The following is a 57,671-nucleotide window of genomic DNA, read 5'->3' as shown; positions in this document are numbered from 1 at the left end:
TCAACGCGGCCTTCGAGCGCCGTAAGCTCATGATAATGCGTGGCAAAGAGCGTGCGCAGCTCGCCCTGAGCGCGTCTGGACAGGTCTTCGACCATGGCCCAGGCCAGGGCCACGCCATCATAGGTGCTGGTGCCGCGTCCGATTTCATCCAGAATGATAAGACTGCGACGTGTCGCCTGACGCAAGATACGCGCTGTCTCCATCATTTCGACCATAAAGGTGCTTTGCCCCTGGGCCAGATTGTCAGAAGCCCCCACGCGCGAGAATAATCTGTCCACAAGGCCAAGTCGCGCGGAAGTAGCTGGAACCATTGCCCCCATCTGCGCGAGCAGGCAGATGATGGCCACCTGGCGCAACACGGTTGATTTGCCTGCCATATTGGGGCCGGTAAGCAGGCACAGACGGCGCTTGTCATCCAGGCGAAAATCATTGGGCACAAAATTGGCGCGGCCAAGCATGGCCTCCACCACGGGGTGACGGCCCTCGCGAATGGTCAGATTTGCGTCCGCTGTCAGTTCGGGGCGGCACCAGTTATTGATGCGTCCGACCTGGGCAAGGCTTTGCCAGTAATCCAGATGCCCGATCAGTTGGGCCATGTGGTTGATGCGTTCACGCTGCTGCGCCATGTGCTGACGCAGATCCTGAAAAAGGCTGTACTCAAGCGCCTTGCGTTTGTCTGATGCTGAAAGCAGCTCATCTTCAAGGCTCTTGAGCTCTTCAGTGGTAAAACGTTCGGCATTGGCAAGGCTCTGGCGGCGAATGAAGTGATAGGGTACTGCGCCGGAGTGCGCAGCGCGCGACACTTCGAAATAGTAACCGAATACACGGTTATATCCCAGTTTGAGTTTGGCGATGCCTGTGGTGGTCTGCTCTTCGGTGAGCATGGCCTGCAATTTTTGTTCACCGTGTTCAGCGAGATCAAGCAGCCTGTCCAGTTCAGCGTTGTAGCCGCTTTTAAAAAGGCCGCCATCGGTAATAACCGGCGGGGGGTTGTCCACAAGCGCGCTCAGCAAAAGCGCCGTGCAGTCTTCCATGGCGTCCCAGGTTTTGATGATGTCGGCCACAGCACCGGGAGGCGCGGTTGCGGGGTCGGCAGCCTGTGCCGCATCATCCTGATCGGGCCGCTGGAGAATTGACGGCGCGGGATCGCCCGTCAGCACAGCATACACCTGCGGCAATGCCGCCAGGCTGTTGCGCAGGGCAATAAAATCGCGGGGACTGCCCTGATTCAGGCTGATGCGTGTGGACAGACGCTCCATGTCGTACACGTTGTTAAGCGCGTCCCGCAAGGCGGAGCGGCGGCCGTCGTCTGCATAAAACCAGGCTACTGCGTCCTGGATGCGCGTAATGGGAGAGACTTCACGCCACGGATGGCGCAGCATGTCTTCAAGCAGCCGCCCCCCCATGGGCGTCATGGTATCATCGATCACATGACGCAGGGTGCCTTTTCCCTTACGGCCATTCAGGCGCGTAAAAATTTCCAGGTTGCGTTCCGTTACTTCGTCAACCACAAGGCGGCGACTGAGATCAAGACGCTGAAAAGGTTTGAGGTGCTCGGGGCTGCGCATCTGCGTTTGCGCAAGGTATGCAAGCAGCGCACCGCAGGCCCGCATGATTTCATTGTGCCCGGCAAGGCCGAGAGCACCCGGTTCCCGCACGCCCTGGGCCGACAACACCCGCTCCGTGGCGCGCTTGAGTTCAAAAATGCTTGCAGGCTGACGCACCAGACGAATGCCCTCAAGCAGGGTGCGGGACGGCGGCTGAACACCTTCAGGCACCAGCAGTTCGCGTGGCGCCATTTTTTGCACCCATTGCCACAGCTCTGCCTGGCGCTTGAAATCTACGCCGCTCCACTGTCCGGTTGATACGTCCACCCAGGCGAAACCGCCGCCCTCGCTGTCTGCGCAAGGGCAAAGCGCGCCAAGATAATTATGGCTTTTGGTGTTGAGGTTGGCGTCATCCACCACGGTTCCGGGAGTCTTGACGCAGGTTACGGCTCTTTTAACAAGGCCCTTGGCCGTTTTTGGGTCTTCAATCTGATCACAAATGGCGATGTGATAGCCCTTGTCCACAAGCTGGGCCACGTAAGCGTCCACGGCGTGCCAGGGCACCCCGCACATGGGAACGGGATTTTGCGTATCCTTGCTGCGGCTCGTGAGCGTTATCTGAAGCTCGCGGGCGGCCACTTCGGCGTCACTGAAAAAAAGCTCATAAAAATCGCCCATACGATAAAAAAGCAGAGCATCAGGGTAGTCAGCCTTGATGCTCATGTAATGCTCAAACATGGGAGTCATTTTAAAAGTGGGCTCAGACATGGTGGTGCTTCATGGGCAATAATTGTTGTACTGCTGTAAAATTATTAACGGTTGGCGCTGCCCGATGCGCATCGGGCAGCGCCGTAAGGCTGATGGCAAAATTTCTACGGCTTGTCGGGATCAGGCACGAGGGAAGCGTCAACAGTCTGCACTGGCTTGGTTTCCGCAGCCTGAGCGCCTTCGGTCTTTTCCTTGCTCTTTTGAAGAAAGCTGATCTTCGAGGCTTCGACGTCTGACTTCTTTTTCAGTTTGGCCATTTCGCGCTCAAGATTGCTGATGTGCCACTTGTGCTTCATGAGGCGGGCAGAGAGGTTCAGCTTGTCCCACACAAGGAAGCTCAGGGTGAGTAATGAACCAAGCGCAAAGGCCGCGATCACCAGAAAATAGAAGGGCAGGGGAATGGAATGCATTGGCGGGATAAAGAAAAGATGGAGCGTGAGCACCATGTCTTGTGAAAGAGGCCCCTGATTCTGAAAAAAGAATACGAGAGCAAGAAAGAAAACGACGGCCAGCAAGAGAACCTTGATATACCGCATAGACACACTCCTCAGGCTAAAGCTATCTCAAAAAATCTTCACGGGCTTTTTGAGAATGCCGCCCGCCCCGTGGGGCACAGCCTGCGCTCTCCAGCCGGTTTCTTCACGCCGCCGCGGCGCAAAAAAACTTCCTCCACTCCTTCATCAACCATTCCGGCGTTGATCTCAACCTTCCTGATGGGGCAAGGAACCGGCGCTACATGGCTCCCCAGCCATGGCGTCCTTCGTGAAATAAGGTTTTAACGCAGCGTAGCTGCGGCTCAGATGTTCAGGCATGGTGCGCACTTCATTGAAGACTGCCATAAATGAAGAATCTCCGGTCCAACGCGGCACCAGATGAAAATGCAAATGCTCCCTGATGCCCGCGCCCGCGGCCTCACCCTGATTGAGGCCGACGTTGATGCCTTCACACTTAAAATGCTTTTTCAAAATTGCGGCGCATACCTGCAGAAGATCCATAGCTTCATGGGCCTCTTCAGTGGTCAGGTCGGCAAGATTCATGACGTGCCTGTAAGGGCAGACCATGATGTGGCCGTTGTTGTACGGGAATTTATTCATGATGACAAAGGCGTTACGCCCTCTGTAAAGAACAAGGCGTTCTTCGTCATCCAACCCGTCGGCGGAAAGGCAGAACACACAGGAATCTGGTTTTGGTCCAAGAATGTATTCGATACGCCAAGGTGCCCATAATTGTTTCATAATTTTTTTTCTATACACCGCTTGACCATCGGGAGCAAGAGGCAAGCCGCCAGCCCGCACGATAGTGACACAAAAATCATCAGAAATTTTATAATGTTAAATAAACAATCCCTGATTACCTGCAATTAAAAAAATGGGAAATGCCGCCAATGACAAGTAAAAAACTCAACATTGCCCAGGTTCAATCCTTTGACGGATGCCTGGCTTTTCGCTCCTGTTCCTGTCGCATAAGCGCATGCGCAAGGCCAAGCTGCGCTTCGCGCCCTTGCGTTTCGCCATCCAGCTTGGCCTTCAGCGCGGTACGCAAAATATGGCTGTACAGGGGGCCGGGGGGCAAGCCCAGAGCTTTGAGGTCATCACCCGTGATGTCGGCCTTTTCGTACTGCCACTGGGTGATGTAGCGCGACAGGCTTTTTTGCAGGAACTCATTCTCTGTTTCTGCCATGAGGTAGAGCAGCGACTCCAGCGACAGGGGAGCCAAAACCTCGCACAAAGCGCTGATTTTGGGAGCCTGCCCGTCTTGCCGCCGCTGCCAGGCTTCAAGGCGGCCCCGAACTGTGCGCATTTGCTCCCGCTGGTTCAGGATTTCAGCCCTTTTATTCTCCGGCAGCCCCAGCCGACGGTACAGGTCGGATGTTTCCGCATAGGGCAGACCGTGACTGAGGCCCAGAAAATATACCAGCCAGTCTTGCGGTTTTTTTTCAAAATACAGCAGGTGATACCAGGACAGCATATCCTGAAGCTCCTGCAGCAGCCCCCTGCGGGTCGGTATAAGCGCAAGTTGCGGCGCGATGGCGGGCAAAATACCCAGTTGGTCGAGCCGTACGAAACAGGCCAGCGGATTGTCCTCATCACAGATATGCCTGAACTCACTGAAAAGACGCGGCCCTGCGAGCTTGTCCATAAGCTTGAGGCCCAGGGCGTTTTTAATGAGCCTTTCCGCTCCAGCGCCGATGCGAAAATCGTAGCGCTGTTCAAAGCGCACGGCCCGCAGACAGCGCGTGGGGTCTTCAACAAAGCTCAAGGTATGCAGCACCCTGATGACGCGCTCCTTGATATCGCGTTGCCCGCCGAAAAAATCGATCAATTGCCCGAAGGGCGTACTGTCCAGCCGCACCGCAAGGGCATTGATGGAAAAATCACGCCGAAAAAGATCCATCTTTATGGACGAAAGTTCCACAGTCGGCAGTGCTGCGGGGTATTCATAGTATTCCAGACGGGCTGTCGCCACATCTATGCGCGATTCCTGTCCTTTTTCATCCTTGAAAATGACCACGGAGGTCAAGAATTCCTGGTGTTCGCGCACTCTTCCGCCAAGTTCCACGGCCAGAGCTTTGGCAAGCGTGATGCCGTTGCCCTCGACCACAAGGTCGATATCCTGATTGGGCCTGTTCAGCAGCAAATCCCTCACAAAACCGCCCACTGCGTACACGGGCAACCCGAGGTCCCTGCCGAGCTTTCCTGCCAGCTGTAAAAGGTCTTTGACGGCAGAGGGCAGACGGTCCTGTATGAGCTTGCCCACGTGCCGCTCCTTGCTTGGGGAGTGCTTGAGCACCGGCAGGCTGTCCTGCTCATGGGCAAAGACATTAATAAGGTCTGTACGGGTTACGACGCCGATCACGCGGTCTGTCTCAACAATGGGCACAAGGCGCTGCCGCGCTCCGACAATGATGGCCGTAAGATCCTTGAGGACGGCTTCAGGCGGCAAAGTTTGCACGGAGCCCTGCATATAGTCCTCAACCAGAGCCTCGCCAAGGCCGTGCGCGCTGGCACGAGAGGCAGTCTGAGCGTCAAGCAGCCCCTTGCAGGTTCTGGTGCCCGGCGAAAAAACAGGCACAGCCTTGAGCCCGAAATGCAGCATGAGTTCATCCGCCTCGCGGATGGTGGCCGTGGACTCGACACCCACGGCAGGGGAGGACATGTACTCGCGTGCCGTCTTGTCAGGGTGGGCCTGCTCGTACAACTGGCGTAAAATGGCGTCTCGAACTTCATGCAGGGTCATGTGACGGATGGAGGCAGAGGCCGCGTAGGCATGACCGCCCCCACCCAGCGCAGCGCAGATATCCCCCACGTTGATCTTTTCGCTGCGACTGCGGGCCACCACCTGAATGCGGTCGCCCATAAGACCTATGGCAAAAAGAACAGTAAACTTCTCCATCTCGATCAGGCGGTGCGCCAGATAGGCAAAGTCGCCAAGATAGTGTTCCATGGCCGCTTCGGCGAGCACCACCTGTGTGCGGTTGATGGTAAAGGACTCGGCAGATTCGAGCAGGCTATTGAGGGCCTGGATATGCATACTGGTAAGTTCATGCGCGGCCAGGTCATTTATGCGGTTTACGTCCATACCCTGGCCAAGCAGCCATGCAGCCGCTTCAAAGTCTGCAGGAGTGGTTGAAGAATAGGTGAATGAACCCGTATCGCCGTAGATGCCCAGGCCCAACAGGGTGGCATCCGCAGCTTCAAGACGCACCCCGCGCTCGCGCAGGTGCTGTACGATAAGGCTAGTAACCGAGCCAATATGGGCCAGATGCACTGTGCCAAATTGTATGTCGTCTCCGGAATCGGGATGATGGTCCCACATCTCGACAGCCACGTCGAGACGCTCCAGCAGGGGCGCTACATGGCTCACCCGGCTACGCTGGCGCGTGTCGACAATTACCAGGCGGTCAAAGGATTCCCAGTCAAGGTCGCTGTTGTCGGCAAAGCTGTATGCCTTTGTATCAATGCTGGCGTAGAGTTTTTGCAGGCCTCGTTCCTGGCTGCCGGGAAAAAGCAGAACGTGTGGGCTGTACAGGTGACGGGCAGCAAGCATGGCGGCAAAGGCATCGAAATCCGCATTGGCATGGCAGGTGATCAAGGTTGCTTTGGCGGCTGTCACATCTGGCTCCGGGGATGGAATTGGCGGTGAATGCCGCGCAGACGCTCGGCCTGAACATGAGTATAAATTTCTGTGGCGCTGATATCGGCATGCCCCAGCAGCAGCTGCACCGCTCTCAGGTCAGCTCCGCCTTCAAGCAAATGCGTTGCAAAGGAATGCCTGAAGGTGTGCGGCGAAATGGGGCGGCGTATGTCGGCTGCAAGCGCATATTTTTTAACCATTTTCCAGATATACTGGCGTGTGAGCGCATTGCCGGACCGGTTGACGAAAAGCTGGTTGCCTGTGGGAGAAAAAGCGGGCCGCCAATGGCTGATATAATTTTCAAGCATGCGCTGCATGAAGTCGTGCAGGGGCACGAGCCGCTCCTTGGCTCCCTTGCCGAAAACACGCACCAGACCACGCTGCAGGTCCAGATCCGGCAGGCAAAGATCACAGAGTTCGGACACGCGCAAACCAGCCGCATAAAGCAGCTCAAGCATACAGCGGTCGCGTTGGCCGCCTCTTTCGCGCATGTCGGGCTGCGACAGCATTTTTTCCATTTCATCGCGGGTCAGCACTTCGGGCAGGTGTTGCGGCAGCTTGGGGTTATCCATCAACTGTGCGGGATTGGTCTTGACGACGCCTTCCTGCATGGCAAAATCGAAAAAAGCCCGCAATGCGGACAAGCGCCGCGCCAGCGTTCTTCCTGTATTCTGGCGTGCGCGCAGCCATGCAAGGTAAAGGAAGACCTCCTGCTCGTCGGGTTGCGCACCCATGGCGCCGCCGCCAGAGAGCTCCTGCCGAAAGAGAAAAAAATTCTCGAGATCCTGGCTGTAGGAAAGAACGGTCTGCTGCGACAGGCCGCGCTGGGCCAACAGATGGTCCTGCCATAAAGGCAGAAGAGCGGCCAGGGGGCAGTGAGATGCGGTGGCGGATGCTTCGGGTTCAGTCATGTGAGCATGCTAGCCGCCTTAGGCCCCGCGAGCAAGTTTTTTACAGACGCTGCGGCTGGATACATGCCAAAAGTCGCTTTTAATCCGTATGGGCGCGTGCTACCAGTGCTGATCATTGATGCGGATACCCAATTGCAACGGGCGCACTCGCTGGTTCTGGCGGGGTCAGCATTTGCAGCGGCCCGAGTAAATCAAGCCGAAAGGGAACTTGCCAAAAATTGTTGCCATGGGCCCCTTTCTGCCTCAAAAACAGAGCACCGTTGCGTATACACCTGTAATGGCATCGACGCGCCCGCTTCGGCCCATAATAACACGCGGAAGCCACGCATACGCTGGTGGTGGATGCCTGTTCACCCAGTTGCCAGAACAGTTTCATCGGAAACCTGCTCAATGAGAACGTGCTCAATTCCACACTGAAAAAGGACAGCTTCAGCCATGCATGAAGAAATCCAGACATACGTGAGCCTGGGCTCAAACAGCGCGAACGCGGAACGCATGCTTCAGCTGGCTCGCGAGGCCCTAAGTCACCTGCCCCATGCGCGCCTTGGCGCAGTATCGCTCATATACACGACTGAACCCCAAGGCTTTGCCGATCAACCGTGGTTTTTAAACCAGGTGGTTGAACTTGTTGTTGCATCCTGCTGGCAGCCTTGCTCATTTGTGGAGGCCTTGCTGGAAATGGAAACCGGTCTTGGCCGCGTACGCAGCGCTGATCCTGCCCTTCGCTTTGGGCCCAGAACCATTGATGCGGATTTATTGCTTTTTGGCCAGCAGCACAGCGACGATGCGCGCTGCCTTGTGCCGCACCCCAGGCTTACGCAACGCGCTTTTGCGCTGGTACCCCTGCTGGACATTGCCCCCGGAGTTCGCATTGACGGGGTTTCTGCTGCGGACTGGCTTTCGCGACTGAAATTTGAAAAAGATGGCCAAAGAATTTCTCAGTGACGGGAAGAACTCTCTGTGGTAGGGTCTTCCTCGGCTTGCAGGCAGGTTGCCCAGCCGCACACTCCAGATTTTTTGGCCCGATGCCCGGCATGAGCCTAAGGAGCACGACAGATGTGGAAATGGCTTATTTTGATATTGGCGGTCTACGCCCTGTATCGTCTTTTCGCCAATGATGTGCAGAAAAAGCAAAAAGAAAACAAAGAAGAAAACGCGGCCGAAATGGAACGCAAGATAGCTGCCGGAGAAATGGTCAAAGACCCGGAATGTGGGACCTATGTTTCTGCCGAAGGCAATATCTCTGTGCGTGATGGTGAAATTGTCCACCATTTTTGCAGCTATGAATGCCGCGACAAATTTTTGCAACGTCTGGAAGAAGGCGGTCGCGAACTGCCCCCGCGCGAATAGCCGTTCGGCAATACGCAAAATCATAACGGGTGGGAATGCGCCAGTACGGCCATATCCCACCTGTTTTTGTCATGGTTTGTTGTGTTCCGGCAATTACCTTACGCCGCAAAGTTTTTTGGCGAAATCTGACTGATCCTGAAGATCGCCCAGCCGTAAAAAACCCTGCTGGCGCGCCATGTCCCTGGCAATGGCCATAAACAGACGTATGCGATTCAGCTGGTTGGCCTCGCTGCTGCCCGGATCATAGTCAATGGCCATGATATTGGCCTGAGGGGCCGCACGGCGCACAGTCTTGAACGCTCCACGGCCTACCACATGATTGGGAAGGCAGCCGAAAGGCTGAAGACACAGGATGTCCTTTGCCCCGTGGTTCAGAAATTCCAGCATTTCTGCCGGCAAAAGCCAGCCTTCGCCAGCAGCGTTGCCCAGCGACAGCATGCTCTCGCCCATTTGGGCCAGCGTGTCCAGATGGGCCACGGGCATGACCCTCTCCGCAAGGGGAGATCGGGCCAGAGCCTCCCGCATGCTTTTGCGCAAATTTTCCACTTTCTTGATAGCCAGAGTGCTGCCCAGCGCACCCAGAGCGCTGCCGCCCTGACGCTGCCAGTCGTAGATGGAATCCCGCAGGCAATACAGCATGAAATTTGTGATGTCGGGCAGCAGGGGTTCGCCCCCCTCCTGTCTGATGATATCCACAATATGTCGGTTGGCGTCAGGATGATAGGTCAGAAGAATTTCGCCGACCACAGCGACGCGCGGCCTACGGTCCACATCGCAGCCGATCTGCTCAAAGTCCCGCACAAGGCGCTCCATACTGCGGCGGAAGGCCAGATCATCGCCATGCCGCACAATGGGGGCCAGTGTGCGCACCCAATGATCAATCCTTTCGGCTGTGTCTCCAGCACGGCGCTCATAGGTCTGCGTATGCAGAGACAGGCGTTGCAGCATGTCTCCGGCCAGCATGCCCAGCACCATTTTGTGCAGCATGGCGCGGTTGGGGCTAAAGCCCGGATGGCTGTCACCCCCGGATGTGCTCATGGTGAGTATTGGAACCGATGCGAAGCCGCATTCAATCAAGGCTTTACGCAATAAGGCCGGATAATTGCTGGCGCGGCATGGCCCACAGGTCTGTGAAAGCAGCAGCGCTGTACGGTGAGGATCATGCTCGCCGCTTTGCAGCGCGTGCAGGAGTTGGCCGATGGCCACAATGGCCGGATAGCAGGCGTCGTTGTTTACATAGGCCTGGCCTATGCTGATGGCTTCAGAATTTACCGTGGGCAACAGTTTTACCATGTGTCCACTGCCCACAATGCCCTCTGTGATCAAGGGAAAATGCAGCGGAGCCATTTGTGGGACAAGAATCAGGTGGGAGCGGGCGTTTTTTTTGGAAAAAACGGGAGCCGTGGGGGGCGGGATGACCGTCTGTACGCCCTTGCCGCGCCCTTCTGATACGGCCAGCAATGAACGGATCCGAATACGGGCCGAAGCAAGCGCGTTGCCTTCATCCATCTTGATGAGGGTATACAGCTTGCCATGATTGTGCAGCTGCTCACGTACCTGGTCGGAGGTAATGGCGTCAAGGCCGCAGCCAAATGAGGTAAGCTGCACAAGTTCAACCCTGCATTTGCCGTGGTCGCCTTGAGCAGCCCATGCTGCGGCCCGGTAAAGCCTGGCAGGGTACGTCCACTGGTTGCGGACGCGCAGCCCCGGCACGGGGATTTTGCGTAGCCAGCGATGCGGCAGGGCGTCTTCACTTAACACCGTGGCGCCAAGCGAAGCGATAAAATCCGGCAGTCCGTGATGCACTTGAGGGTCGGCATGGTAGGGACGACCAGCCAGCACCACCAGCGTTCCGCCCTGACGGAGCGTTGCGGCATAGAGCTTTTCGGCTTCATCCCGCAGTTCGCGCAGATAGTTTTCCTGCTCCTGCCGAGCCACGCGAACGGCGGCGCGCACTTCCCCCTTGGGCAGATCCATTTCCTGACAAAGATTCCGCACCAGGGATGCCGTGTGGTTGAGGTTCACAAAAGGCGTGTACATAAAGGCTTTGCCATTGACCAGTTCCGGCAGGTTTTCGCGTACCACCTGTGGATAACCGCAGGCCACCGGGCAGGAAAACGCGTCGCACATTTCCTTAAATTCTTTGGATTCACGGGGGATGCAGGGCATGAATATGCGCGAGATTCCTTTTTCAACAAGCGAAAGCACATGACCATGGGCCAGCTTGGCAGGATAGCAGACGCTTTGTGATGGCACGGAGGCCAGGCCCCGGGCAAAGAGCGCACGGCTGGTCGGCGGTGAAAGTTCAACCCTGAAGCCAAGACTGGAGAAAAGGGTGAACCAGAAGGGATAGTGCGAATATACGGTCAGCACCCTCGGTATGCCCAGGACACCCCTTGGCGCACGCTCAAGGGGCAACGGGGCATAGCGGAAGAGCCGCTGGCGCTTCCAATCATAAAGATTTTGTCCGGCGGTCGTTTTTTTGCCATTTGTATTGGCGAACTTGTCACAGCGGTTGCCTGAAAAATGGCGTGTTCCATGCGAGAAGCGCGTTTCAGTCAACAGGCAGTTGTTCCCGCAGTCGCGGCAACGGAAGCTGCGGCTGCGCATCTCAAAATTACGAAGGCCCTCGGCTGTCAGGGGGGAATAGCGCACTTCATTGGCAGGGGAGGATTCAAGCGCCGTCAGGGCAGCCCCGTAAGCCCCCATAAGCCCCGAGGAGGCCGGACGGTGCACGCTATGCCCCAAGGTGCGCTCCATGGCGCAAAGCAATGCGTCATTGAGGAACGAGCCTCCCTGCACGACCACATGCTGCCCCAGTTCATCGGTATTTTTGATGCGCAGCACCTTGTCCAGAGCGTTGCGAACAACAGAATAGCAGAGGCCAGCCGCAATATCGGCCGCTTTCATGCCTTCTTTCTGGGCTTGCGTGACTTTTGAATTCATGAACACCGTACAGCGTGAGCCAAGGTCTGCCGGATGCTCGGCATAAAGGGCCGCCTCGACAAATTCCTCCATAGTCATGCCAAGCCCCAAGGCGAAGCTTTCAAGAAAAGCCCCGCAACCTGCGGAACAGGCCTCGTTAAGGCTCACATCCGCGATAACGCCGTTTTCGGCCTTGAGGCACTTCATGTCCTGACCGCCGATGTCTATGACATAGCTCACTTCAGGCACAATACGGTGTGCGGCTTTGAAGTGCGCCAGAGTTTCCACTGTTACGCAGTCAAGCTTCAGCGCCGCCTCGGCAAGCTGCGCCCCGTAGCCGGTGGCGGCCGTGCCTGCAAGCCAGGCCTGCGGAGGAATCTGCTCAAGCATGTCGGCAAGCGGCGGCAAAAGAACCTGCAACGGGTTGCCCCCGTTGGATACGTAGCACGATGCCAGCATGCGTTGTTGCGCGTCTATGAGCGCGGCCTTGACCGTGGTGGAACCGAGGTCGAGCCCAAGATACAGGGGACCGGTCGCCTTGCTCAGGTCACGTCGGGGGAGGCGGTCGTCGGAGTGCCGTTTTCTGAAGGTTTCATATTCAGCGGAGTCACGGAAAAAACGCGGCAGCGCCTTGGTCAGTGGCGGGAGCGCTTCGCTCGCCAAACTGCGGGCCTGACGGGCCAGTTCGTCCAGACGGACCAGCGGCGTTTCACCCAGCCTGTCCTTCATGCACAAAGCCGCACCGTGGGCAGCGGCACACTGGGCATGCGGCAGGCAGGCGATTTCGTCATCTTCCAGTTGCAGTGCCGCTATAAAAAGTTTTTTCAGCTCTGGCAAAAAGTGCAATGGCCCACCAAGAAAAGCCACTGTGCCTTCAATGGGGCGACCACAAGCCAGGCCGCCAATGGTCTGCTCAACCACGGCCTGAAATATGGAGGCCGCGATGTCTTCCCGCGCTACGCCGCCATTCAGCAGAGGCACAATATCTGTTTTGGCGAACACGCCGCAACGTGAAGCAATGGGGTAGAGGGTGGTGTGCCGCGCGGCCAGCTCATTGAGCCCTTGCGCGTCGGTGCTGAGCAGGCGGGCCATCTGGTCGATGAAAGCCCCGGTTCCCCCCGCGCAGGATTCGTTCATGCGCAGTTCCACATCCTGCCCAAGATACAGCAGTTTGGCGTCTTCGCCACCAAGCTCGACAGCGACGCTGGTTTGCGGGGCAGCTGCCGATACCGCGCGGGCCGTGGCCAGCAGCTCCTGTTCAAAAGGCAAAGAAAGGGCTTCGCCAAGGTCCAGCGCGCCAGATCCGGTGATGGCGCAACGTACCGGCAAAAGAGGATATTTTTGTGCCAGTTCATCCAGAAGAGCGGATAACGTGGCTCGAACAGCAGTTCCGTGACGACGGTACATGGTTTCAATAACCATGCCCTCGGCATCAAGGAGCGCCAGCTTGACAGTGGTGGAGCCTATGTCCAGACCAAGAAATGCCGCAGGATGTGGAGACACAAATAAGTCCTCACATTTCTGTGTGTTTGTAGGAGGGACAAGATATCGCCTTTCATCGAATAATGATTCCTGTTTAAAGGAAAAGCGAAATATTTTCTAGCTATAGATTCAGGATATACCGCAAGGGGCGACAAAGACAAGCCCCAGGTTACAAAAAAGAAGCGCCGTGCACATTTTTCAAACTTTGCTTTGTTGAAAAAAAGGGCACGGCGCAACACTAGCAGAGGGTTATTGTTGAGCCATTGAGGCATCAAGTCTGTCGGTGATATTGTCGCGTATCCACTTCGGGTCAAGCCACTCCAGCGGGGTGACCTCAACGCCGCCCACCATAATTCCAAAGTGCAGGTGGTCGCCAAACGCAAGCCCTGTGGTGCCCGTATGGCCAAGAAGCTGCCCCTTCTGCACCACATCGCCAGCGTTGACCACAAAATCATTGAGGTGAGAGTAGAGGGACATAAGCCCCAGACCGTGATCAATCACAACTATATTGCCATAGATGCCGAGATCGCCGCTGAAAATGACCCGACCGCTGTTGGCGGCGGGCACTTCGGCATTACGTATTGATGCAAGGTCAAAGCCAAGATGATAGGATTCGCCAACCTGTTTGCCCTGGTAACTGTAAAAGCGATGGTCAGCAAAACCCGCGCGCGGCGCGGAGCGGGGCAAGCGTGTAAAAACGCCGCTCCACAGCATGGCCGAGGCAGTATCTTTGCTTATATTGCGCAGTTCCTCGACGTTGGCGGCCCGCACCTGATTATTGATATACAGATAGCATTCAAGAGGGTTGGCTGCATTGGGAGCCAGATGGCGCAACTTGCCCTCCACGGTCAGCAAAAAATTGTCGGTCAGTTCCAGGCTGTCGCCTTTGAAAGTCCGTTCAAAGGCCATGACGGTCAAACGGCTCTTGGTCACGTTGCCCGCAAGGTCGGTGGCAGTGATTTCCACACTGTTTTTGAAATCTTTGGCCGTCATAGTGTACGGGTAGGGGAAAAAGCAGATGTAGCTGCCGTCTTTTTGCAGGTAGCCGGGAACAAAATAACCGGCCACAAGGACGCCGCTGGTGGTCACCTCTTCATCAATGGTGTAGCGCACAACGGCAGCGCCGCCACGGCGCACGTTGGGAGGCAGTGTTTTGACCGAAATACGCGGGGGCTGTGTGTCAAGGCGCATGGGAAGCTGCAACGTACGGGTATTGCCCTGGCCAAAACCGGCAAGCGAGCCGTCAGTGGCGCGTATTTCAAGGTCAAAGGCGCCTTCGCGAAGGTTAGCGTCCTTGAGGGAAACTTCAACAGTACGTTCAGGCAGGTATTGATCAAAATGTTTGTTAAAAATAACGTTAAGCACGTTATTTTTTTTCACGCCCACTGTAACAGACCTGATTCCTGAAACATCCTGCATGTTGATCTTAAGCACACTGGCGGGGGAAACTCTGCCTGTGTTGGGAGAAACTTCAATAATGGGACCTTCAAGGTCCTTGAAAAAAGTATAGCCGCCCACTCCTAGAACGACCAACACCAGAACTCCAAGCACAGTTGAAAACATACTTTTCTTTCGCATTGCAGGCTCCTCATTAAGCTCGAGAAAAAGCCTTGCATAAAGACCGCCAATTTTCAAGGAAAAGTCTGGAAGATTTATAAAGTCTCGCGGCGCGGTGGCGTGCATTGACTTGAGGGTAAAAATCTGTTTTCACTTCCGCAGTATGCAAAACAGCAGACATCCAGGCATAAGAGCGCCAGAGCGCGCGGCAGCCTCCCCAGTGGACCCCAAACGTCTGCGGAGGCGCATGGTGCGCGAGCAACTTGAAGCCAGAGGCATTACTGACGCGGAGGTCTTGGCCGCCATGGGCGCCGTCCCGCGGCATCTTTTTGTGCAGGAGGCCCTGCGGGCGCAGGCCTATGAAGATACGCCCCTTCCCATAGGCTATGGACAAACCATCTCACAGCCTTATGTTGTGGCTCTGATGAGCCAGCTTCTGGAAGTACGCAGAGGCATGCGGGTGCTGGAAATCGGCACGGGCTCGGGCTATCAGGCCGCGATACTGGCGACTATGGGCTGCACGGTTTTTACGGTGGAACGGCTGCGCGAACTCTATCAAAGCACTGCAAGCCTCTTACGGCAGCTGGGACTGCGCGGCATTCACATGCAGCGGCGTGACGGCACCCTGGGGATGCCCGAGGCTGCGCCGTTTGACCGTATTATTGTTACGGCAGGTGGACCGGAGGTGCCGCGTCCCCTGACGGATCAGCTTGATGAAGGCGGCATTTTGCTTATTCCTGTGGGGCCGCGTCCTCGCGCGCAAAGGCTTATGCGCCTGCGCAAAGAGCAGGGACGCATGCTGAGTGAAGATATGGGCCCCGCCATTTTTGTGGACCTGGTGGGCGACCACGGCTGGTAGCCATACAGGTGCCCGTCAAAAATAAGGAGATATCATGGCTTCCTGTTCCTCCTGTTCCTCGTCTTCTTCCTGCCCAAGTTCAACGGGCAAGGGGGGCGATGGAAAGTGCAATGATCCTGCAGCTCTGCAGGACAAGGTTATAGCCGACAGGCTAGGCCACATCCGGCACAAGATTTTTGTCATGAGCGGCAAGGGCGGGGTAGGCAAGAGTTCGGTTACCGTTAATACGGCAGCCGCTTTGGCCCGTCGTGGTTTCAAGGTCGGCATCCTTGATGTTGATATGCACGGGCCGAGCGTGCCCAATCTTCTTGGCCTCACCAGCACGGTTGAAATGGATCCGGCTGGCGAACTCATGCTGCCTGCGGTCTATAATGAAAATCTCTCCGTCATCTCAATGGACTCCCTGCTTCAGGATAAGGATCAGGCAATCCTGTGGCGCGGCCCCAAAAAGACGGCCGCCATACGCCAGTTCATTTCGGACGTTAAGTGGGGGGATCTCGACTTTCTGCTCATTGACTCGCCTCCAGGAACTGGCGACGAGCACATGACCGTTATGCAGTCCATCCCCGATGCGCTGTGCGTGGTAGTGACGACGCCCCAGGAAATTTCACTGGCCGACGTACGCAAGGCCATCAATTTTCTTCAGTACACCAATTCAAACGTGCTGGGCGTAGTGGAAAACATGAGCGGCCTGGTCTGCCCGCATTGCCATCAGGAAATAGACATTTTCAAAAAGGGCGGCGGAGAAGAACTTGCCAAGAAGTATGCGCTGAAGTTTCTGGGCGCTGTGCCCCTGGATCCGACTACCGTGGTGGCGGCCGATCGCGGCGTGCCTGTTGTGTATCTTGAAGCAGACAGCCCGGCCAAGACAGCATTTCTGCAACTGGCCGACGCCATCGCTTCTGCCTGCGACACCAGCCTGGAAGCCCTGGCCTCCACGCATGCGTAGCCCCGGAAAACCGCTGCCTGAAACATTCAACGGCTGACTGATGACGCGCAGGCCAACTTACTGCGTTCAGTGCGGGATTTTTCGCATTTTTGATACGTGCGAAACCCCATTGAGCCTTTAGCGCAAAAAAGCTAAACTCCCCTGCCGGGCTTTAAGTGCCCCGGCAGGGGAGTTTTTTTCTTCTTTTCTCCTATTTGCTTTTATGTTATTTGGACAAAAAATCTTGGGGAGCGTCAGAAAGAACTACATGCTTAATCTTGCTAATAAAATTACGCTATTACGTATTCTTATGACCCCTCTGGTAGTTTTGCTACTGTATTTTGAGGGGCCGGTTACCTGTAAACTCGCTACCTTGGCCTTTATTTTTGCTTCGCTGACCGACTGGGCCGATGGCTATGTTGCCCGCCGTTCCAACATGGTCACAAGCATGGGCAAGTTTCTGGACCCCTTGGCTGATAAAGTACTGATCTGTTCCGTTCTCATCATGTTTGTTAAGCTTGGCTGGGCTCCGGCCTGGGTTGTCATCATTATGGTCTGCCGTGAACTGGTGGTCACCGGCCTGCGCACCATCGCCATTGACGAAGGCATAGTGCTTGCCGCCGACAAGTTCGGCAAGGCCAAAACCATTCTGCAAATTTTTGCCATCGTGCCGCTCATACTGCATTATCCACTATGGGGTATGGACCTCAGCCCCATTGGCGAGTGGCTCTTGTATGCAGCTCTGGCGTTGGCCCTCATCTCAGGCTCCAATTACTGCTATGATTTTTACCGCCGGACACAGGCGCGTAAGGATTCCGACAAAGTATGAGCACGTTGCAGATACGCCTCAAAAACTGCATCCAGACCATTCTGGAATTGGAACCCGACATGCGCGCCGGGGTCTGGGGGCGTTACTTTGATATGGAACTCAATTCGCTAAAGGATTACCTTGCACAGGTGGATCAGATGAAACTGGCCGAAGAGGACGTGCGACGACTTGAAAACGCCACAGCGACCTTTTTGGCTGAACTCAAGCTTTCCCGCAAAGGAAAGCCCCAAAATAAGCGGCTGTTGCAGTAATGTTCTGGCGCTCTTTTATTCTTGTAGTGCTTGGTCTCATAAGCATCGTGCTTTTTAGCCGAACGGTATGGGGGCCTACGGGCTTGATTGAATACCGTGAACTCAAAAAACAATATGCCGACCTGGAAAAACAGATAGCTGACCTGGATAAGGAAAACATGGCCCTCAGCCGTGAAATCCGCCTCCTGCAGTCCGACAACCAATATGTGGAAAAAGTGATCCGGCAGCGCCTGCACTATGTGCGAGATAACGAGGTGCTCTACCTCTTTGACGCATCGGCCAAACCCCATCGGGAGCCGTAATATATGACGGAAAAAATAGAATGGTATAAAGAAGTTCTGGAACTCGAACCCAACTCCAAGGTTTTTTTTCCTCTGGCGCGCCTGTTGGTGGAAGAAGGGCATTCCGAAGAGGCTGTGGCCGTTTTGGAGCAGGGGCTGGCGCGACACGACGAGTTTCTTGAAGCGCGACTCTTTCTGATAGAACTGCTTTATAAAACGGGCCAGCAAAACGCTTGCGAGGCCCAGGTAGAAAGGCTCAGCCGCATGTTCACGGCCTATTCGGGGTTCTGGCAGGCGTGGGCCGCCACTACTCTGACCTCGGGCCAGTCCCCGGACACGGCTGCCGTTATGCGGTTTCTGGCTCTCAATTTTGCAAAAGGGCCAGTGTCGTTGCGCGAGGTGCTGAATCAGGGCGTCACCAGCCTGATCGGGCACGATGCGCCAGCAGCAGGGCCCGACACACGCCACTCGGCACTGGATGAATCGAAAAATCTTCAAGTTTCACATGAAGATTCTACCAGTACACATGCGCCCGAACGTGAAGCATCGCCATCGTCCGGATCAGCTGCACTGTCGTCTCCTCCCGGACAACAGGATATTCCCGCTCAGCAGGAGCACCACGCACCCGCTCAATCGCAGGATGCCACTGCTGCCCATATCGCGGGAACGGATGAAGACGCATTCTCTGCCGTCCGGCAGGCCCACGGGCATCTGACGCATGAAGACCTCGGCACAGATTCAGAGGTTGCTGACCATCTGGTTCATGAAAAACTGGATGCGTTTGATCCGGATGAAGACGAGGACGCCGCGCCTCTGGCAGTGCCCCTGCATTCCAAAACTGCACGCTCTTTCGGCCATGACGCTGTGGATGCGCCCTCACAGAGCCCCTTTGCCCATGATGAAGCTTCAACTGCGGAAAACGCAACTGACGGAGCCGCGCATACCGGTGAAGAGGCTGACGACACTGAGGAGCGTTTTTCTCTGCGGACGCGCTCAATGGCTGAAGTGCTGGCAGAACAGGGGGACATCAAGGGGGCGCTGGATATTTATCATGAGCTGGCCGCTGCGGCCACCGCACCGGAAGAGAGTGCCGATCTGCGGCAGCGTATAGCCACACTGAACGCGCGTCTGGGCAGCGCGCCGCCTGTGGAGCAGACGCAGGAGCCCGCCGAAACTGGGGGATCCACCGGCAAGGATAAGCTTATAAGCATGCTTGAGGCCTTGGCCGAACGGGTTGAGGCCAGGGCGCACAGCTAAACCATTATCAAGGCCGATTTCGCATTATATGCAGCCAGAGGCAAAGCAGCTGATCTTTGTCTGGTGGCTTTTACCATTCGCGCAGGACAGATGACGATTTCTTGCGGACTGTTCTAAAGCTGAGGGAGAATACGGTGTTCAAATCATATCTGCGGACCATACTCATGCTGGTTACCGCTGCATTTCTGGTTACAGGATGCAGTTCATACCAGCCAACCAAAAATGTGTGGAAGTCCACCAAGGGCTTCTGGAACACCTATGTCAGCCCGCCAGCATCGGTGGACTATGACGAAAAAGGCGAACTTTCACCGCAGGCTCTGGCTCTGACCCACAGCATGATGGGGATTGACGTGGAGCTGAACCGCCTTGAACGCGTCATGCTCAATGCCGACAAGCCCCCGACTCGTGACTGGATCTCTGCATTTTTCACCAATTTCCCCTGGGTCAGCGGTTTTGCCGGCGTAAAATACGACGGCACCATCCTTGGTCAGGAACCTGCCAATCCAATGAAGCAGCTGGATTTCATCCCTTTGCTTTACGAAGACAAAAAGCAGAGCAGCCGTGCTCTCCGCGCCGATGTTCAGCCCTCGCCGCTGGGACCGGAGATTTTGCTTGCTGCTCCCCTGTATGACGGCGTCGACTTTCTTGGCGTGGTTGCGACCTACTTCGATATGCGCGCCCTCATGCAGTACTCCAGCAGCTCGGAAAATGTGGTCATCCTTTCCCCCAACGCGCTGTTGTGGCCAGGAAAGTATGATTTTGCCGCCACCCCCTTGGCAGGCGTGAACTGGGAAGAGGTTGTTACAAAAAGCTCTTCCGGCACGTGCACCAACGTAAACGGCACCTTCTATTACATGGTGCGTTATCTTGGTAATTTGCCTCTGATTTTCGCTGTGGCTGAAAAGGGCAATTTCCCTGAAGGCAGCGGCAGTGTGGAGCAAGGCCTGGCCTTCTTCCCCAAGGAACGCCCCAAGCTTCCTCCGCCGCCCCAGCCTGAGCGCAAGAGCAAAAAACTGGGCCCGGACGCCGTCGCCATGCCCACCCCCGCTGATGCCGTCAACGCTTCGGGGCAGCCGTCCGCACAGACTGCGGGCGGAGCTTCCCACGACATCCAGCCTGGCAGCGGCGACAGTGTTTTGCTCAAAAACAAAAGATCTGAAAAAGCCAAGGTTCAGGAACGCCAGCTTGAAGGCGAGAATGTCCCCGTTGAAAGGGCTCAAAAACCCAGACGTGAGGCCGCGCCGCAAACCAGACCTGGCGGACTTGGAGCTCCGGAAGCGGATATCCCCAGAGTCGTCGCGCCAAGCCCCTTCGGCCCGCGTGAAGAACAGCCTCGCGTTGTTGCGCCGAGCCCCTTCGGCCCGCGTGATAATGACGAATCAAAGGGCAAGGCCGATGACGTGAAGCCAGATGATTTAACATCCGGTTCCACTCAAAACCAGCCTGCAGAGGCGGCTGCCAAGCCGGAAGCGCAGGCAGAGAAAGCCCAGCCTCAAAAGCAGGAGTCGTCTGCGCCCGCTGAAAGCGCGGCCCCGGCCAAGTCCGAAGAATCATCGGGCGCCCCAGCCGCGCCGGATGTTTTGCCAGGCGGACGGCCAAGTCCCTTTGGGCCTCGGAACTGACGCATATCAATACAAACTTGCGCCGCCCCGGGGCGGCGCAAGTTTTATGTTCTCAGAACTATTTTTCTGTTGCAGGAGGCCATATGGCTGACATCACGGTCACGGAACATCTGCTGCTGCACCAAAAGCGCACTCCACAGGCCACCGGACAATTTACCGGGTTGCTCTACGACCTCATCCTTTCGGGGAAAAGCATCTCACGCCGCATCAACAAAGCCGGACTTCTGGATATTCTCGGCGGCACGGGAGAAGTTAACGTGCAGGGCGAGAACGTGCAAAAGCTGGACACCATCGCCAACCGCATCATGCTGTACCGGATGGAGCGCTGCGGCGCTTTATGCGCGATGAGTTCTGAAGAAGAAGCTGAGCTTATTCGCGTCAGCCCGGAATTCCCACGGGGCGATTACATTCTCATCTTTGACCCTCTTGACGGTTCGTCCAATATTGACGTGAATATCAACGTGGGCACCATCTTTTCCATTTTGCGGCGTCCAGAGGGGCATTCTGGTGAAGTGACCCTGGATGAGGTGCTGCAACCGGGCCTCAAGCAGGTGGCTGCGGGGTATATCCTCTATGGCCCCTCCACCATGCTGGTGCTCAGCACGGGGCAGGGCGTGCACGGCTTCACCCTTGACCCGGGGGTGGGAGAATTTCTGCTTTCGCACCCCAATATGTGCATCCCCAAACAGGGTTCCATCTATTCCGTCAACGAGGGCAACTGGAAGAATTGGGACGCGCCCGCGCGCGAAGCCGTCAACTGGTTCCACGGGTGTGAAACTTCGGACGGCACGCCTTATTCTTCCCGTTATGTGGGAGCGCTTGTTGCCGATTTTCATCGAACCCTCATTAATGGCGGCATTTACATGTACCCGCCAAACATTCATAAGCCCAACGGCAAGTTGCGTCTTATGTGTGAAGCCGCCCCTCTGGCCTTTCTTGCTGAACAGGCCGGAGGCAAGGCCAGTGACGGCAGGGGGCGCATTCTTGAAAGGGTGCCGGACCGTCTGCACGCGCGCACGCCCCTGTTCATCGGCTCCGCAAAGGATGTAGAGGCTGTGGAAAATATTTATGCCCGGCATGCCAACCTGGCTGCTTTCTAGTAAATGGTCGTGACGCCGGAGCCGCGCCTGCCGCGGCTCCGGCTTTTATTGTAAAAGCGAGATCATATAATGCTTTGCCTTGGAGTTGAAAGCTCCTGTGATGAAACTGCATTAGCTCTGGTAGAAGATGGGCGGCTGGTGGATTCCGTTTTGGCCACCCAGGCGGACATGCATGCCCTGTTTGGCGGCGTGGTGCCAGAATTGGCCTCGCGTGAACACTACCGCTACGTTGGCTCTTTGTTTGACGCATTGATGCGCCGGAGTGGCAAAAAGCCCTCAGAGATTGATCTGGTGGCTGTGGCACGGGGGCCTGGGCTGCTGGGCAGCCTGCTGGTGGGGGTAGCCTTTGCCAAAGGGCTCGCTCTGGGCCTTGGGGTGCGCCTGCTTGGCGTCAATCACCTTCATGCCCACCTGCTTGCGGTCGGACTGGAGCACCCTTTGGCTTTTCCTGCCCTGGGGCTGCTTGTTTCCGGCGGTCATACCCATCTTTATCGCATGGAAGCCCCCTGGAAATGCGTCACTCTTGGGCGCACGCTGGACGACGCCGCTGGCGAGGCTTTTGACAAAGTGGGCAAAGTACTTGGCTTGGCTTACCCTGGAGGGCGGCTCATGGACGCGCTGGCGCGTGAAGGCAATCCAGACGCTGTGATCTTTCCGCGCCCCTACCTTGATAACGACAATCTGGACTTCAGTTTCAGCGGCCTGAAAACGGCAGCCAGCAGCTACATCCAGCAGAAGCTGCAACCTGCCGCCTGGCCGCTTCCCCTATGCTCGGTGGCCGATGCCCCCCAGGCGCTGAAAGACTGCTGCGCCGCCTTTAATGCGGCGGTTGTGGATACGCTCTGCGTGAAAACCAAAAGAGCTCTGGACAACAACCCGCAACTGAGCACGCTGGTTCTGGCGGGCGGGGTGGCCTGCAACTCGCTGTTACGCCAGCGTATTGCGGATCTAATGGAAAGCAGGGGAGGCAGGGCTATTTTTCCGAGTCCCCACCTTTGTACTGACAACGCGGCCATGATCGCCTACGCCGGATGGCTGATTGGAAAAGAAGGGTATTTTCATACCTTACAGATGGAAACCATCCCGCGCGGGCGTACTGTCCCGGATGATATGCTGCGCTGCTGAAAGTCCGCCAACAACCAGTCAGAAACATGAGATTGTCTTGACAGTCAGGTCGTTGGAAACTACTCTTAGTCAATACAAAGGTCTTGGGTTTTTTCACCCCGGACCCTAGTTTTCCGCTTCTGCACGCTGCCTTACAGGCATGCAGGGCGACACATAGCAACCTAAGGAGTATAGTAATGGCTGAACAGGTCACTGATGCCACCTTTGAGAGTGTTGTCCTCGAGTCCGATCTGCCGGTTCTGCTTGACTTCTGGGCTCCCTGGTGCGGCCCCTGCCGTGCTGTTGGCCCCATTATTGATGAGCTTTCCACCGAGTATGCGGGCAAGGTGCGCATCGTTAAGATGAACGTGGATGAAAATCCCGCTACCCCCACGAAGTTCGGCATCCGGGCTATCCCCACGCTGGTGCTTTTTAAGAATGGCGAAACCATCGAACAGATCACTGGCGCTGTAACCAAGGCCGCCATGAAAGACCTGCTCGACAATAAGGCTCTGGCATGAAATCCTATGATGCCGTTGTGATCGGCGGCGGTCCTGCCGGCGTTACCGCAGCCATGTATCTGGCGCGGTCCGGTTGCAGCGTCCTTTTGCCTGAGCAGCTGACCTCCGGTGGGCAACTGCTGCAGACTGAGGCGCTGGAGAACTATCCGGGCTTTCCCAAAGGCATCAAGGGCTACGAGCTTGCCGACCTTTTTACTGCGCATCTTGAAGGTTTGACGGTAGACCGACCCGCCATAGTGGTTGAATCCATTTCCGGTTCGGCGGGTCAGTTTACCGTGCATACTGCTGAAGAAGACTATTTGTGCAAAACGGTGCTTGTGTGCTCTGGCGCCAAACACCGCCAACTTGGCCTTGAAGGTGAAGACAGGCTGCGCGGGCGTGGGGTTTCGTACTGCGCCCTTTGTGACGGCAACTTCTTTCGCAACCAGACAGTAGCTGTGGTTGGCGGCGGTAACGCGGCAATGGAAGAAAGCCTGTATCTTTCCAAAGTAGTAAGCAAGCTTCATCTCATTCACAGGCGTGACAGTTTCCGCGGACTCAAGGTTTATCAGGACAGGCTTGAAAGCATGCCCGACAAGATAGACCTTTTACGCAGTTCCATCATTACCCAGTTGCACGGCGAAGACCACCTGACTGGTCTTACCGTTAAAAACCTCCAGACTGGCCAAGAAAAATTGTTGGCAGTCGATGGGCTTTTTATTTATGTAGGCTTTGCTCCTGTGACAAACTTTTTGCCACAAGGCATTGAGCTTGACGAACAGGGTTTTATTGTGACTGATACGGAAATGCGCACCAATATCCCCGGCATTTTTGCCGCTGGCGACATTCGCTCCAAGCTTTGCCGCCAGGTCATCACTGCCGCCGGCGATGGCGCAACCGCCGCACAAGCGGCATTTGTCTTCCTGGAACAGCTCCATGCATAAAAAACTGCTACGCTCCATTTTGCTTGCCATGAGTATGCTCATGGTTTCCGGTTGCGGCATCATTGATATGATCTATCTTCCGCCAGCCGAAGACACCGCGCAAGAAATCTTTGAGGCCGCCAACGACGCCATGAGTGAAAAAAACTATGTGCGTGCCGTGGAGCTGTACAATAAACTGCGCGATACGTATCCATTCAGCCCTTATACCATTGATGCAGAGCTGTCATTGGGCGACGCCTACTTCCTCGATGAGGAATACGAACTGGCCACTGAAAGCTACAAGGACTTTGAATCCCTGCACCCAAGGCATGAGGCCATACCTTACGTGCTGTATCAGACGGGCATGTCCCTGATGAAGCAGTTCCGCTCCGTTGACAGAGCGACCACCGAGCTTCAGGAAGCCTACGATTACTTCAACAGGCTGCACCAGATGTATCCTGATTCTCCGTACGCCAAGGGCGCCGAAGAGCACATGCTTACCTGCCGCAAGCTTATGGCTGAGCATGAACTCTACATCGCCGACGTCTTCTGGCACATGAAGAAATATGGCCCTGCCTGGCACCGTTATGAATTCATCATAAAGAATTTCCAGGACGTGCCAGAAGTGTCAGAACACGCCAAAGAAAAAAGCCTGGCAGCCTACCACAACTATAAAGAAGAACAGGCTGTAGAAACGCGGCAAAAGCGTCAAGGCTCTTGGCGAGAATGGTTTAAGTGGTTGTAACAAAAATTAAAGCCCCTTCGGGGGCTTTTTTTTACCAGTGGAGTCATCATGGCCGTGCCCTCGGAAGCCAGTACTGAAAAAAATCGTGCAGCGCTTGCATCGCTGTGGGCCGCCTTTGCCCTGACGTCCATCAAGCTCATTGTCGGTTTGCACACCAACAGCCTCGGCATTTTGTCCGAAGCATTGCACAGTGGTCTGGATCTTCTGGCAGCGGCCATGACTCTGGCGGCGGTACGCATAGCCTCCAAGCCGGCCGATGCGCGTCACCCCTACGGCCATGGCAAAATTGAAAATCTTTCAGCCCTGGCCGAAACGCTGCTTTTGTTTCTGACCTGCTTCTGGGTTGTGTACGAGGGCGTGCAACGTCTGATGACTGGTGAAAGCCCTGTGACGCCATCTTTATGGGGCGTTGGCGTCATGGCTCTTTCCATAATCATTGATGTGAACAGGGTACGCATACTGCGTCAGGTGGCCAAAAAATATAAAAGCCAGGCGCTTGAAGCGGACGCCCTGCATTTTTCCACTGATATCCTGTCTTCGGCAGTGGTGTTGGCAGGGGTTCTCGCAGTATGGGTGGCTTCAGTTCTCAGCCTGCCAGACCCTCTGCACCAAATTCTGGTTCAGGCTGACACTGTGGCCGCACTGCTGGTGGCAGCGATAATCTTTCGCGCCAGTGTTCGCATGGCCATGCAGGCTGTCGACACGCTGATGGATACCGGCTCCACACGCGAACAGCAGGCCGTCATTGCGGCTGTAACCAGGGTAAAGGGCATCACTGATGTCCGTGATGTGCGCCTGCGCACCAGCGGCCCCACCAGCTTTGTGGACCTGACTGTCGGCGTGGAGCCGGGCATAAAGGTCAGTGAAGGCCACCGCCTGGCTCATGAAGCGGAGCAGGCCGTGGCGCTTGTGCTGGAAGGTGCGGACGTGACCGTCCATGTGGAACCGCACAGCGGCGATGCCGACAGGCACTGCGATCCTTTTGCGCAGGTGCAGTATACAGCCTGGAACCATGGCCTTGCCGTGCATAACGTGCATATTCTTCGCGCGGCTGAGGTCTGCCATATAGACCTGCACGTGGAGCTTCCCGGCGACTTGCCTTTTGTTCAGGCCTACGAAAGGGTCAAGAATTTTGAAAAAGCCTTGCATGCCGCAATTCCGCAAATGGAGGTGGTGAGCCACCTTGAGCCGGAAGGAGCAGCCTGCGCCCTGGCCTATGGAGCCTCTGTATCGTTGTCATATGCGGAAATGGCCTGGCGTGAAATTGAAATCGCCATTGCCAAGGAGCCGCTGGTCACAAAACCTCACAAATTTTCAGTCTACGAATTGCCGGAACAGGGCGTCTGCATCTGCTTTCATTGTGATATAGCGCCAGCATTGAATGTTGAAGAGGCGCATACGGTTTGTATGCGCCTGGAAAAACAACTACGGCTGGGTATTCCGCAACTGGGGCGTATCATTATCCACATGGAGCCGGGCGTAAAAGCGGCGGAGTAGACCGTCACGTTTTTTTCGCCAGGATACTATGGAGCCTTGATGATTGGCGCTTCAACTCCGGCGGCCTGCGCCAGCGCGCGCCATAAGGCGTCAATGCCCAGTCGGCTGCTGGATGAGGTCAGCACGGGGCAGATGCCCAGTATATCCTGCCATTCCTTTTGCCGCGCCGAGCGTTCACGCTGATTGCATTTGTCGGCTTTCGTCAGTATGGGCACCAGGGAAAGGCGGTTTCTCTGCGCAAACGAGGCAAGATTCAGGTCAAGCTGCTGGGGTGTCAGGCGGCAGTCAAGCAACAGGGCAAGCGCTTTGAGACTGGCGCACTCGACGAGGTACCGTTCCAACAGTTTGGCCCACTTTTCGCGTTCACTATGGCTGGCTCGGGCATATCCGTAGCCGGGCAGGTCCACAAGATAAAAACTCAATGGTTCCACCAGGTAAAAATTGACAGAGCGGGTTTTACCGGGCGTGGAGCTGACCTTGGCCAGTTTTTTTCTGCCAGCCAACGCATTGATAAGAGAAGATTTGCCGACATTGGAACGGCCAGCAAGGGCTATCTGCGCTTCAGGCCGGGTGGTGAGCTGATCCAGTGTATAAGCCGTGCTTTCCAGCGTAAGGCTGACAGCCATAAAAACCTCATGTGATGCTTGAGAGTTGAGTATTGACAAGTGCTCAATTTTCGGCAAAAATTTACAGTTCGGAAACGTGATTTCCTTCAAAGCACTTCCGTACAAGGTAGCCGCTCTTGCCCCAGTTGGCAAATGACCGGCCTTAATGCCAGTTTATGCCGATAAGCGGCGACAAGTAGGAGGTAACTATGTATTCAACCACGGATTTTCGCAAGGGTCTTAAAATTGAAGTAGAAGGCATCCCTTACGAAATTGTGGACTTTCAGCACTTCAAGCCCGGCAAGGGCGGCGCTATGGTACGCACCAAGCTGCGTAACATCCTCACCGGCCGCATGCAGGACATCACCTTCCGCTCCGGTGAAAAGGTCGGCAAGCCCGATCTTGAAACCCGTGACATGCAGTTCCTGTATCGCCAGGATGACGAGCTTATTTTTATGGATATGACCACATACGAGCAGCTGCAAATGTCCCTCGCAACGACTGACGGCAAAGAGGGTTTTTTGAAGGACGGTCAGGAATGCCGCGTGCTGCTGTACAAGGGCAGCCCGTTGGACATTGACATTCCGGTAAGCATGGTGCTGACTGTTGTGGAAACCGAGCCGGGCGCCAAGGGCGACACTGTCAGCAATGTCACCAAGCCCGCCAAGCTCGAAACTGGCCTTGTTGTTCAGGTTCCCATTTTTGTTAACGAAGGTGACCGCGTTAAAGTGGACACCCGCTCCAAGGAATACCTGGGCCGGGAATAATGACCGGTTCGGGAGGGTAGCCCCACGGACGCCCATAAATTTAGCCGCGAACTTCTTGGCCTTTTTCTGCTCTTCTGGGCGCTGCTGCTTTTGCTCAGCCTGCTCAGCTTTGACGCCAATGACCCCAGCCTTAACCATGTGGTCAGTGGAACAGTTGAAGTGCACAACAAGGCGGGCCTTTTTGGCGCGTACACTGCGGGTTTTCTTAACGATGTATTTGGCGTGGCCGCCTTCCTGTGCCCATTGGTTTTTGGCGCACTGGGAGCGGCCTACGTTTCTCCTGCCTATGGCATGCACTGGTGGCGCTGGTGCGGCTTCTTTCTGCTGACGATCTGCCTGCTTGTCACTGGCGCTGCCTGGGATTTTTCCTTCGGCGACGTGTGGGGCGGCGGCATGGTTGGCAGCGCTCTGCACCGCAATGCCAGCCTCTACCTCAGCCCTGGCGGCTCAGCCATTGTCTGGATTTTTATTTTTCTCGCCGGGCTGCAACTGGCCTGGAACATCTCCTGGTTCAGTTTGGGCGGGCGGTTGCTTCACGCCTTGCGCGAACGCCTGGAAGCCCGATTGGCCGCCGCCGACGGGGCTTCCCAGCCTGAAGCCGCTGGCAAGAATGTAAGCAAGGCTGGCAAGTCGGGATCTGTGCAGTCCGCCCGCCAACAGGTGCAGCCTGAAATAGTGCAGCACACCCTGACTCCTGTGCAGGAAGAAAAAACGGCTGCCGCATCAAAATTCAAATTTTCCTGGCCCGACTGGTCGTTTTTGGCCCGGTGGCGCGACAAATTGGGCGATATTCACCCAACTGCGGACTCGCTGCCGGATGTCTATGACGTCAATAGCGAAAAAACTTCCGCTTCAGACAAGGTAGCGGGGAACACCCCCGAACCGGCGGCTCCGCTTGTGGCCGCAAGTGAAGATCATGAAGACGATCCATTTGCAATCGCGCAGGACCTCAATGGTCAGCCGCTGGTAAAGGGAGCAAGCCGCTCCGGCAAGGCTCCTTCGGCGGCCCAGTCGTCTCACTATGGCCCCACTGCTGATGATTACGGCAGCACTATAGACGACACGTCCAGCGAGGCTGGACCTGCATCCGCACCGTCAGCGGCCAAAGAAAGGGCTGCAGCGTCTCGCGCCCAGGACTCTTCCGCAAAGACCGGGCTTGTGGACAAAATTACTGCGCCATTTCGTAAAAAAGCCGCCATCCCGCTTCCCGGTCTTGACCTGCTGGCTCCTCCATCGCCCCAGGCGGGCGGGCTCAGCCGTGAAGATCTTCAGGCAAGAGGGCAGACGCTCATGGCCTGCCTCACTGATTTTGACATTCAAAGCGAACTTGTGCGCATAACCCCCGGGCCGGTGGTTACCATGTTTGAAGTTCGCCCGGCTCCCGGCATCCGCGTAAGCCGCATCGCCAACCTGACCGATGACCTTGCGCTGGCCCTCAAGGCGGTGGCCATTCGCATTCAGGCGCCCATTCCCGGTTCTGATACCGTTGGCATTGAAATCCCCAATGAACAACGCGAAACCGTAAACTTTCGCGAGCTTGCCTCCTGCGAGGCCTTCCGCACAGGCTGCGGTCCCCTGACCATGATTCTTGGCAAGGACATTGCCGGCAAGCCATTTATGGCCGATCTGACCCGCATGCCTCACCTGCTTGTGGCCGGAGCCACAGGCGCGGGAAAAAGCGTATGCCTTAACGGCATCCTCGTCAGTCTGCTCTACCGTACCCAGCCGCAGGACATGCAACTTCTGCTTATCGATCCCAAGCGCATTGAAATGGCTGTTTATGCGGATGCGCCCCACTTGGTGCATCCTGTTGTTACTGAAATGAACGAGGCCAAGAACGCCCTGGATTGGGCCGTTCATGAAATGGACCGCCGCTATGCGGCCATGGCGCGTCTTGGCGTACGCAACGTCGCGGGCTTTAATCAAAAGCTTTCCGCCTACAAGGACGACTTGCCCCCTGATTTTTCAGACCTGGAGCCTTTGCCCTATCTGGTCATTGTCATTGACGAACTCGCTGACCTCATGATGACGGCCGCCCGCGAGGTGGAAACCAGCATCGTACGTCTGGCGCAACTGGCTCGCGCCGCTGGCATCCACCTGATTCTGGCGACGCAACGGCCAAGCGTGGACGTCGTCACGGGCCTGATCAAGGCAAACTTTCCCTGCCGCATATCCTTTCAGGTGACCTCCAAGCATGACTCGCGCACCATCCTTGATCAGGTGGGGGCCGAACATCTTCTTGGCCGTGGGGACATGCTGTTCAAGCCCAGCGGTGGACGGCTGCAACGTCTGCACGGCCCCTTCTTGAGTGATGAAGAAGTGCAAGACGTCGTGAATCACTGGAAGCGCCACTTAAGCCCGTCCTATAAGGTGGATTTCGCTCAATGGGGGCTTGATGCCGCCATGGGGGGCGCAAACGGCGGTGGTGGCGACGCAGCCCAGGACCCGTTGTATGGCGAAGTACAGATTTTTGTAAGCGAGCAGGGCCGGGCGTCCATATCCCTTGTGCAGCGCCGCTTCAAAATCGGCTTCAACCGGGCGGCGCGTCTGGTGGAGCAGTTGGAACACGACGGCATCATTGGCCCGGCGGACGGCAGCAAGCCCCGCGCGGTTGTAAAATGACGGTAAAAATTCTTATTACAGTTTCTTGCCATGTGGTCAAAGCCCTGGTGGGCTGTGGAGGTTGTATGCGTAAGATATGCGCACTGGTGGTCGCCCTGGCCCTGAGTTTTTCCCTAGTTCCGGCTGCGCCGGTATTTGCTGCTGATATGGCCGCAGCCATTCAGGCCCGCTACGAAAAAACCGGCTCATTTTCAGCCGATTTTGAGCAGACCCTCACCCACAAGGAAAGCGGTTCTGTAGAAAAACGGCAGGGTAAACTACTGTTCAAAAAGCCTCTGCTTATCCGCTGGCAGACTGCCAAACCCCACGAAGAAACGCTCGTGGTCACTGGCAAGGAAATCTGGAACTACCTGCCGGATGAAGAGGTCGCTTACCGCTACCCCCTTACCTTGGTGCAAGATTCACGTAGCATTATTCAGGTGATTACGGGGCAGGCCGCCCTGACCAAGGACTTTGACGTTAAGTCCGAGGGCAAGGAAGACGGCCTGGCCAAGCTGCGCCTTTTTCCCAAAGAACCAGCTCCGCAAATGGTTGAGGCCATCATCTGGGTTGAGCCCGACACGGGATATATCAAGAGAGCAAATATACTGGATTTCTACGGCAACGGTAATGAGATCCGCTTCACCAGTTTTGCGCCTGATGTAAACATAAAGGCTTCGGAATTTTCTTTCACGCCCCCAAAAGGCATTGAAGTTGAAGACCGCATTGAACATGCCGTGCCGGAAAAAGAGCTGTTTCAGTAGCACGCTCCTCGTAATAATTTCTGCCAGTTACAGATGACAAGGGCAAAGGCCGTGTCGCATGCGTGCGATGCGGCCTTTGGTACACAAAGCATATCGTCTGAGCACTGCAGCGTGAGACCTGCTCTGCCCCTGGCCGGGCAGCGCCCCTTACGGCCCACAACTGACCACGACCAACCCAACCCCTAAGAAAAAATTTATCAACATAATATAATTGAGTATTTTTGTGCCGGAGCAAGCAAAACATCGTTGTTTTCTGCAACCGTATGAAGTATAATTGTTAACTTGAGCAAATAAGCCCAGCTTTAAGGAGCAGGAAATATGACCGAGGAAAAGTTCGCGGCCTCCATGCAGGAGGAAGGCGTTGAGGATTTTGCCGCCATGCTGGCAGCCCATGAAACTTCTGGACATCGTCTTCAGACTGGCCAGAAAGTGACAGGCACCGTTATCGCCATTACGGGCGACAGCGTGTTTGTTGACGTGGGCATAAAGGTTGACGGCATTATGGAACGAAAAGACATCCTTGACGCAGAAGGCAAGGAAACCGCGGGCCCCGGAGACACCGTGGAGGCATGGGTGATCGGTGTTTCATCACAAGAAATCCGCCTTTCCCGCTCCATGAGCGGCAGCGGAGTGGCTGCGCTGGAAGAAGCGCGTGACGCGGCGCTGCCCGTTGAAGGCCGCATCGCTGGAACCTGCAAGGGCGGCTATTCCGTTGAAGTTATGGGTAAAACCGCTTTCTGTCCCGGCAGCCAGATTGGCCTTGCCGCCACTGAAGAAGCGGAATCCCTTGTGGGGCGCACTCTGCAGTTCCTCGTCATCAGGGTTGAGAACAGGGGGCGCAATATTGTCGTTTCCCGCAGGGCCCTCCTTGACCGCGAACGGCAGGAGCAACTTGAAGTATTGCTTGAAAAACTCAACGTTGGCGACACCGTTGAAGGCAAAATATCCCGATTTGCACCTTTTGGCGCTTTTATGGAGCTGGATTCGGCTGTTGAAGGCATGATCCATCTTTCAGAGCTTTCCTGGTCGCGCGTGGGCGCTCCTGACGAAGCAGTTTCTCTGGGAGACACTGTGCGCGCCAAGGTTCTTTCCATCAGTAAGAATGATAAAGGACAAGTGCGCATCTCCCTTTCACGCAAACAGGCCCAAGGCGACCCCTGGCAGGATGTGGACCAGAAGCTTGAGTCCGGGTCCATTGTGCAGGGGCGGGTAGTGCGCCTGGCTCCCTTTGGCGTGTTTGTTGAAATTCTGCCTGGGATTGAAGGTCTTGCGCACATTTCTGAATTGTCGTGGACCAAACGTATCACAAAACCTGAAGAAATAGTTCAAGTTGGCGACTGTGTCGCCGTGAAAATCAAAGACATCAACAGCGAATCCCGCCGTATTTCACTGAGTTTGCGCGAAGCCGAGGGTGACCCCTGGCAGGACGCAGCCCAGCGCTTTGCCGTAGGATCACTTGTGCAGGGAACGGTCGACGGGCGCAGCCCGCATGGACTCTTCATCGCGCTCGCACCCGGCATTACCGGTCTTTTGCCAGCAGGCGTCATCAAGAACGCCAAAAATTCCGGTCAGTACAGCAAATTGGACAAGGGCGACAGCGTCACCCTAATGGTACAAAATCTCGATACCACTGCGCGTCGCATCAGCCTTGCTCCTGAAGGCTCCGATGCCACGGCAACAGTGGACGACAAGGCTTGGAAACAGCACGCCAATCTTGGCAGAGCTACTGAAAACACCGGGATAAACACACTGGCACAAGCTTTGCATAAGGCTATGCAAAACAAGTAACTAGGAGTTTTTCCATGTTTATAAAAAGATGTTTAACAGGGCTGCTGGCCGTTACCTTTGTGGTGACGGCTCATTTTGCCCAGGCAGTAAACCTGCCGGACTTCAGCGAACTGGCCGCCAAAAGCGGCCCTGCAGTCGTCAATATCAATACTGAAAAAATGGCTGCCAGCGGTGGAGGCTCTGAAGAACTTTTCGGCGAGATGTTCCGCAACATGCCCCCTGGTTTTGATAAATTTTTTGATCAGTTTGGCGGTAGGCGCGATGGCAAAAGGCCCCAATCCAAGCAAAAATCGCTTGGCTCAGGCTTTTTGGTGTCGGCTGACGGCTATATAGTCACCAACAACCATGTGGTGGCCGATGCCGATGTCATTCGTGTTACGCTGGATCAAAAAAACGGTAAAAGCGAGTCCTTTACGGCTACCCTTATTGGGGCTGATGAAGAAACAGATCTGGCCCTCCTGAAGGTCGATGTAAAAAAAGAACTGCCGTTCCTGGTTTTTGGCAATTCCGACGACCTGAATGTCGGCGAATGGCTGCTGGCCATCGGCAACCCCTTTGGGCTGGATCACACGGTAACTGCTGGCATTTTGTCTGCCAAAAACCGTAATATACACGCTGGTCCTTTTGACAACTTCCTTCAGACTGACGCCTCCATCAACCCCGGCAACAGTGGCGGCCCGCTGCTGAACATGCAGGGGCAGGTTGTAGGCATCAATACGGCTATTATTGCCAGCGGGCAGGGTATTGGCTTTGCCATTCCCAGCAACATGGCCGCAAAAATCATCGACCAGATCAAGAGCGGCAAAAAAGTCAGCCGCGGCTGGATCGGCGTAACCATTCAGGATGTTGAAGAAAACGCGGCCAAAGCTTTGGGTATGAAGGACGCCAAGGGCGCTCTTATCGGCAGCGTTATGGAAAATGAGCCTGCGGCCAAGGGCGGCATGAAGGACGGCGACGTAATCGTGGCCGTGGACGGCAAGGATATTGATGACGCATCAGCCCTGCTGCGCGCCATTGCCGAAAAAGCTCCCGGCAGCCAGGCTGTCATCAAGGTTTGGCGCGACGGCAAGACCGTGGATCTTACGGTCACCTTGGGCGAACGCCAGTCCACTTCACAGGCCGCAACCGGAAGCAAGGGTGAAGCCAAGCAAAGCGAAGGGTTGCTCGGCATTTCGGTGCGCCCCCTGAGTGACGCCGAACGCCGCGATATGAAGATTGACAAGAACGAAGGCCTGCTCATCGTTGATGTGGCTGCCAACAAGCCTGCCGCTGAGGCTGACCTGCGCCCCGGAGACATAATTCTCAAGGCGAATCTGAAGCCCGTGAACACGTCTGCAGCGCTGTCAAAAATTGTGAACGAAGAGGGCGTCAAGCGCGGAGCCATCATGCTGCAAATTTCGCGGCGTGGTGATGTTGCCTTCCGCACTGTGCCTCTCGGAAAATAGGGACGGCCCTTACGCCACCCCTTGATTTTGGGGTCGCCTCACAACGGGGCGACCCCTTTTTACGCCCGTGTTTCCGCCTGTCCTTCGCGTGACAAGCCCTAATCCACTATGCTAATTTGTTAAAACAAGCGGAGGTACGTCATGCCTGTAGTTCATGCCAGGGCCGGAGAATTCCCTACGCCGGAAGATCTTGAAAATATTCCTGTTCTAGTCAGCGCCTATTTTACTGAATTTCCCAATCCCGCCGTTCCGGCACAGCGGGTGTCGTTTGGCACATCCGGGCATCGCGGCTCTTCGCTGCTGCAGACCTTTAATGAAGAACATATCTATGCCATCACCCAAGCCGTGTGTGACTACCGCAAGGCCAATGGCATCGACGGGCCGCTCTTTTTGGGTGGCGATACCCATGCTCTGTCGGAGGCAGCCTTTCGTTCGGCCCTTGAGGTGCTGGTGGCCAATGACGTGCAGATCCGCATCGCTCCCGCCGGAATGTACACAGCGACCCCGGCCATTTCGCACGCCATCCTGAGCTGGAATGCCGGGCGCACTACGGGCCTTGCTGACGGCATAGTCATCACTCCTTCACATAACCCTCCGCGCGACGGCGGCTTCAAATATAATCCGCCACATGGCGGCCCGGCAGAAACGCACGTTACTGATCTGATAGAAAAAAACGCCAATGAGTACCTTGAAAAAGGCAATCGTGGCATACAACTGACCCATCTTCGTGCAGCGCTCAGTTCGCCGTTGGTAAAAGAATACGACTTCATCGGCGCCTATGTTGGAAATCTGAGCAAAGTCCTGGACATGAAGGCTATTGCGGCATCCGGGCTGCGCCTTGGCGTGGATCCGCTGGGCGGGGCAAGCCTGCAAATGTGGGAACCCATAGCTGAAACTTATGGCATTGAAATTACTGTAGTCAATAAAGCAGTAGACCCTACATTCCGCTTTGTGCCTTTTGACAAAGACGGAAAAATCCGCATGGACTGTTCTTCACCCTATGCCATGAGCGGTCTTTTGAACATGCGCGATCGCTTCGACCTGGCCGTGGCCTGCGATCCGGATTCAGATCGACATGGCATCGTCACCCGTCAGGAACTCATGAACCCCAACCACTTTTTGTCAGTAGCCGCCTGGTATCTGTTCCGCACGCGTACTGCCTGGCCGGCTGATGCAGGCATTGGCAAAACCCTTGTCACCAGCGCCCTGCTGGACAGGGTGGGGCAGGACATGAAGCTCCCGGTGGTGGAAGTGCCCGTGGGCTTCAAATGGTTTGTGCCATATCTTCTGAACGGCCGTTGCGGCCTGGGATGTGAAGAAAGCGCAGGGGCATCTTTCCTGTGCTTTGACGGCAGCCCCTGGAGCACCGACAAGGACGGCCCCCTCATGTGTCTGCTGGCTGCCGAGATGATGGCAGTTGAGCAGGCGTCCCCTAGCGAGCTGTATGAAAAACTCACCGCGCGCTTGGGCAGCCCCATATACCAACGGCTGGATGCCCCGGCGGATGATCATGTGCGCGCCAAACTGAAGGCGCTGACGCCGGAAAGTGTAGATATGAAAGAGCTTGGCGGTTCGCCGGTTACAGAGGTCATCACCAGGGCGCCAGGAAACGATGCGGCCATAGGCGGCGTAAAGGTTTCCAGCGCTGATGGCTGGTTTGCGGTGCGCCCATCGGGAACCGAGCCTATTTGCAAGGTTTACACTGAAAGCTTTAAGGGTGAAGAACATTTGTGCGACATGCAGAAGGATGCCATTGATTTTCTGGATCGACTGCTCAAATCCTGAACCGAAGAACCGGTAATCTTTGCCGAAATATTTCCTGTCCGGCTCCGTAAGGAGCCGGAATTTTTTTAATAAAGCGCTACTTGATAAAGTAGCCTATGGTGCGCCAGCCGCCGTCTTTTTCCTTTTGCATCAGCAAAGTTTCCACTGCGTTTTTTTTGTGGGCAAAGGCAGTTTGAAAACGAAAAATCGCATATTCCCCATCAGGAACGCCAGGCAGAGTCGTGGTTGTTTCTGAAGACGATGCCTTTCTGGTTATGACATCACCGAAAGGTTGCCGGGCTTTGGGCAGTTTTTTTTCCCATTCCTTCAATTCTATGCCAGTCTTAAATGCTTCGGCGGCCTGATTCCACGTCGCCTGAACATCGCCTTTGTCGGCCAGGGCAAGCCAGACGCTCGCCGCCTCCATTGCCTTGTCTGGCGCGCTTGCGCCGAAAGCGGTTGAAGTGCTGACGCATATGGCAAAAGCAATCAAAGAGCACAAAACAAACTTCCGCATTTCAGCCTCCTTATATATCAACACTTTTTTTCAAAGCAGCAACCTCCGCTGTGGTCAGATGGCGTGCCATCCCCGGTGCAAGCCTCCCCAGTTCCAGTGGCCCCTGCGCAACGCGCTTCAGACGCAGAATGGTCAGTCCAAAATCACGGCACATGCGGCGAATCTGGCGATTGATCCCTTGATGCAGAACCATGCGCATCAGGGTTCCATTTTCAGAAGAACGTGCATCAACTTCCACAGGCATGAGCTTTTCCCCCTCAGCCAGCACCATGCCGCGTCGCATGGCAGTCAATGCCGCACCAGGCACAGCACCCCGCACAAGAACTTCATAGATTTTAGGTTGGTGGTGTCGGGGGTGCGTGAGCCGTTGGGCAAGCTGGCCATCATTGGTCAGCAGCAGCAAGCCTTCCGAAAAATAATCAAGACGCCCGACAGGGTATAGGCGAAGCTTGCGCACGTCCTCCGGCAGATAGTCCATAACAGTAGGGCGTCCCTCGGGGTCACTGACGGTACAAACAACCTGCACAGGCTTGTAGAGCATGAGGTAACAAAAAGTTTGCGCGCCGTTAAGCAGCCGGCCATCAACAGCGACGGCATCATGCGGCTGCACCTGACGGCCAGGGTTGACCTCGGGCACGCCATTAACAACAACACGGCCAGCAAGAATAAATTCATCAGCTTTTCGACGTGAACACAGCCCCGAGGCAGCGATGGCTTTGTTTAAACGCATAGAGCTTTCTAAGCCGGAATCAGAACCAGAAACAGGTTCGAGCGCGGGCAGTGGGTTGCCAGTGTTTTTTCCGCCAGTGGCGCGGTCATGGTCAACATGCCTGGATTGTGAAGGGGTTTTGCCGCCCATTGGGGATGGCTCAGACGCGCTACCTTTTTTTATATCAGCGCGCGCAGCACGCGAAAAATCTTTGCGGGCCCCGGATGCTGGGCGTGATGCTGGACGTTTTTTATCCGGCTGTTGCGAACGGTTGTGAGATGCCACAGTCTTCTCCTTGCAGTAAATGCTGTAAGGCATGGTGCAAGGGAGAGGGGGAGAGGTCAAGGACTGATCGCATCCGATGGAGCTTTTTTATACAAAAGTTTACATAATTATCATTATGAGACATTGCCGCAAGCAGGCGCGAGAGTGGGTTTTCCCCCGAGCGGCCCCAATTTGAGTCCTGAGATACACAGACTAAAATACGCCCCTCCAATCAGATGAAGGTCGATGCTTTTAGCCACATATGGCAGACTTGCTCACAAGGCGGCTCTGACGTACAACACAAACCAGCGCCAACCAATATTCGGCGATGTTTCCAATCAAGGAGTTTTCATGGGCTTTGCCAACAGTGCGTGCAGCTTTACCCGCTTTCGCATACTTGATCCGGTCCCCAATGATCTATGGGCACAGATTCCCGACAAGCTGAAGCAGTTCGCTTTTCGGGATATTGACGATATTCCTGAAATGCAGGCCCAAGGCTGGGTTTGCTATGAAGACATGCTGGATACCGAATGGGTCACAGCCCCGCCGCAAAAAGGCGCATATATCGTTTTTTCCTTACGCCTTGATATCCGGCGTATTCCTGCGGGCGTTGTCAAAAAGCATCTGGCCGTGGCCCTGCGCGACGAGAAAAACCGCATGCACGAACAGGGAAAGACCTTCATTTCGCGTGAACGCAAAAAAGAACTTAAGGAGCAGGTAATGCTCAGGCTGCGGATGCGCTTTTTGCCCATCCCCAGTGAGTTCAATGTGCTTTGGTCCATTGACAGAAATGAGGTCTGGTTTGCTTCCACCCAGAGCAAGATGATCGACCTTTTTATTGAGGAGTTCCTCAAAACCTTTGAACTGAAGCTTGAACAGTTGACGCCCTACAATCTGGCGGATTCTATGCTTGATGAGGAAGGCCTTACGCGTCTTGATCAGCTTGAAGCCACACAATTTGCCCCCCTGTCTTAGCGGAGCCAGTACATGAGTATGCCCTATCTTGGAGAATCCACCGACATTGTTCTTGGTCAAGAATTTCTGACCTGGCTCTGGTATCAGAGCGACACGGCTCCTGGCGCGTTCACTGATAAGGAAGGAGCCCCCTTTTCCGTCTCTATGGAACAGAGAATTGTGGTTCAGGGTGGAGAAGGCGATGCTCGTGAAACCGCCTCAGTTTCCGGTTCGCTCTCTCCCCTGCGTGAGGCGCGCTTTGGCCTTGGCACAGGCAAAAAAGTCAGCCGCGCCTTGATTCGCCTTGAAAAAGAAGAACTGGCATTTCAGGTATCGCTCAAAGCTGAAGATTTTTGCCTTAACAGCCTGAAAACCCCCAAGCTCGACAAGGGCGACAGCGATGATGACCCTGACGCCCTGCTGCTTGAAAAGTTTTACCTTATGGAAGTATGCACCAACCTTCTCGATGCGCTGTATGCCCGCTTTCTTGGCCTGCGGCTTTCCTCTCAATGGCAGAAAGAAGTGGAAGACATGCGCCAGTGGATGACCCGTACCGAATAGAGAGCCGCCATGCCTCCCCTGCCCTCACATAACCGCCGTGCCAGACTGGCCGACATAGCAGCTGGCATCCTGCGCAAAACGCTCTGGATGCTTCTGGTGTTATGGGGCATTACGCTTATCAGTTTTTGGGTCATACACCTGGCTCCGGGTTCACCCACGGATATGGAAACCACCCTGAACCCCCTGGCTGGTGAAGCCGCCCGGCAAAGGCTTGAGGTTCTGTACGGCCTCGACCGCCCCATCTATGTGCAATACTGGGACTGGCTGCTGCGGCTGCTGCATTTTGATTTTGGCAACTCCATGTCGGCGGATTCCCGCCCGGTACTGACAAAGATTATGGAACGTTTGCCCCTCACCGTGGGCATGAATGTTACGGCAATGCTTCTTACGCTGCTTATTGCCATTCCCGTCGGCATAGCCTCGGCGTGCCGCCAGAACTCGCTTTTTGACCGCTCTGTCACGGTTTTGGTTTTTTTGGGTTTTGCCATGCCGTCCTTTTGGCTGGCCCTGCTGCTCATGATGTTTTTCGGCATCGAGTTGCAGTGGTTGCCCATTTCCGGTCTGACATCCATGAACTATGAGCAGTTGAGCTTGTGGGGAAAGCTCTGTGATCTGGCCAAACACCTGGCTTTGCCCATCCTCGTGTATACTGTTGGCGGCCTTGCCAGCATGTCGCGTTATATGCGCGCCTGCATGCTTGAAGTGCTGCGTCAGGATTATATCCTCACGGCCAGAGCAAAGGGGCTGAGCGAAGGAACCATCATCAGACGCCACGCGCTGCGTAATGCCTTGTTGCCCGTCATCACGCTCCTTGGGCTTTCCGTGCCCGGCCTCATCGGCGGCAGCGTCATCATTGAATCGATTTTTGCCTTGCCGGGCCTTGGACAGCTTTTTTACGCCGCGGTCATGGCCCGCGACTACACAATGATAATGGGCAATCTTGTTCTGGGCGCGGTACTCACCTTGTTTGGCAACCTGCTTGCCGATGTGTGTTACGGTCTGGCTGATCCGCGCATCAGAAACGCAAAGGACGATGCCTGATGTTGCCCAACACCCTCAAAAAGCTGCTTGGCCGCCATATCATGCTGCTGCTCGGCCTTATCATTGTTTTGGGCATGTCGCTCGCGGCCCTGCTTGCGCCAGCCATTGCTCCCTACCACCCGGACACACTGCACCTTGATCATATTCTGGAGCCGCCCTCTTCTCTTTTCTGGCTTGGAACCGACAGACTGGGGCGCGACGTTTTTTCCCGTCTGCTTTATGGCGGACGCATATCGCTTTGGGTTGGTTTTGTGGCTGTGGGCATATCCATCAGCATTGGCACCACGCTGGGGCTCATCAGCGGCTATTTTAGACGATGGGTGGATGAGGCCATCATGCGCGCTGTTGATGTGATGCTCTGTTTTCCTTCATTTTTTCTTATCCTGGCAGTCATTGCTTTTCTGGAACCGGACCTTACCAATATAATGATAGTCATCGGGCTCACCTCGTGGATGGGCGTAACGCGACTTGTACGCGCTGAGACCCTCAGCTTGCGCGAGCGCGAATTTGTTGACGCTGCACGCCTTGCGGGCACGCCAACAGGCAAGATTCTAATACGTCACATTTTGCCCAACGCCTTGGCCCCTGTGCTTATTACCGCTACATTAGGCGTTGCCGGGGCCATTCTGGTTGAATCGAGCCTGAGTTTTCTTGGTCTTGGCGTCCAGCCCCCCACTGCCAGCTGGGGTAATATGCTTATGGAAGGAAAGGCCGTAATCGAAAGCGCCCCGTGGCTGTCGGTTTATCCCGGTCTGGCTATCCTCATAACGGTGCTTGGCTACAACCTGCTTGGTGAAAGCCTGCGCGATATTTTTGACCCCCGGCTGCGGCGCTGATACACTGCGCAAGTCAAAGACTTCAAGTTAAAGATTAACTTTAAATCATCGATGGCGTAAATAATATGCTGGAATACCTGCGCATCCGCAATCTCGCCCTCATCGAAGATATGCAGCTGGAGTTCGAACCGGGCATGAACGTGCTTACCGGTGAAACCGGAGCCGGCAAGAGCTTTATTCTTAAAGCTCTTGGTTTTTTGCTGGGCGACAGATTGTCTGCGGATATGGTGCGCGCAGGAACAGAACGCGCCCAGGTTGAGGCTCTTTTTACCCTTGATGGTGAAGACATGGTTCTGCGCCGCGAGATTCTGGCAGAAAGTGGCCGCAGCCGCCTGTACATCAACGACGAACTGCGTTCGCAGGACAGCCTGCGTGATTTACGCCCCCGTCTGGTAGCGCACACCAGCCAGCATGCGCAGCAAAAGCTTTTACAGCCTGCATTTCAGGCGCGCCTTCTTGAAAGTGGCCTTGGCAAACCGGAACTCTTGCGAGAACGTGACGCCCTGCTCGCCCGCCTGAATGAAACCTCGGCCCAACGCAAGGCGCTGCTGGAGCGTCAGGCCGGGCTGGCTGAAAAGCGCGAACTGCTTGAAATGCAGCAGCAGGAAATCGACAAGGTCGCTCCAGAAGAAAATGAAGAGGAACGGCTGGAAGAAACCCGGGCCAAGGCCCGTTCTCTTGAGCATGTGCGCGAAAATTATGAGCAGGCTCTGGCCCTTCTGCACGGTGATGATGCTGAAGGCCTGCTGGACATGCTCAGTCACTTTGAAAAAGTCCTCACACGTATGGCCAGGGATGACGACAGCCTGCAAAGCGATGCTGATGCTGTTACCGCACTTCGCCAGCAACTGTTCCACCTGGGTGGCCGTCTGCGCCGTCCTCCGCAAATGGAAGACCTGCCTGATATGGATCAGGTTGAAGAACGTCTTTTTGCTCTGGCCCAACTCAAGCGTAAACTGCACCGCACTTTGCCGCAGATACTATCCTTGCGTGAAGAAATCGTCGAAAATCTTTCATTTCTTGACATTTGCGCTCTTGATCTTGCCCGCCTTGGCAGAGAAGAAGAAACACTGGCAGAGCAGCTTACTGGCATTGTAGCGCAAATCCTTCCCCTGCGCCGCAGCGCGGCAGCCAACATGGCCAATGCGCTTGAAGAGGAACTGCGGCAGCTGGGCTTTTCAGAACAGGTGCGCGTCATTCCTCATTTCGAACAGCATGAAATCTGGCCAGGCATAATGGATGAGCGAGGGCGCATCCTGTGGGCGCCCAACCCAGGCCAACCTCCGCAACCTCTGGATAAAATAGCCTCGGGTGGCGAGCTTTCGCGCTTTTTGCTGGCTTTGGCTAGCGTACGGCAAGATGAAGGAAGCGCCATTTTTATTTTTGATGAAGTTGACGCTGGCGTAGGCGGACTTACGCTCAACAAACTGGCTGAGAAACTGTACGCACTGGCAAGCAGTCGCCAGATGCTTCTTATAACGCATTGGCCACAGCTCGCGGCCAGGGCACGCAAGCATTTTCAGATCAGCAAAACCATACGTGACAACGCCACCTTCACACTTTGCCTGCCACTGGACAAGGCGGCCCGCCATGAAGAACTGGCCCGTATGGCCGGTGGAGGCGCACAGGGCGAGGCCTTAGCCCACAGCCTTGAGGCGCAATAGCCGGCATCAATGCCCTGGTCGCCAGGGTTCCGCAAAGACTGAAAGCTGCCGGAAGATTTTGCCGCTGTTTATTGCAGCTCAAAAGCGCTCATTTTTTGGCGCCCTGCTCCGCCCCCTTCCCCCTTTTTCGGTAATGATATCTCAACGACAGATTGTACTTTGAAGATATTCTTAATATTTTCTAGAATATTTTCTGACAGTGGCTATTTCTGGTCGGTGTGGCACCCATCTTGCTTTATATATGGCACTGTGACTTTACACGGAAAAAATGACCATAAGCATATGCGGGGTAGCCTGTGACACCTGAAAGCCAAAACCAGATAAACAGCATGCTCCACGTGCAGTCCGGCAAAGTTTCATCCAATCAGCACCTTGGGATGTACCAAGACTCCCCCCTGTCTGCCCTTGATGAAACAACTCTGCAAATTCTGCGCGAGCTTGAGCGCTCGGGTGACAGCCTTGTTGAGGCTCTGGAAACCCGACTTGAGATCATGCAGGAAGCCTTTATGGCGCATATCCACAGCCAGGTTGAACAAGTTGGCCTGAAGCTTGAAAGTCGGCTGCTGCTGTACCTGTCTCCTGAGGGAAAGCTTGTAGTTGAAGGCAACGATGCGGATGCGGAAGGGTTATGTCGCATTATCGCCCAACAACCCAGTCTGCAGCGGCTTTTTCAGCAAATGGCTCATGCGGCCCTGTTGTCCCACGGTCTCTCAGTGGCTTCACAGGCCCAGCAAGCGCTGGCAGCGCAGGACGAAACACAGGAAGCCTCTCTGTTCAGCCGATACCATATGTGCCTCAAAGGCCCGCTTTCACATTTCTATATACGCTGAGCTTGCCAATTGGGCATAACAGTCTTATATTCCTTTTCCACCATATATGGGGGCGCACTGGTTTCGACGGGGACGTGGAAGCCTTAGCGGCAGGTCGAGGCGCCGCTGGCCTCGTAAAAAGCGGCACAAAAGTAATTGCCAACAACGATTACGACTACGCTTACGCTGCCTAATAACAGCGAGGCAACGACCGTTTAACGGTCACGTCGTCCAGGGCCATGCCTGATAACCCTGGATGGCGACACTTATCAGGCTGGCGGAGACCGGAGCTCACCGGGGTTTTCCGCGAGGAGGTTACCGGCGAGATTGCTGCGTTGCGCCTGTTCAGGGGCCAACAACGTGGTGAAATCTATTCCTGAACTAAACCTGTAGATGCTTCGAGTGGAATGTTCTCGGACGGGGGTTCGATTCCCCCCGCCTCCACCATTAGCCTTTTCAAAAAGTCCCACAATGTTTCATAAGCATTGTGGGACTTGGCTTTTATGGTGATTGGCGTTTCGCAAGGAGCCACTTCTACCCTTGACATCCCGCTCATCATGGGGGCAAATTTAAGTCAAAATCAAGAATATAAAGTCCAACGGCAAAATCGAGCGCTATGCCGATGTCGGCGGACTGTATCTTGAAGTGTCCGTAGCGGGCGGCAAACATTGGCGCACGGAGTTCCCGCTGACGGCAAGGAGAAACGTCTCTCCTTCGGCGCATGGCCTACCGTTTTGCTTTTGAAAGCCCGTGATAAACAGGATGACGCCAAAGAATGCTGCGTGAAAGCTGTGCCCCCGGCACGAAGAAGAAGAAGAAGAAGAAGAAGAAGAAGAAGAAGAAAGCCAAGGCCGAACGGGAGGCTCCGACTTTTCAGGATATTGCTCTTGAGCATGTGGAGTGAGCCAACATTTTAACGGAGAATACGAGAGGTGAGCAGTATGCGTGTAGATTACGAAGTTCATTTTGAAATAAATCTGCAATGCCTCATGGAATGTATTCACTGTTCAAGTCTTTCTGACAATACAAGGGATGAATTAGAATTTTATTTAGTAAAAAACAGAATAGATAAACTTAAAACAAACTCTAATGTTGAAGTGGTATTAACTGGAGGAGAGCCTTTATTGCATAAAAATATATACGAAATTGTTGAATATTTATCTAAAAATACATATTTGACGACAATGTTTACCACGGGAATAATGAGTCTAGATGGAAAAAAACATCCAGATTGGGATTTACTTAAAAATAACGGACTTGAGAAAGTTGTTTTTAGTCTCCACTCTTCTGATGAGTGTATAAATGATAGTTTATTGAGAAGAGAAATAACAAAAAGAATTATTGATGAAATAAAAAAATCAAAATCAATTGACTTGAAAGTCGAAATTAACTGTGTAATGTTTGACAAAACATACAGAAATATAGAAACAACTCTTGATTTTTTAATTAATGAACTAAATGTAGATAAAGTGAGAATGCTTCGACTTGTAGGACAAGGACGTGCAAAGGGAGAAGAGAAATTTCTTGCTCCTGAAAACAATAAAATTATAGCATCTGCTCCTCTCCTCTTGAAAAAATATGCAGGCAAGGTTCACTTTGAAGGCTTTCCATCTATATGCAAATGTCGCTCTTCTTTGCATAGTAGCGCTAGATGCGACTCTGGAACAAAATTTTTCCATATAGATTTTTGGGGAAACATCCTCCCCTGCCCATCGGTTAAGCAGAAAACTATGTTCTCATACACAACAATCGACATTATTGAAAACTTATTTGCCTCTATTAAATCATTCAACAGAGATAAAGAACAACTTACTGATATTTTTAACTGTCCTGGACAAAGTAGGGGACAAGCATGAAGCAATTCTTGAGATTTCAAATTGTAGGAATGACATTTTTCTTTTGGATGGCTTTATTTTTGATTCCATATTTTAATAATGTATCTCTCACACAAGAGAATGGTAAGGGTTTTGATACTTTTTTCGCCTTATTAACTTCAGTAGGACTCTCATCTCCAATTGGCATACTTCTTCATCAGATATCAATATCAATAGCATCGCCATTTAGAAAGAAAAGATTATTTCTCTTTAAAAGAGAAGTAACATTCAAAGATAATTTCTCTAACGCAAAATATGTACTGTCAAAATCCCTACCAATGAAGGCTGTTGATGATTACAAAATCGAATATATTGTTGACGAAATTACCAATAGATATTCATATTACTACGTAAGAATAGATAATGGATTTTTTGCACCGCTATTCGGCTATATTTTATCAAATTGCACTTTATATTTAGCCGAAAAATCAAATTGGTCCTTTTTAAAGCCTGACCCCATATTTTCAGTATGTTGGATAATCTTGTTTGCTGTGCTTATCTTTATATCAGCTGGTTTTTATATTCCAACATTGTTTAAAGAAATAAATGAGCTAGAAATTTTCTTATATGAAAAATATGAACACTATGCGGCTAGTCTTGTAAATGGCGATTCTACATCGTAAGCAATATCTTTATACACTATTTTTTTGATAAATGAAGTATAGTTGCCACATCCCTTTATCCCTCTGCATATTTTGAAGGCTAAAATGTCAGAAGAGGCGGCGTACCCGGCGAATATCCTGATGTCTCCCTTATAGCCACTCTCTCTGACGTGGCAGCCCAAGATATCGCTTAGCTTTCTGGATACGGACTTGTGGTGAGAACCTTTGCAAAAGCCTTACCCCCCAGTGCAATGCAGCGCTTTGACACCATAATGAAGATTGCTAAGGCGCTCGGTGCTCTTTCCACAGCCCCCTTAATGAAGCTATGTAAGAACAGTACAGGCGCTCAAAACGGGGCGCTCTTTCTGTTCCCAATTTTCAAAGCGAGGGGGGTAAAATTGGAGGCAAAAATTGATATCACCTTGCAGCACACCAAATAAATACAGCTTATTATGCTAATCGTATTATTCCCATCCCTTCCACCATCAAACAATTTCAGCAAGGCTCACGATGTCTCACAAAGGCTCGTGAGGCTTTTGTTTTGGCTATGTTGAAGGTCTTTCCTGAACATGACCTTATCTTCCAGCTTATTGACGTGGGGTTACACTCCACCGCGATCAGGATCGGACGCCACCATCTTTTGACATGCCACAGCGGCAAAACCTCCACATAATCCATTGCTGAACCAGACCTCTGCGACTACTGCGTACTTTTTTACAAGTTAAAACAGCATATTCTATTCAACTATATATAATTACTAAATTTATTTTACTTGCATTTTGTAATGATTTTCTGCATGAATTAATCAAGCTCTAGAGCATCCTCATACATCACAAGGAGGATTCAGCTATGTGCAAGAACATCTCCCAAGATGAGGAAAGTCCACCCTGCTATTCAGGCTTATAGCCACGAAACTTGGCGAACAATGCCGATGAGAAGCTCTCTATGCCTAGGCTATTCAGCCATGGCCGTACACCACAGTAGTGGAAAACATTAACATTCAGGGCCGGGATCCCCCGGCCCTTTCTTTTATGGCTTTAGCCAGTTGAGCGCGCCAGCGCGCGAAACAGAGAACCACCCGCTATGCGGGTGGGGACAAAGTGTTATACACATAAAAACACCCTTCCTGATCGTGTTTACCCCTAAGTATCGAAGAAAAATAATATTCGCACAACTGCGCGATAGTATAAAAGAAATCATGCAGAGTCTTTGTAAGTACAAAGGGGTAGAGATTTTAAAAGGACATTTGATGCCAGACCATATACACATGCTGGTGAGTATCCCGCCAAAGATCAGCGTATCGAGTTTTATGGGGTATTTGAAAGTCAAAAGCTCACTGATGATCTTTGATAACCACGCAAACCTTAAGTACAAGTTCGGCAACAGAAAGTTTTGAGCCGAAGGATACTATGTCAGCACAGTCGGACTCAACGAGGCAACGATCAAAAAATATATCCAGCAGCAGGAGAAGCATGACATTTTGCAAGATAAGTTGAGTACGCGCGAGTATCAAACCCCTTCAAGGGGTAGCCAAAGCGACAATGGCACTGGGCTTGAACGCAGTGAAAGCCAGCGTCTTTAGGCGCAGCCGGCAACAGGCCCTTACAGGGCCAGAGCAAACCACCCGCTATGCGGGTGGTGCTGATTTGCAGTGTTGCCAACTGCTGACATAATAAGGAGGCAGTTGACGGCACCCTCTTTGGACTCCTTCAAAGACATATAAGCAGATGGAAGAGACATTAAGCCGCCATCTCTACAACCTCTTTCATCATAACTTCGTCTGAAGAACCCCGTTCCTTAGCCCCCGCCTACACCATCAAATTTTTCTGCACGGCTCATGATGCCTGGTAAGGACTCATGAGCCTTTTTTCGCTGGTTAAATATTTGCCGTCGCATATCAGCGCATATCTCGTCCGCTGCATTCCTGTCCCAGTCACAGCTTTAAGTGAGCTTTAACGAACAGCCCCATGATTTTTTACCACGACGGCCCTGCGTCCATAAATCATCTGGCGTTCGGATGCGCCAGACGCACCCGCGTGACAATATTAAACTTTTTGGAATCCCCTAAAGCGTCCAGCAAGTTGCCATGCCATGCCTGATGCGATTGAAAAGCGGAGCCAAGAACAAATGGTCAGATTGCGCCACAAAATGTTATGAATTACAGCCTGTAGTGGCACATGTCATTCTTTTTGAGAAAATTGTTGACTTATGTTCGCGGGCGAACTAAAAAGAAACCCGCAATAGTTCGCCTGCGAACAAACATGGGGAGCCATGAAAAAACAAAACAATCCCGGCGCGATTGTCGCCCTGGCTGCTGCCATTCGTGAGCAGGCAAACACCCTGATTCTCAGCTCTCTGTCTGAACGCGGCATCACCGACATACTCCCGGCTCACGGCGCTGTTTTGAACGCTCTGTTCAAGCAAAGTCCTATGCAAATGAACGAACTGGCGGAGCACATCGGCAGAAAAAAGAACACGGTTACGGGACTGATAGCCACTCTTGAAGACAGAGGGTATTGCCGCCGCGAATCCGATCCGCAAGACGCCCGAGCCCAGCTGGTATTCCTGTCAGAAAAGGGAGAGGCCATGCGCCAGGTGCAAGATGAAGTTTCCGTTGAGCTTTTGCAAAAAATCTGGACCGGCATCGAAACTCAAAAGCAAATAGAGTGCATTCAATGCCTTGAAACAATTCTCCAAAACCTGACAAACAACTAAAACCAACAAGACAACCGAGGATTACCATGAGCAATGCAGTAAAAGAAATTTCCGATATTATGTCCGAATCGCCCATGTGCTTTATTGCCACGTCCTGCAATAATGAGCCGCATGTACGAGCGTTTCAGTATCAGTTTGAGGAGGCTGGCAAGTTGTGGTTCTGCACATCCAGAAGCAAAGATGTGTTCAAACAGCTTCAGATGAATCCCGCAGTTGAAATTTGCGCAGTCAACCCAAGCATGACCTGGGTTCGCATAACTGGAAAGGTCTCTTTTGAAGACAGCCATGCCGTAAAAGAGCGTATATTGTCCGAGCAGCCGCTGATCAAAGGCATTTACGGCTCAGCGGACAATCCGGATTTTACCACATTCTGTATTGAGCATGGCGGCTACATCATTGCTGATTTTTCCGGCAATCCGCCCCGTAAAGGTTCCTTTTAGAGCAATCTAAAAGTTTGGTTTCCCAGGCGGCTGTATACGCAGACGCACGTTGTAAGGCATAGTGCAGACTATTTGCCGTAACGCGCAAACCGGACGCCTCCAAACCTTACGGATGCGGATAGAGACTCTCCAAGGTATTATGCTACCCGCTCCAAGGTTGCCCGACTCCCCTTTCGCGCTACGCAGCAGATTTGTTTAACGCCCGGCCACGACTTGCTCTGGCCGGGCGTCACGTTACATACCAAAACGGACGCGCTACAACAAAATTGCATCCATACTTACCGCAAGGCCAACCTGCATGAAGACGCCGCACTTTGGCAGCACTGTCGCGGCGTATTTTTGTCATTTTCAGATTTCAGCGACGAGTTCTAGCACTAATCGAGATCAGTTCCACTGGTCCTGCTACGCTCAGCGTATTCCCGCTTCAGCAGAGTAAAAGCCGAACTGCGGACACAACAAAGCTGATGCAGCTGAACAAGTTGTTCGGCTTCGGCACCACGCGCTTTTGAAGCGCGCTTGTTTCCAGCTCGCCGGTTCTGGTAAAAAAGAGGCCAAGCACACAACCAGTTGATTCTGGATATGGCGTAGCGGCGAAAAGTCACGGCCCCTTTCCAAATCGTAGTCACAAAAAAGCCGTCCAGCTTGGCCCTGCCGAACAACTCCGGCGCTATACGCGGACAGTACTGCCTGCGCCCCGCCAATCTCGGTAATTATGAGTAGCCATCTCCTATCTTCCGGTCTTCATGACTGAACATGACGCCTGACCCTCCCGTTGTTTGTCGCAACAGTGGTTGCGATTTTCGGTTACAGTGGCGCGTCCTCGGCTGGTTTACACCGCCTTCCGCTTTCAATCACAATATTGGATAAATTTTCATGCAATACAGTGTAGTCAGTTAAGGTCAACAGGCTTATCCGGCGCGGTTCGAGGGGGCGTATCATTGTCAGGAAAGCATGCGGGCTCACGGGCCTGCCCTCCACACAGGAATGCATGACGCTGCAAATGGAATAGTCGCTATTTTCGATTTTTTTATCCTTGTGCTGACAAAAAGAACAAGGCCCACGACCATTTTTCCTGGTCATGAGCCTTGTTAGCGGACAGTAACAGCTCATAGGATTTCGCTATTAATGAGGCCACAGGCATGTGACCAGCAACTCTTTCATGTAGGTAGTTACGCAACCTCATAGCGCCGTGTTTGGCCGAGTAGGCGCCGTGGTCAACACCAGAGCCATGACTGCACACAGGCAGTATGTCGCGAAGCATCACCGTTGGAGCGGCAGGCAACTCGAGAATGTGGCTCGGGCGCGCCCCTTTTCTTTGCAGTCGGTTGCGTTGCCAAGTGCAGGTGCTTAAACCAGCTGAAGATCCCCAAGATCCAGCTTTACCCTTCTCTTTGGCATATCGCAGGAGCGCGAAACTGATACGATATCACACAAAACGCAATCGGTGGTTATGCCTCTGGGGATGATTCCGATATTTCCGCGTTCTTTTTCAGTAACAAAAACGCATTCGCCAAATTCAACAGCAGCAGACAAGGCATTCTTTAAGCTTTCCATAACAGAACCTCCCACAAGGTTGGCTGTTTTGTGTGGGGGATGGGCCGTTGGAGCGTAAAGCCGCGTTCTGCTACTCAGCCGATTGCCCCATCACCACATCACGACCCGACCCGCGGCTTTTTTGTGATTTCCTGACCCGTTTTCATGGGATTGATCTTAAGTGCATTCATATGTTCTCAGCAATATACCTAGCATTTTGGTCAATTTTATTCCTACAAAATGTGAAGATTATAACATACTAAAAGCACCTTAAAATATAGTAACAATACAGCTAGTTATTAAACCAGGAACATTAAAACTATGCTCAGGGCAAACTACATTTGCTGCTAAATATTAAAGGAATAACCCCCGAAATATATTTAACATACTGAGTTATCAGCAAATAATAATGATAGTACCGAACAAGCGTGTTCTCGTCCCCAACAAGTAGATATTTATGAAACATACTCTGCAACTGCCCAATGACCGCGAGAAAAACCTGCCACAACAAAAAAGCGGCAGATCTGAAAAAAAGGGATCTACCACACGCTACCAAGCTGCTTTGTTTATGGGTGTTCACATATGTACCGAAATCGCGACTCGATGGCCCCACGGGGTTGCCCGATGCCGCATCCTCCATAAAATATTCAGTGATTGTTATAGATGATTACCGCAAACATCCCACATTCTGCCTGGAGGAACACCTACACCAGCTGCGTTTTTCGCAGTCCGGCGACCTGTGGTTCAAATTGATATCTTTTCTCAAAGATAATTTTTTTAAGCCTGCCAGGACATTCATATGACACATCTTCATGCATTATTATACTAAACCTCATTTCAGAACTCTAAAAAAAATTGGCTTCCTTGTTATTTTTTTACAAAAAAACAATATTACATTATAAATAAAAACACGCTTCAAATATATCAAAATGCTTTTTTAAAATACTAAATGTGACAATTAAAAAATACCTTTACGCATGGCGTTTTCTATTAGCCCGTGGCAAATTAATGAAGTGTATGCCTTGACTAGCTCATTAAACTACGTATATTTGAATCAGCATTTGATAATAACTTCTATTTACTACCCACGTTTTTTTCACTGTCCACGTTTTTCACTGCGCGCGTCAATCTGCCAATGCACACCTGACGAGCACGAGGCTATGCCGTCTTTAATTGGCATGCAGCCTTGAGCAGGTACCGCCTGCTCCCTATTTATCCCCTACTTAGGCCCGATTCGGGCAACCAACTTTCGCACTATTTCTGTGCGAACAGCTAGCCTTTTCGCTTGAGCTGTTTTTCAGTTCGCGAAAAAGCTTTTTGGAGGCATTCATGCGTACTGTTACTATTACCCGTCCAGCGGCTTCGCAGCAGGCCCTTGTGTCAGCGGAAGCCGATGCGCGAATTGCTTTGAACTTCCCTGCTGACGAAGCAACCCTTGAGCGTTCTGGCAATGACCTTTTGTTCCGCTTTGACGACGGCTCCAGCGTCCGTGTTGAAAATTTCTACACAGAATATACCAAGGACACTGCCCCAAATTTCGAAGTTGACGGTCAGCTCGTCAGCAGCGCCGACTTTTTTGCCGCCATGGGCCCGGACCTCATGCCTGCGGCTGGCCCTGCAACCACGGGGCGCGACAGCCACTACAGCGAATACGTCAATAGCGACCTGCAAGGCGGCCTGGACCATCTTGGCGGGCTTGACTATGGTTTTTCCCTCGGCACTGCCGATTCTGAAAACCTTTTGAGTGCGCCGGTGCCCAACCTGTCCCCTATTCTGAATACCAATGGCGAATTGATTACCCTTTCGCTCAAGGAATCCGGCTGGGCTAAAACCCCCTCTGGAAACTTTGTTCCTGAGCCTGGCGTGCCCACCATGAGCGGCAGCTTTACAGCCAATGATCCTGACGGCGATTCCCTCAGCGCCTCTGTCGTCATTAACGGGACCTCCTATGCCGTTAATGCCACAGGCACCACCACCATAACCACCGATTACGGCACATTTACCATTACGCCTTCCAACACCGGTTCAAATGTGACCTACGACTATACCTACACCCTGAACAATGAAGACTACGGTAACGCAGACTCGCTGAAACAGGGCGAAATCCACACTGACAGCATTGTTGTCTCCGTCACTGACGGCATCAATACCGGCATAACACAACCCATCAATGTCGTAATTGAAGGCACCAATGACGCACCCGACATTATCAGGGTTGATGACGTTGTGCTGAAAGAGGACGGCGTCTTTGCGGGAAGCTACGGTCAAAAAGACACCACCAACACGCTTGATCCCAATGAAAACGCCTCCACCCAGGCTGGCGGCACAGGGCCGGATCAGCACAGAACCGCCATTGAAGGCCAGATCATCGCGCGCGATCCTGATCACGACAGCGTACTGACCTACGGCATCGCTGACAATTCTGGCAACGCCCTGGCTGTCGGCAGTGTTGTGGGCTTTGTTGATGGAACACTGCCCGTAACAGTCACAGGCATTGAAGTTGACTCCGCCAATCCCAACATCACCATTTACCACACTGAATATGGCGACCTCAGCCTTGATACTTCATCAGGCAGCTATACGTTTACCCTTACCGGCACTGAGTCTGGCGGCAAAACCAACGCTCTTGCTGAAGGCCAGGAAGTGCACTTGCAATTCAGGCCTTCAGTGCAGGACGAGTATGGCCTGAAGGACTATGATGTCGACCACCTGCGTGACGGCAGCATCCCTGTGGGCGGAGACAACACCATTGACGTAAATATCATTGGCACCAATGACCGCCCGATTTTCACCGACGATGCCGCACACTGGAACAACGCGCAGATGTTGCCCGACGAAAATGGCGTGAACCATGAAAGCATCAAGGAATCCGGCAAGGCCAATGATGCCAGCGGCGCCAACGACAACGTCAAAGTCACAGGCTCGATAACCGCCACGGACTACGACAATGACGCTCAGCTGCGCTATGGCTTCAAGGTGACGTCTTCTTCTGGCCAGGAGGAGATGGTCAGCAAGCTTTATGTCGTGCCCAACGGCGCTGATGGTTATGTTCTGCTTACCGAAGCGGACTTTCATGCACTGAACACCACAGACTATTACGGCACGCTGGCGATTACCACCAACAGCGGATCCAACGGCGCCTCCTACTCCTTTACCCTCAAGAACAGTTCCACCTGCGTTCAGGGCATGAACGAGGGCGACACCCTGCTTGTGGGAGTTGACGTCGTTGTTAAGGACGAATTCGGCGCATGGAACGATATTCATTTGAAACTTCAGATTGTTGGCGCGAATGACGCTCCTTATTTTACTGAAGGCAGCAAGGGCACTGTTAAGGAAAGCGGCGTGTTCGCGCCCAATGACAATGACCTCTTCCCCAATGTCGCGGAAAAAACTCCCACCAAGGATGTCGGTGATGCCAGTCTGGCTGACGACGCCACGCGCAATGAGCAGCACAAACTGACCTTTAACGGTCACGTCAAGGCTGATGACGTGGACTTCGGCGACGACGCCAAGCTGACTTACGGCATGGCCAATTCAAGCGGATCGCCCATTGCTGCGGCTGCGGACGGCTCGACCACTGTCTATTATCTTGCCAACGGCACCGTTACCGACCAGGCTCCCGGCAATGACAATTACTATGGCACTCTGGTCATGAATGCCGATGGAACCTTTACATTTACTCTCAATAATGCATCCGGCGGCCCCGCAGACAGACTGAGCGAAGGTGAACAAAAGGTCATAACCCTTTCGCCCACGGTAAGCGACGGACAGGACACCACAGTGGGCAATGGCCAGATTGTCATTACCATTGTCGGCACCAACGACGTTCCCGAACTCACCATCGCGCACGACAATGCCGCCATGACCGGCGATGTGGGCGGCATTTTCCAGGATGACAAGAGTGTCCAGACGGCCACTGGCAAGCTGACCATCCACGATGTGGATGCGCTGGACATGAAGAACGGCCTCGACATCAAGGTAGAAAACAATACCACTCACGCCGATGGCATTGATCTGGCCAGCAGCACATCCGACAACACCATCAAGGTCAGCGGATTGTACGGCGACCTGTATGTTGTGCGCACCTCCTCAGGTAGTGACCATACCAACGACACCTACACTTACCGCTATGTGATAGATCCCATACGCGCCGCCGCTGTGGGCAAAAATGAAATTGGCAAGGATGACTTCACCCTCACCATCCGTGACCAGTTTGGCGCGTATGATGAAAAACAGCTGATTTTTGAAGTGGTCGGCAGTGATGATCCCACCAGCACCGGGCTTTCCGGCGGCCGTGGCATTGTTGTGGAAAACGGCGTTATGCCTGCCGGATTTGTGCGGGCTACCGACAGTCAGGACACGGTGTACAAGGCGCAGTACCAGAACGAAGAAAAGGGACAGCCCGAATCCACCGGCAAAATCTACGCCCACGATGTTGACAAGAGCGACCAGGAAGCCCTGAACAATCCCGGCGCAGATGCCAAGATGCACTACGTTATCGCAGACGGCGACGGCGGCCTTCATGACGTCAACACGCTCATGAGCGGGAAGGACTCCATCGAAATCGAGCTCAAATACGGAAAGCTCATTATCGAGCGCACCAAGGCGGACGGAGCGACCGACGACACTCCTCCGTTCAAGTATACGTATGAACTCAACAACGATAACCCCGATGTGCAGAAGCTGAACTTCAACGAAAAGCTGTCTGACGACTTTGAAGTGCGGGTGTATGAAACCGACAGCAATCATGTCATCACAGGCCCGCCTGTGAACACGACGCCTGCCGATGTCACAGTGCAAGGCACCAATGACAGACCCATCATTGACCTTGGCACTCTTGATATGTCCATGGAAGAACACTATGGCAAGAATACTGGCAGTGGATTTGACGGCGAAGGCAAGATTCTCAAGGGGCAAATTGCCATTACAGACTATGAGGATGCCGGCACGTACGACCCGACAGACCAGACATGGCATTCTGAAGTTGTATCTGCCGGTGACGGCTTTACTTTCTCGCTGGTCAACCTGCTGCCCGGAAAATCCGTTTCCAACGACGCTCTGCGTGGTGATGATCTGTCCGATGAAGCCAACTTTGACCTCAAAAGCGACACATTTATTGTCCAGGGCAAGTTCGGCATTCTTGAAATCAATCAGCAGACGGGCGCGTTTACCTATACCCGCACCAATGATCTCACCTGGCTCAACAACAACGAAACCGCTGAAGATACCTTTTACGTGCGCGTAAAAGACCCCAACGGCGCATACTCCGAAGTAAAGCCCATCGTCATCACCATCAACGGCAATGATGATCCTGGCACCCTTGAGGGCAATAAGGGCGGTATCAAGGAAGACGGCGTGGACGGCTCGGACCTGCCGGGCGAGACCTACTACTATCTGCATTATGACGGCACGAGCAGCCACGGACATGTGCACCACCTTGGCGCGAACCACCCCAACAACGGAAGGCCTGCTGATACAGATTTTGTGATCAATGGGCAACTCCATGTGGACGATCCGGACTTGTCAGACAGGCCCGGTTCCGGTTCAGGCGTCTCCGATGCCTATACGTACGAAAAACCCACTGTGAGCTTTCCCGCAGCGGCTGAAAACGACGGCGCGAACATCGGCGACATCAGCGGCCCTGTTTCCGGCAGCAACGGCTCCTCCGTGTACACCATCAACGGCTACGGCACTCTCACGCTCTGGCCCGATGGAAAGTACACGTTTGAACCTCTCAAGGACGGTGATGCCCTTGGTGCGCCCATAAACAACCTTGCCGTTGGAGAATCCGTAGTCATAACCGTGCCTGTCACCGTGACCGGTGCGGGAACAAATCACGATGGCGAAACGACCAAAGATAATCTGGTGATCACCATCAATGGCACCAATGACGCTCCGGTGGTGACCTCAGAAACATCCGGCGGCGTTTCGGTGACCTACACCAACAGTCTCACCGAAAAAACAGTCACCTCCAAGTTCACTTTTGACCAGAGGGATGGCCATGCCGTTGTTGTGGACAGCGACGAAATGGCCCATTGGGATAGGACAAATGGTGGGAACCTTACCGTAAACGGATCGCTCCAATCGCAAAGTATCGTCAAGGACGTCGACCACGGCGATCAGAGCAGACTCGTCTTCTTTGCTGTTGACGGCAAAGCCGCCACTGGCGAGGCCCAGGGCAACCTGGTGCAGGAGATTGTCGGCAAATACGGCACGCTTATTATCCAGCGCGATGGTTCGTACCAGTATACTCTGGACAAGTACGGCGCTAACTACAAAGACCTTGTCGACGGGGACTCTAAAGCCATTACGGAAGAAATCTTTGACGTCTATGTGCGCGACCCCCACAATGCCACGTCTGAAGACCCCATCAAACTTGTCATCAAGGTTGCCGGTCCTGATGCGGACCACGGTGGCGGTGGCGGTACGGGCAATCCTGATCCCAATCCCAATCCGGGCGAAGGCGGCGGTGGGCACCCTGGCACCGGGCTGGAAGATCAGCACAATTCCGTCAAAGAAGATGTGGAGTACACGGCCAAAGGCAAGGTGGGCGGCGATGGCTACTACGATGCCGGCCTCAAGCTGACGGGCTTTACGTCCTCTGATAGCGGAGACGCAAGCACCAGGGGCACTGACAATATGATTGTCACCAAGTACGGCACCATCACCCTTATGCCTGATGGCAGCTATACCTACACCCTGAATAACGACCACCCTGACGTGTGACCAGCCCCGTTTTTTTGTACCAGGTTAAATGTTAGTGGTAGATTCTTTGTGGTTCTGTTTCTGTCGCCTGTATAGCTGATAATTCTGGCGGAGGCGAGATTGGTCCCATTTCTCCTCTTTGG

44 protein-coding genes, 1 other RNA gene, 2 pseudogenes and 1 riboswitch (1 of these 48 running past the window's edge) are annotated in these 57,671 nt (G+C 53.7%); of the genes and pseudogenes, 36 read left to right on the top strand and 11 right to left on the bottom strand.

What is annotated here, in order from left to right:
- The 5 genes from mutS to xerD all read right to left on the bottom strand — a co-directional run.
- A protein-coding gene (gene mutS / locus BCS36_RS09290; protein ID WP_291302613.1) for a DNA mismatch repair protein MutS crosses the window boundary here: on the bottom strand, positions 1–2,315 show its 5' portion. 475 nt of this gene lie to the left of the window's left edge; 2,315 of the gene's 2,790 nt are visible here — the first part of the coding sequence; it begins with the start codon at positions 2,313–2,315; its stop codon lies beyond the left edge, outside the window.
- 104 nt (positions 2,316–2,419) lie between these two features.
- Complete coding sequence (locus BCS36_RS09285) at positions 2,420–2,851, bottom strand: LapA family protein (protein WP_291302612.1); 432 nt, start codon at positions 2,849–2,851, stop codon at positions 2,420–2,422.
- A 165-nt stretch (positions 2,852–3,016) separates the two neighbouring features.
- Positions 3,017–3,550 carry an HIT domain-containing protein gene (locus tag BCS36_RS09280; protein ID WP_291302708.1) on the bottom strand — a complete coding sequence of 178 codons (534 nt, stop codon included), beginning with the start codon at positions 3,548–3,550 and terminating at the stop codon, positions 3,017–3,019.
- A gap of 181 nt (positions 3,551–3,731) precedes the next feature.
- On the bottom strand, positions 3,732–6,428 hold the full coding sequence (locus tag BCS36_RS09275; protein ID WP_291302611.1) for a CBS domain-containing protein: 2,697 nt from the start codon (positions 6,426–6,428) through the stop codon (positions 3,732–3,734).
- Entirely contained in the window at positions 6,425–7,360 is a 936-nt protein-coding gene (gene xerD / locus BCS36_RS09270; RefSeq protein WP_291302610.1) for a site-specific tyrosine recombinase XerD, read from the bottom strand. Before xerD ends, BCS36_RS09275 begins: the two co-directional genes overlap by 4 nt.
- Before the next feature lie 435 nt (positions 7,361–7,795).
- Between xerD and folK the strand changes: the two genes are divergently transcribed.
- Together folK and BCS36_RS09260 are read left to right on the top strand one after the other, a co-directional pair.
- The gene (gene folK, locus BCS36_RS09265; RefSeq protein WP_291302609.1) at positions 7,796–8,305 is read left to right on the top strand and encodes a 2-amino-4-hydroxy-6-hydroxymethyldihydropteridine diphosphokinase; all 510 of its coding nucleotides are present in this window, start codon (positions 7,796–7,798) and stop codon (positions 8,303–8,305) included.
- Between the two features lie 111 nt (positions 8,306–8,416).
- The gene (locus BCS36_RS09260; RefSeq protein ID WP_179979179.1) at positions 8,417–8,710 is read left to right on the top strand and encodes a transcriptional regulator; all 294 of its coding nucleotides are present in this window, start codon (positions 8,417–8,419) and stop codon (positions 8,708–8,710) included.
- A 93-nt stretch (positions 8,711–8,803) separates the two neighbouring features.
- Here the strand turns inward: BCS36_RS09260 and BCS36_RS09255 are convergent, their stop codons facing one another.
- Both BCS36_RS09255 and BCS36_RS09250 read right to left on the bottom strand, forming a co-directional pair.
- Positions 8,804–13,138: an acyl-CoA dehydratase activase gene (locus BCS36_RS09255; RefSeq protein ID WP_291302608.1), complete on the bottom strand. Its 4,335-nt coding sequence runs from the start codon at positions 13,136–13,138 to the stop codon at positions 8,804–8,806.
- A 228-nt stretch (positions 13,139–13,366) separates the two neighbouring features.
- The gene (locus BCS36_RS09250) at positions 13,367–14,695 is read right to left on the bottom strand and encodes a M23 family metallopeptidase (protein ID WP_291302607.1); all 1,329 of its coding nucleotides are present in this window, start codon (positions 14,693–14,695) and stop codon (positions 13,367–13,369) included.
- 226 nt (positions 14,696–14,921) lie between these two features.
- On the opposite strand from BCS36_RS09250, the gene BCS36_RS09245 reads away from it, so the two are divergent.
- The 13 genes from BCS36_RS09245 (at position 14,922) to BCS36_RS09185 (ending at position 26,570) form a co-directional block, all read left to right on the top strand.
- Entirely contained in the window at positions 14,922–15,533 is a 612-nt protein-coding gene (locus tag BCS36_RS09245) for a protein-L-isoaspartate(D-aspartate) O-methyltransferase (protein ID WP_291302707.1), read from the top strand.
- Between the two features lie 34 nt (positions 15,534–15,567).
- Complete coding sequence (locus BCS36_RS09240) at positions 15,568–16,482, top strand: Mrp/NBP35 family ATP-binding protein (RefSeq protein WP_291302606.1); 915 nt, start codon at positions 15,568–15,570, stop codon at positions 16,480–16,482.
- A gap of 247 nt (positions 16,483–16,729) precedes the next feature.
- Positions 16,730–17,290 (top strand): CDP-diacylglycerol--glycerol-3-phosphate 3-phosphatidyltransferase, encoded by a 561-nt coding sequence (pgsA, locus tag BCS36_RS09235; RefSeq protein WP_291302605.1) that lies wholly within the window; start codon positions 16,730–16,732, stop codon positions 17,288–17,290.
- A complete protein-coding gene (locus BCS36_RS09230; RefSeq protein ID WP_179981634.1) occupies positions 17,287–17,541 on the top strand; it encodes a hypothetical protein in 255 nt (84 codons plus the stop codon). Before pgsA ends, BCS36_RS09230 begins: the two co-directional genes overlap by 4 nt.
- Entirely contained in the window at positions 17,541–17,843 is a 303-nt protein-coding gene (locus BCS36_RS09225; RefSeq protein WP_291302604.1) for a septum formation initiator family protein, read from the top strand. The genes BCS36_RS09230 and BCS36_RS09225 overlap by 1 nt, the downstream gene beginning before the upstream one ends.
- Positions 17,844–17,846: 3 nt before the next feature.
- Positions 17,847–19,079 carry a tetratricopeptide repeat protein gene (locus tag BCS36_RS09220; protein ID WP_291302603.1) on the top strand — a complete coding sequence of 411 codons (1,233 nt, stop codon included), beginning with the start codon at positions 17,847–17,849 and terminating at the stop codon, positions 19,077–19,079.
- A 134-nt stretch (positions 19,080–19,213) separates the two neighbouring features.
- Positions 19,214–20,701, top strand: a complete 1,488-nt coding sequence (locus BCS36_RS09215; RefSeq protein WP_291302602.1) for a hypothetical protein — start codon at positions 19,214–19,216, stop codon at positions 20,699–20,701.
- Between the two features lie 83 nt (positions 20,702–20,784).
- Complete coding sequence (gene fbp, locus BCS36_RS09210; RefSeq protein ID WP_291302601.1) at positions 20,785–21,801, top strand: class 1 fructose-bisphosphatase; 1,017 nt, start codon at positions 20,785–20,787, stop codon at positions 21,799–21,801.
- Between the two features lie 69 nt (positions 21,802–21,870).
- Positions 21,871–22,926, top strand: a complete 1,056-nt coding sequence (gene tsaD, locus BCS36_RS09205) for a tRNA (adenosine(37)-N6)-threonylcarbamoyltransferase complex transferase subunit TsaD (protein WP_291302600.1) — start codon at positions 21,871–21,873, stop codon at positions 22,924–22,926.
- 176 nt (positions 22,927–23,102) lie between these two features.
- Entirely contained in the window at positions 23,103–23,426 is a 324-nt protein-coding gene (gene trxA, locus BCS36_RS09200; RefSeq protein ID WP_291302599.1) for a thioredoxin, read from the top strand.
- A complete protein-coding gene (gene trxB, locus BCS36_RS09195) occupies positions 23,423–24,349 on the top strand; it encodes a thioredoxin-disulfide reductase (RefSeq protein ID WP_291302598.1) in 927 nt (308 codons plus the stop codon). Before trxA ends, trxB begins: the two co-directional genes overlap by 4 nt.
- Entirely contained in the window at positions 24,342–25,073 is a 732-nt protein-coding gene (locus tag BCS36_RS09190; RefSeq protein ID WP_291302597.1) for an outer membrane protein assembly factor BamD, read from the top strand. Before trxB ends, BCS36_RS09190 begins: the two co-directional genes overlap by 8 nt.
- Positions 25,074–25,121: 48 nt before the next feature.
- Positions 25,122–26,570: a cation diffusion facilitator family transporter gene (locus BCS36_RS09185; RefSeq protein ID WP_291302596.1), complete on the top strand. Its 1,449-nt coding sequence runs from the start codon at positions 25,122–25,124 to the stop codon at positions 26,568–26,570.
- A gap of 26 nt (positions 26,571–26,596) precedes the next feature.
- On the opposite strand, the gene yihA is transcribed toward BCS36_RS09185, so the two are convergent.
- On the bottom strand, positions 26,597–27,196 hold the full coding sequence (gene yihA, locus BCS36_RS09180; RefSeq protein WP_291302595.1) for a ribosome biogenesis GTP-binding protein YihA/YsxC: 600 nt from the start codon (positions 27,194–27,196) through the stop codon (positions 26,597–26,599).
- A gap of 188 nt (positions 27,197–27,384) precedes the next feature.
- Between yihA and efp the strand changes: the two genes are divergently transcribed.
- From efp to pgm, 6 genes and pseudogenes are all read left to right on the top strand, one after another.
- Positions 27,385–27,942 (top strand): elongation factor P, encoded by a 558-nt coding sequence (gene efp, locus BCS36_RS09175; protein WP_291302594.1) that lies wholly within the window; start codon positions 27,385–27,387, stop codon positions 27,940–27,942.
- A gap of 9 nt (positions 27,943–27,951) precedes the next feature.
- Positions 27,952–30,564: pseudogene (locus tag BCS36_RS09170) on the top strand (DNA translocase FtsK); the annotation flags it as partial.
- A 65-nt stretch (positions 30,565–30,629) separates the two neighbouring features.
- A complete protein-coding gene (gene lolA / locus BCS36_RS09165; protein ID WP_291302593.1) occupies positions 30,630–31,307 on the top strand; it encodes an outer membrane lipoprotein chaperone LolA in 678 nt (225 codons plus the stop codon).
- Positions 31,308–31,625: 318 nt separating this feature from the next.
- Positions 31,626–33,095 carry a 30S ribosomal protein S1 gene (locus BCS36_RS09160; protein ID WP_291302592.1) on the top strand — a complete coding sequence of 490 codons (1,470 nt, stop codon included), beginning with the start codon at positions 31,626–31,628 and terminating at the stop codon, positions 33,093–33,095.
- A 14-nt stretch (positions 33,096–33,109) separates the two neighbouring features.
- Entirely contained in the window at positions 33,110–34,540 is a 1,431-nt protein-coding gene (locus tag BCS36_RS09155; protein ID WP_291302591.1) for a DegQ family serine endoprotease, read from the top strand.
- 141 nt (positions 34,541–34,681) lie between these two features.
- Complete coding sequence (pgm, locus tag BCS36_RS09150) at positions 34,682–36,325, top strand: phosphoglucomutase (alpha-D-glucose-1,6-bisphosphate-dependent) (RefSeq protein WP_291302590.1); 1,644 nt, start codon at positions 34,682–34,684, stop codon at positions 36,323–36,325.
- 76 nt (positions 36,326–36,401) lie between these two features.
- On the opposite strand, the gene BCS36_RS09145 is transcribed toward pgm, so the two are convergent.
- Positions 36,402–36,821 carry a DUF4019 domain-containing protein gene (locus BCS36_RS09145; protein ID WP_291302589.1) on the bottom strand — a complete coding sequence of 140 codons (420 nt, stop codon included), beginning with the start codon at positions 36,819–36,821 and terminating at the stop codon, positions 36,402–36,404.
- Positions 36,822–36,831: 10 nt separating this feature from the next.
- Positions 36,832–37,551, bottom strand: a complete 720-nt coding sequence (locus BCS36_RS09140; protein ID WP_291302706.1) for a pseudouridine synthase — start codon at positions 37,549–37,551, stop codon at positions 36,832–36,834.
- Positions 37,552–38,145: 594 nt separating this feature from the next.
- Here BCS36_RS09140 and rdgC point away from each other — a divergent pair.
- The 14 genes and pseudogenes from rdgC to BCS36_RS09070 all read left to right on the top strand — a co-directional run bounded on the left by rdgC (position 38,146) and on the right by BCS36_RS09070 (position 49,290).
- A complete protein-coding gene (rdgC, locus tag BCS36_RS09135; RefSeq protein WP_291302588.1) occupies positions 38,146–38,769 on the top strand; it encodes a recombination-associated protein RdgC in 624 nt (207 codons plus the stop codon).
- Positions 38,770–38,781: 12 nt separating this feature from the next.
- A complete protein-coding gene (locus BCS36_RS09130; protein WP_179981615.1) occupies positions 38,782–39,309 on the top strand; it encodes a hypothetical protein in 528 nt (175 codons plus the stop codon).
- 9 nt (positions 39,310–39,318) lie between these two features.
- A complete protein-coding gene (locus BCS36_RS09125) occupies positions 39,319–40,350 on the top strand; it encodes an ABC transporter permease (RefSeq protein ID WP_291302587.1) in 1,032 nt (343 codons plus the stop codon).
- Positions 40,350–41,186 (top strand): ABC transporter permease, encoded by an 837-nt coding sequence (locus tag BCS36_RS09120; protein ID WP_291302586.1) that lies wholly within the window; start codon positions 40,350–40,352, stop codon positions 41,184–41,186. The genes BCS36_RS09125 and BCS36_RS09120 overlap by 1 nt, the downstream gene beginning before the upstream one ends.
- A gap of 65 nt (positions 41,187–41,251) precedes the next feature.
- Positions 41,252–42,850, top strand: a complete 1,599-nt coding sequence (locus tag BCS36_RS09115; RefSeq protein WP_291302585.1) for an AAA family ATPase — start codon at positions 41,252–41,254, stop codon at positions 42,848–42,850.
- 296 nt (positions 42,851–43,146) lie between these two features.
- Positions 43,147–43,680, top strand: a complete 534-nt coding sequence (locus tag BCS36_RS09110) for a hypothetical protein (protein ID WP_291302584.1) — start codon at positions 43,147–43,149, stop codon at positions 43,678–43,680.
- A gap of 48 nt (positions 43,681–43,728) precedes the next feature.
- Positions 43,729–44,106, top strand: a transfer-messenger RNA (tmRNA) gene (gene ssrA / locus BCS36_RS09105).
- 328 nt (positions 44,107–44,434) lie between these two features.
- Positions 44,435–44,563 (top strand): hypothetical protein, encoded by a 129-nt coding sequence (locus BCS36_RS09100; protein WP_291302583.1) that lies wholly within the window; start codon positions 44,435–44,437, stop codon positions 44,561–44,563.
- A gap of 85 nt (positions 44,564–44,648) precedes the next feature.
- Complete coding sequence (locus tag BCS36_RS09095) at positions 44,649–45,515, top strand: radical SAM protein (protein ID WP_291302582.1); 867 nt, start codon at positions 44,649–44,651, stop codon at positions 45,513–45,515.
- Entirely contained in the window at positions 45,512–46,156 is a 645-nt protein-coding gene (locus tag BCS36_RS09090) for a hypothetical protein (protein WP_291302581.1), read from the top strand. Before BCS36_RS09095 ends, BCS36_RS09090 begins: the two co-directional genes overlap by 4 nt.
- Before the next feature lie 230 nt (positions 46,157–46,386).
- Complete coding sequence (locus BCS36_RS09085; protein WP_291302580.1) at positions 46,387–46,575, top strand: hypothetical protein; 189 nt, start codon at positions 46,387–46,389, stop codon at positions 46,573–46,575.
- A gap of 665 nt (positions 46,576–47,240) precedes the next feature.
- A pseudogene (gene tnpA / locus BCS36_RS09080) lies at positions 47,241–47,717 on the top strand (IS200/IS605 family transposase).
- A 689-nt stretch (positions 47,718–48,406) separates the two neighbouring features.
- Entirely contained in the window at positions 48,407–48,850 is a 444-nt protein-coding gene (locus BCS36_RS09075; RefSeq protein ID WP_291302579.1) for a MarR family transcriptional regulator, read from the top strand.
- A 26-nt stretch (positions 48,851–48,876) separates the two neighbouring features.
- Positions 48,877–49,290 (top strand): pyridoxamine 5'-phosphate oxidase family protein, encoded by a 414-nt coding sequence (locus tag BCS36_RS09070; protein WP_291302578.1) that lies wholly within the window; start codon positions 48,877–48,879, stop codon positions 49,288–49,290.
- Between the two features lie 700 nt (positions 49,291–49,990).
- A riboswitch (cobalamin riboswitch) is annotated at positions 49,991–50,177 on the bottom strand.
- Between the two features lie 460 nt (positions 50,178–50,637).
- On the opposite strand, the gene BCS36_RS09065 is transcribed toward BCS36_RS09070, so the two are convergent.
- Positions 50,638–50,844: a hypothetical protein gene (locus BCS36_RS09065; protein ID WP_291302577.1), complete on the bottom strand. Its 207-nt coding sequence runs from the start codon at positions 50,842–50,844 to the stop codon at positions 50,638–50,640.
- Positions 50,845–52,152: 1,308 nt separating this feature from the next.
- Between BCS36_RS09065 and BCS36_RS09060 the strand changes: the two genes are divergently transcribed.
- A complete protein-coding gene (locus BCS36_RS09060) occupies positions 52,153–57,549 on the top strand; it encodes a VCBS domain-containing protein (RefSeq protein WP_291302576.1) in 5,397 nt (1,798 codons plus the stop codon).
- The last annotated feature ends 122 nt before the right edge of the window (positions 57,550–57,671 follow it).

It is taken from the genome of Desulfovibrio sp. MES5 (genome assembly GCF_002237645.1).
Lineage (GTDB): Bacteria > Desulfobacterota > Desulfovibrionia > Desulfovibrionales > Desulfovibrionaceae > Desulfovibrio.
Note: the sequence above shows the minus strand (reverse complement) of the source record. Positions and strands in the feature narration are given on the sequence as shown.

Coding starts and splice junctions, on each gene's coding strand:
- BCS36_RS09285 (WP_291302612.1), bottom strand. CDS start 2,851: ATGCGGTATATCAAGGTTCTCTTGCTGGCCGTCGTTTTCTTTCTTGCT.
- BCS36_RS09280 (WP_291302708.1), bottom strand. CDS start 3,550: ATGAAACAATTATGGGCACCTTGGCGTATCGAATACATTCTTGGACCA.
- xerD (WP_291302610.1), bottom strand. CDS start 7,360: ATGACTGAACCCGAAGCATCCGCCACCGCATCTCACTGCCCCCTGGCC.
- folK (WP_291302609.1), top strand. CDS start 7,796: ATGCATGAAGAAATCCAGACATACGTGAGCCTGGGCTCAAACAGCGCG.
- BCS36_RS09260 (WP_179979179.1), top strand. CDS start 8,417: ATGTGGAAATGGCTTATTTTGATATTGGCGGTCTACGCCCTGTATCGT.
- BCS36_RS09250 (WP_291302607.1), bottom strand. CDS start 14,695: ATGCGAAAGAAAAGTATGTTTTCAACTGTGCTTGGAGTTCTGGTGTTG.
- BCS36_RS09245 (WP_291302707.1), top strand. CDS start 14,922: ATGGTGCGCGAGCAACTTGAAGCCAGAGGCATTACTGACGCGGAGGTC.
- BCS36_RS09240 (WP_291302606.1), top strand. CDS start 15,568: ATGGCTTCCTGTTCCTCCTGTTCCTCGTCTTCTTCCTGCCCAAGTTCA.
- pgsA (WP_291302605.1), top strand. CDS start 16,730: ATGCTTAATCTTGCTAATAAAATTACGCTATTACGTATTCTTATGACC.
- BCS36_RS09230 (WP_179981634.1), top strand. CDS start 17,287: ATGAGCACGTTGCAGATACGCCTCAAAAACTGCATCCAGACCATTCTG.
- BCS36_RS09225 (WP_291302604.1), top strand. CDS start 17,541: ATGTTCTGGCGCTCTTTTATTCTTGTAGTGCTTGGTCTCATAAGCATC.
- BCS36_RS09220 (WP_291302603.1), top strand. CDS start 17,847: ATGACGGAAAAAATAGAATGGTATAAAGAAGTTCTGGAACTCGAACCC.
- fbp (WP_291302601.1), top strand. CDS start 20,785: ATGGCTGACATCACGGTCACGGAACATCTGCTGCTGCACCAAAAGCGC.
- tsaD (WP_291302600.1), top strand. CDS start 21,871: ATGCTTTGCCTTGGAGTTGAAAGCTCCTGTGATGAAACTGCATTAGCT.
- trxA (WP_291302599.1), top strand. CDS start 23,103: ATGGCTGAACAGGTCACTGATGCCACCTTTGAGAGTGTTGTCCTCGAG.
- trxB (WP_291302598.1), top strand. CDS start 23,423: ATGAAATCCTATGATGCCGTTGTGATCGGCGGCGGTCCTGCCGGCGTT.
- BCS36_RS09190 (WP_291302597.1), top strand. CDS start 24,342: ATGCATAAAAAACTGCTACGCTCCATTTTGCTTGCCATGAGTATGCTC.
- BCS36_RS09185 (WP_291302596.1), top strand. CDS start 25,122: ATGGCCGTGCCCTCGGAAGCCAGTACTGAAAAAAATCGTGCAGCGCTT.
- yihA (WP_291302595.1), bottom strand. CDS start 27,196: ATGGCTGTCAGCCTTACGCTGGAAAGCACGGCTTATACACTGGATCAG.
- efp (WP_291302594.1), top strand. CDS start 27,385: ATGTATTCAACCACGGATTTTCGCAAGGGTCTTAAAATTGAAGTAGAA.
- lolA (WP_291302593.1), top strand. CDS start 30,630: ATGCGTAAGATATGCGCACTGGTGGTCGCCCTGGCCCTGAGTTTTTCC.
- BCS36_RS09160 (WP_291302592.1), top strand. CDS start 31,626: ATGACCGAGGAAAAGTTCGCGGCCTCCATGCAGGAGGAAGGCGTTGAG.
- BCS36_RS09155 (WP_291302591.1), top strand. CDS start 33,110: ATGTTTATAAAAAGATGTTTAACAGGGCTGCTGGCCGTTACCTTTGTG.
- pgm (WP_291302590.1), top strand. CDS start 34,682: ATGCCTGTAGTTCATGCCAGGGCCGGAGAATTCCCTACGCCGGAAGAT.
- BCS36_RS09145 (WP_291302589.1), bottom strand. CDS start 36,821: ATGCGGAAGTTTGTTTTGTGCTCTTTGATTGCTTTTGCCATATGCGTC.
- BCS36_RS09140 (WP_291302706.1), bottom strand. CDS start 37,551: ATGCGTTTAAACAAAGCCATCGCTGCCTCGGGGCTGTGTTCACGTCGA.
- rdgC (WP_291302588.1), top strand. CDS start 38,146: ATGGGCTTTGCCAACAGTGCGTGCAGCTTTACCCGCTTTCGCATACTT.
- BCS36_RS09130 (WP_179981615.1), top strand. CDS start 38,782: ATGAGTATGCCCTATCTTGGAGAATCCACCGACATTGTTCTTGGTCAA.
- BCS36_RS09125 (WP_291302587.1), top strand. CDS start 39,319: ATGCCTCCCCTGCCCTCACATAACCGCCGTGCCAGACTGGCCGACATA.
- BCS36_RS09120 (WP_291302586.1), top strand. CDS start 40,350: ATGTTGCCCAACACCCTCAAAAAGCTGCTTGGCCGCCATATCATGCTG.
- BCS36_RS09115 (WP_291302585.1), top strand. CDS start 41,252: ATGCTGGAATACCTGCGCATCCGCAATCTCGCCCTCATCGAAGATATG.
- BCS36_RS09100 (WP_291302583.1), top strand. CDS start 44,435: ATGCTGCGTGAAAGCTGTGCCCCCGGCACGAAGAAGAAGAAGAAGAAG.
- BCS36_RS09095 (WP_291302582.1), top strand. CDS start 44,649: ATGGAATGTATTCACTGTTCAAGTCTTTCTGACAATACAAGGGATGAA.
- BCS36_RS09090 (WP_291302581.1), top strand. CDS start 45,512: ATGAAGCAATTCTTGAGATTTCAAATTGTAGGAATGACATTTTTCTTT.
- BCS36_RS09085 (WP_291302580.1), top strand. CDS start 46,387: ATGCAGCGCTTTGACACCATAATGAAGATTGCTAAGGCGCTCGGTGCT.
- BCS36_RS09075 (WP_291302579.1), top strand. CDS start 48,407: ATGAAAAAACAAAACAATCCCGGCGCGATTGTCGCCCTGGCTGCTGCC.
- BCS36_RS09070 (WP_291302578.1), top strand. CDS start 48,877: ATGAGCAATGCAGTAAAAGAAATTTCCGATATTATGTCCGAATCGCCC.
- BCS36_RS09065 (WP_291302577.1), bottom strand. CDS start 50,844: ATGGAAAGCTTAAAGAATGCCTTGTCTGCTGCTGTTGAATTTGGCGAA.
- BCS36_RS09060 (WP_291302576.1), top strand. CDS start 52,153: ATGCGTACTGTTACTATTACCCGTCCAGCGGCTTCGCAGCAGGCCCTT.